Here is a 57,671-nt window from a genome sequence, read left to right as displayed (position 1 = left end):
CCAGCCCAACCGGTAGGGAATAAACCACTATGAGCCGTCAAATCAGCTTTAATATCTTCCGCTACGATCCGCAAGATGGCCAAGACAAGCCAAAGATGGAACGTTATCAGTTGACTGAAACACCGGGCATGACAGTGTTTATCGCCTTGAATCAACTGCGAGAACAACAAGATCCCTCACTGCAGTTTGACTTTGTCTGCCGCGCGGGCATCTGTGGCAGTTGCGCCATGGTGATTAATGGCTTCCCCACATTGGCCTGTCGCACGTTAACGGCGAATTATCCCAATGGCGAAATCACCCTAATGCCACTGCCCGGCTTCGAACTGATTGGCGATTTGTCGGTGAACACAGGCAAATTTATGCGCGAATTAGCCGAACGCTTAAAACTGTGGCTGCATCCTAAACCCGATGATCAGGACATTCATCACCTCGAAAATCCAATGGCACCCGAAGAAGCCGCGCGGATCTATGAGCTAGAACGCTGCGTCGAATGTGGCGTTTGCGTGTCAGCCTGCGCCACCAAACAAATGCGTGACACCTTTGTTGGTGCGGTTGGCATGATGAAAATTGCCCGCTTCGAAATGGATAGCAGAGACAGCCGCAGCGCGGATGATTTCTACCATGTGATTGGCAATCAAGACGGCGTCTTCGGCTGTATGACGCTACTCGGCTGCCAAGATAACTGCCCTAAAGATTTGCCGCACATGCAGCAAATTGCATACCTGCGCCGCAAAATGGCCGCAAGCATACTCTAGTTTTCCTTAACCTAAAGTCCCGCTGCGTTAGCGGGGTTTTAGGGCAACACCTTTCCCAAACCAGCGGGCAAATCATATTTGCCCGCTGCAGATATGCGACGCCTTGCCTCTGAGCGAGACGCCTCCTTGAGCACTATCACAAGTGCAGATCCTTACTACTAGCAGTACTGTTCCATCGGCAACAAAATCCATTAACGGCACGCTAGTAGTTGTTATGTAAGGAAACATAAATGAAGCAGTTCAAACTAACATCAGCCGTGCTTGTGCTGAGCTTTGCCACACCTATCTTTGCTGTTCAAGCCAATGATACCGCTGCAACCAATGACGAGTTACGCACTGAATTACAACAAATTCAGCAAAGACTCGCCATGCTCGAAGCCCAAGAAAAAGAGGCATCGGTTTTATCGGATACTCAGTTTAATTTTTATGGTTCTTTACGCCCGACTTTCGGCCTGACCCACACTAACTCGGACGATGTGTGGGATGTGGGCGATGCGAACTCGCGAATTGGCTTTGCCGCAGAACACCAACTTGGCAATGGCTTAGTCGGGTTTGCGAAAGGGGAATTTAAGGTCGATATCAAAGATGACGGCGACTTTGGCGATGCACGCAAAGCTTATGTCGGATTAAAGGGATCTTTTGGTAGTGTTGCCATAGGTAAACAAGCCGTCACTCAGGAGATCATTTCCGATCCCGTCGACATCTTTAACCGCTCAGGAACCCCACTCGCCTATGACAGTGCGAGCCCCTTCAGACTCAATAACTTAGTGACCTATCGTAAAGAATTTGGCGACCTGTTATTTTCGGCCGATGCGCAATTCGACGGCAATAAAGGCAGTGGCGGCAGCGACTTCGTTAACGCGGGTATCCGTTATAAAACCGACCTAATCTATATAGCCGCGGCGTTTTATAACAAAGAGTTAGAAGACAACAAGGATGAAAATACATTCGGTGTCACCCTAGCAAAAAGTTTCAATGCCTTGTACCTCGCGGCTGCTTATCAAAACATTGAAAAAGACGACATTGATGGAACCACATTGGATGGCTCAACATTAGATGTGGTCGCCAGCTACCCCATCACTGACAGCTATAAAATCAAGCTGGGCGTGTCCAGATACGACGATGGTGGCAATGACATCACCTCTGCTAAATACAACGCCTATAACACTACGCTGGAGTGGCATAAAACACCGCAATTCAGCACCTTCATCGAATATCAAAAAACAGATTTTGAATACCGCGAAACCAATGACCAGATCATGCTGGGCATGCGTTATAACTTCGATTACACGTTCTAAGTTTTATCTCAAGCGTATAGTCATGTAAGTGAAGGGTTTAACGGTCTCACGGCATAAAGACTAAAAACATAAAGACCAGAAACAACAAAGCCACGACTCGCGTGGCTTTGTTCATTTAAGACGATACCGTCTTTACACTTCGATAAATCCCAAATTAGAACGGAATATCGTCATCCCAGCCATCATCCAAATCTGGAGTGAAGTTTTGCTGTGGTTGTGGTGCTGGACGTTGTGCCGGTGCGGCTGGCGCTTGATAAGCTGGCGCTGGAGCAGCTTGTGGCTTAGGCGCATAACCACCTTGCTGTGGTTGAGCTTGTTGCTGTCCATATTGCTGCTGAGCAGGTGCTGGCGCAGCATACTGTTGCTGAGCTGGCGCTTGGTAAGCAGGTGCAGCTTGTGGCGCTGGCGCATATTGATTTTGCGCTGGAGCCGCTTGTTGCGGTGCAGATTGGTAACCTGCGTTTTGTGGCATGCCGCCGCCCATTGGCGCGCCTTGTGCTTGGCCACCTTGACCACGGCTACCTAGCATTTGCATGCTACCGCTTTGGTCGATAACCACTTCAGTGCTGTAACGGTCTTGACCGCTTTGGTCTTTCCACTTACGGGTTTGCAGTTTACCTTCAAGGTAAACCTGTGAACCTTTACGCAGGTATTCACCTGTAATTTCAGCTAATTTGCCGAACAGAACCACACGGTGCCATTCAGTACGCTCTTGCTGTTGACCTTGTTGGTCTTTCCACGATTCGCTGGTCGCAACTGTGATGTTAGCGACTGCATTACCGTTTGGCATATAACGCACTTCTGGATCTTGTCCCAAATTGCCAACCAAAATTACCTTGTTAACACCACGACTGGCCATTGAAATCTCCTGCGATTCTTTAAATAATCTATTAATTCAGTATGTTGTTTATCTGTGTCGCCAGAGAGGAAAATCAGCTTCCCCAAATACCACACGGCAGACCCAGATATTATTGAGCAGAGCCTAACACAGCTCGTGCTTCTCTTAAATCGAAATGCTCATCAACCTTTAAGTAAGCCACTTTCTCGTCCAACACGACGATCGCTTCGACGACGCCCATGAGCTGTGATAACTGAGCCGCCATATCCCGCGCTTGTGCCTTGTCTTTGACTTCGGCTTCTAAGGTGTAACTCTTTAACAGCACGGGATTTTCCATGCCCAATGTCAGGAATAACCAAATAGACATTAAGATCACAGCAACGATAAACACCCCGACCGCGCCCACTAATTGGAAGGCGCCACCGCCCAGCATACCACCACAAAAGGCCCCTAAAAACTGGCTAGTGGAATACACGCCCATGGCCGAGCCTTTTTCACCGACGGGGCAAAATTTGGCAATCAAACTGGGCAGTGAGGCTTCTAAATAGTTAAAGCCAGTGAAAAACAGCACCACGGCAAAGCTCAACACCCATAAGTTGTTAGAGAATAAAGCCATCGCCAGCAGCGCCACTATCATGATCACTAAGGCAATTTGGAACATAGCTTTAGTATTCTTACGTTTAACCCCTATGATGATTAACGGCACCATCAGGAAAAACGCGCCCACAAAAGCAGGGAAATACAGCATCCAGTGTTTTTCTTTCACGAGCCCCGCATCCACCAGATCCAGCGGCAAGGCCACAAATACTGCGGTTAACACTAAATGCAGAATAAAAATCCCCGCATCGAGTCTAAACAACTGGGGATCGGTCAACATACGCTTGAGTCTGGCAGGCGTGGCTAACGTGTCACCCTTAGGCGCGTGGGAAATCGGATTCGGTACTAAAAATTGCACGATCAACATGCCCGTCACAGCGAGAATCGCCGTGAGGAAGAACAGGCCTGATAAGCCCACATGTTGCGCCACAATCGGGCCGACCAGTAAGGACAGCGCAAAAGAGCCGCCGATACACATGCCGATAATCGCCATGACCTTAGTACGCTGTTCGTCGCGGGTTAAATCCGCGGCCAGCGCCAACACGGCAGCGGCAATCGCGCCCATGCCCTGCACTGCGCGCCCAAACACCACGCCGTAAATCGAATCAGCGTTAGCGGCAATCAAGCTACCAATGGCAAACAGCACCAGACCGATAAGAATAATCGGCTTGCGACCATATTTGTCAGATAAAATCCCCATGGGGATTTGCAGCACAGCTTGAGTCAGACCGTAGGCGCCGATAGCAATACCGACCCAAAGCGGCGAGAAGCCTTCGAGGTGCTGACCATAAAGTGCAAAGACGGGCATGATCATAAACAAGCCCATCATGCGTAAACCAAATACACTGGCTAAAGAAAACGCGACTTTTTTCTCAGTACCCGAAAGTCCGTTGTTACCCATGATTTTGCCCTGGATTGAAGTCTTTTAAGGGGCGCATGTTACCACACCCAAAAGGATTTGCTCAAAAGGAAATAGTGGCCTAAACCACTGCCTGTACAGTTAACTTTTATCCCGATTATCACGGACCTATATTGACCGTGCTCGGGTTAACATGTTTATTTTTCTGCCCTATTTAACGCTCAGGCACAGGGAAACGAGTCTAACATAGTGTTCACATTTGTCCTGTGAGTCAGTACGCAACAACCGCATTAATCTTAGTTAATCCACTCGGTACATAACTGCCACTGTCAGCAAGGTGATTAAAAGCCAGTGCCAGCCCTAGGATTGGTGCCGATCACAGAATCAACTAAACTCAGCCGCGGAACTGTGCGATACTTATGCTCATTTTTTTAAGCATATGGCATTAGAGCGATAGATGGATAAGATTGAAATACGCGGCGCACGCACCCACAATCTCAAGAATATCAACCTGACTATCCCAAGGGATAAACTGATTGTCATCACGGGCTTATCGGGATCTGGCAAATCCTCCCTTGCTTTCGATACTTTATATGCCGAGGGCCAGCGACGTTACGTCGAGTCCCTGTCAGCCTATGCTCGCCAATTTTTGAGTTTGATGGAAAAGCCCGATGTGGACCATATCGAAGGCTTAAGCCCAGCGATATCCATAGAGCAAAAATCCACTTCCCATAACCCGCGTTCAACCGTGGGCACAATTACCGAAATTTACGATTACCTGCGCTTGATGTTTGCCCGCGTGGGTGAGCCGCGTTGTCCGACACACAATCAACCCTTGGCGGCGCAAACCGTCAGCCAAATGGTCGATAAAGTGTTAGAAATGCCCCAAGACAGCCGCTTAATGCTGCTCGCGCCTGTGGTCAACGCCCGTAAGGGTGAACACGTTAAATTGCTCGAAGGTCTATCGGCGCAGGGTTATATCCGTGCGCGTATAGACGGTGAAGTGTGTGATTTAACCGATCCGCCAACCTTAGACTTACACGTTAAGCACACGATTGAAGTGGTCGTCGACCGTTTTAAAGTGCGTGACGATATCAAGCAACGCTTAGCGGAATCCTTTGAAACCGCACTGGAACTCTCCGGCGGCATCGCGACCGTTGCCACCATGGATGACGACACAGGTACTGGTAAAGCAAAAGGCGAAGAGCTGATCTTCTCGGCCAACTTCGCCTGCCCGCACTGCGGATATTCGATGGCGGAATTAGAGCCAAGGATCTTCTCCTTTAACAATCCAGCCGGCGCGTGCCAAACCTGTGATGGTTTAGGAGTACAACAATTTTTCGATCCTGAGCGCGTGATCAGCAACACTGAGCTTTCACTGGCTGGCGGCGCGATTCGCGGCTGGGATAGACGCAACTTCTACTATTTCCAAATGCTCAGCTCACTCGCCGAACACTATAAGTTCGACGTCGAAGTGCCCTATGAGCAGCTCAGCGAAAAAGTCCGCAAAATCGTCCTGTACGGTTCAGGCAAAGATAGCATTGCCTTTAAGTACATCAACGATCGCGGCGATGTGGTGGTGCGTAATCACCCCTTCGAAGGCATTCTCAACAACATGGACAGGCGCTATCGCGAAACCGAAAGCAACTCGGTACGTGACGAATTAGCCAAGTTTATCAATACCCAAGCCTGCCAAAGCTGTGGTGGTTCGCGTCTACGCGAAGAAGCCCGTAACGTGTTTTTAGGCGATATCAATCTGCCGCAACTCACCACTTGGTCGATTGGCGAAGCCTTAGATTACTTCGAGAAAGTCGAGTTTAGCGGCCAAAAAGCGCAGATCGCCGAGAAGATTTTAAAAGAAATCCGCGATCGCTTAGGTTTCCTCGTGAACGTGGGCCTCAATTATTTGAGCCTATCACGCTCGGCGGAAACCCTCTCGGGCGGTGAAGCCCAACGGATTCGACTCGCCAGCCAAATTGGTGCCGGACTTGTCGGCGTGATGTATGTGCTCGACGAACCTTCAATCGGCCTGCATCAAAGGGATAACGAACGTCTACTGCAAACCCTGATCCACCTGCGGGATTTGGGCAACACAGTAATTGTGGTTGAGCACGATGAAGATGCGATCCGCATGGCGGATCACGTGATCGACATCGGCCCTGGCGCTGGCGTACACGGCGGCGAAGTGATTTGCGACGGCCCGATTGAGAAAATCATCGCCTGTGAAGAGTCAGTTACCGGACAATATATTTCCGGTAAGCGCTGCATTCATATCGATACGCCGCGTATTCCCTTCGACAAAACTCAAGTGATTGAGTTATTTGGCGCGCGCGGCAACAACCTGCGCAATGTGGATTTAACCATACCGATTGGCCTCTTCACTTGTGTGACGGGCGTATCGGGTTCAGGTAAATCAACCTTAATCAACGATACCTTCTTCAAGATCGCCCATAGAATGCTCAACGGCGCGACTGTGGATGAGCCATCACCCTATGATCGTATCGAAGGGATGGAGCTGTGCGACAAAGTAGTCGATATCGACCAAAGCCCGATTGGCCGTACGCCACGCTCTAACCCTGCCACTTATACTGGCATCTTCACCCCAATTCGCGAAATTTTTGCCGGAACCCAAGAGTCACGTACTCGCGGTTATCAAGTCGGCCGCTTCTCCTTTAACGTAAAAGGTGGCCGCTGTGAGGCTTGCCAAGGCGACGGCTTGATCAAGGTCGAAATGCACTTCCTACCCGATGTGTATGTGCCCTGCGATTCCTGTAAAGGTAAGCGCTATAACCGCGAAACCTTAGAAGTACGCTATAAAGGCAAGAATATTCACGAAGTACTGCAGATGACAGTGGAAGATGCGCGCACTTTCTTCGATGCCGTACCTGCCATTGCCCGTAAGCTGCAAACTTTGATGGATGTGGGTTTGTCCTATGTGCGCCTCGGCCAAAGTGCGACCACACTTTCGGGCGGTGAAGCCCAAAGGGTGAAACTTGCCAAAGAACTGTCTAAACGTGACACGGGCCAAACCTTGTATATCTTGGATGAACCAACCACTGGCTTACACTTTGCCGATATCCAATTGCTGCTCGATGTATTACATCGTCTTAAATCCCACGGCAACACCATTGTGGTGATTGAGCATAATCTGGACGTGATCAAAACGGCGGACTGGATTATCGATTTAGGTCCAGAAGGCGGCGGTGGTGGCGGTATGATTTTAGCCACAGGCACGCCGGAAGAAGTCGCCGAGCATCCAACCTCCCACACGGCACGCTTCTTAAAGCCACTGCTAAAACGGGATATTGAAATGGCAAAGGCCAATAAAGCCAAGGCATAAGTTTCGAGCCCTTGGTCTGAGTACAGTATGAAGCGCAGTCGCATAGGCACTGCGCTTCTTTTTTAGTTCAGCATGTTAAGTGCATAGTGCTAATTCTAGTGCTCGTTTTAAGATCCAAAGCTGACGATTCTGTATTCCAATAAGCCTAAGCTTCTATATAAGCTGCGATATAAGACAAGCTGGCGAATAAAGCCTAAGCTTTCAACATCTAGCCACTCTCTGTAATAGCACAATCAACATCAGCCACTGACATAAGAACAGTCGACTCAAGTTAGAGTAGGCTCTGGTTCAATCAGCCGCTGACTAAACTCGACTTAGGTTGAATTCGGATCGGCTTTAAGCAAAGATGAGAGTTATCTTCAGGCGAAGGCATCAAATAAGGACAAGGAATATCCATGCGTGATAGTACTCAGCTCCCTGTTACCCGCCGTATGTTACCAAGCTTGTATCAGTCACTCTGCCTAATCCTAAGCAGCCGAAATCTCAGCGGCATAAATCTAAGCGGTATAAACCTAAGCAGTATAAACCTAGGCCCATCGACCTTATTCCTCCACAGTCGTATCTGTCAGCGGCTCGCCAAGTTCCAAATCCCACGTCCTATAAAACATCAATCCCAACAATTCGGTATATGCGCACTGGCCTGCTTTGTGGCAGCGACTCTCAGCGGCTGTGCTAACTCACTAGAAACCTGCGCGCGCACTGAGCTTAAACTCACTTGGGCCGAGCCCGCAGAGTTACAAGCGACAGTCACAAGATTAAGCTCGGATGAATTTGAAGGCCGTAAAACCCAAACTCAAGGCGCGGCCAAAAGTCGTGACTATATAAAGCAGCAATTTGAGAGTCTCAATTTACAGCCTTGGGGAGCGGACTTTATCGTGCCCTTTGAATACCAAACCTTCTTCACCCAAGAAACCGGCGCCAATGTGGTCGCCACCGCCATGGCGACAGCGCCGACGAATCGATGGCGCATTATCGTCGCCCACTATGATCACTTAGGCATGAGCGGCAGCAAGATTTACCACGGTGCCGATGATAACGCCTCCGGCGTCGCCGCTATGCTCGCCATTGCCAAACATTGGCAGCAGCAATTTGCCCTACAACCCAATACCTTGCCTAAGGTGAATCTGATGTTTGTGGCAACCGATGCCGAAGAACCGGGACTCTATGGCAGCATCGCCTTGGTTGAACAACTCAAAACCCGCCTGCCAGAGGCGACATTTGAATTAATGATTAACCTCGACATGGTGAGTCACCCAGGCAGACCCTATGGGATTTACCTTGAAGGCAGCCGAAACTTCACTCAGTTCAATCAATTTAAACCCCTACTCAATCAACAAAACCGACTGTGCATTAAGCTCACGCACCCAAAACCCGTTGGCCGTAGCATACAAAGTACCGACTGGCTGCGGGCATCGGATCATTATCCCTTCCACAAAGCCAATATCCCTTGGCTGTATTTTGGCGTGCCGACCCATCCCCAATATCACACCCCTGAGGATACCGTCGCGACAATCGACATCACTTTTCTCGCAGCCGTGACTGAGTCAGCATTTGAGTTACTTCAATTAAATGCCGAATATTTAAAGAATTAATGGGAAGTGGCGCGTTTCTTGCTCAGTTTTAGCGAAAAAAATGCAGAAAACAGGTTAAATAGCGTGACTCTGATTGGTAAAGTGCCGTCCATGCTGCTATAATCCGTCGTTCGCGGGAAATCGACACGGGGTTGATTTTCTGTCTGTGAAACTTTAGCGCCATTTCGCGCGCGCATCCACAAGGCTACAACCCAATGTCATCCGATGAAAGAACTTTCCGTGAACTCGGCCTATCCGAGAATTTGTTGCGTGCTCTTGACGAGCTAGGTTATGAAAAACCGACGCCAATCCAATCAGCCAGTATTGATCCACTTATGGCTGGCAAAGATATTTTAGGTCAAGCGCAAACAGGTACAGGTAAAACTGGCGCCTTCGCTTTACCACTATTAAACAAAGTTACCAGCCAAACTACACCGCAAATTTTAGTCTTAGCACCAACACGTGAATTAGCCGTGCAGGTTGCTGAAGCGTTCAGTAGCTATGCCAAATTTATGAAGAATTTCCACGTTCTTCCTATCTATGGCGGCCAAAGCATGCAACAACAGTTGAATGCCCTGAAACGTGGCCCACAAGTTATCGTTGGTACGCCTGGTCGTGTTATGGACCATATGCGTCGCGGCACCTTGAAACTCGACTCATTACAAGCTTTAGTGCTTGATGAAGCCGATGAAATGTTAAAAATGGGCTTCATCGATGATATCGAATGGATCCTTGAGCACACGCCAAGCGAGCGCCAACTGGCGTTATTCTCTGCCACTATGCCAGAGCAAATTAAGCGTGTAGCTAACCAGCATTTACGTAATCCTGTACATGTTCGTATCGAATCAAGCCAAACTACGGTTGAGTCAATCGAACAGCGTTTCGTACAAGTATCACAACACAATAAACTTGAAGCTTTAGTACGTGTATTAGAAGTTGAAAACACTGAAGGTGTGATCATATTCGTGCGTACTCGTAACTCATGTGTTGAGTTAGCTGAGAAGTTAGAAGCCCGCGGTTATGCTTCATCACCACTACACGGTGATATGAACCAGCAAGCCCGTGAGCGTGCAGTTGACCAACTGAAACGTGGCAAGTTAGACATTCTGATCGCGACTGACGTTGCGGCCCGTGGTCTTGACGTTGAGCGTATCGGTCACGTTGTGAACTACGATATTCCGTATGATGCCGAAGCTTATGTACACCGTATTGGCCGTACAGGCCGTGCTGGCCGTACTGGTATGGCGATCCTGTTTGTAACTAGCCGTGAAATGCGCATGCTGCGCACTATCGAGCGTTCAACTAACAGCCGCATTTCACCAATGAAGATCCCAAGCCCAGAGACTGTTGCAGAACGTCGTCTGTCTCGCTTAGGTGAGCAATTGGCTGAAACAATCAACGGCGATTTAGATTTCATGAAAGAAGCTGTTGCTCAATTATGCCAACAGTTAGAAGTCGATACCGATCTGCTAGCCGCTGCATTATTACAGCAAGTTCAGCAAGAACGTCCTTTGCAATTGCCAGCAATTCAAGAACGTGTTCGTGATGAACGCAGTGAGCGTACTGAACGTAGCGACCGCGGAAGTGATCGTAATGACCGTGGTGGTGACCGTGGTGAACGCAGAAGTCGCGAACCGCGTCCAATGCCAGCAAGCTTAGGCTCAGCTGAAGCGTTGAAAGACAATCCAGATTTGAAAATGTGCCGTTACGTGATCGACGTAGGTCGTGAGAATGGTGTAGGTGTGGGTAACATCGTTGGCGCTATCGCGAACGAAGCTAACATCGACAGCCGTTACATTGGCGCAATCCAACTTTATGATGCAGTGACCACTGTTGACCTGCCAGACGGCATGCCAAAAGACGTGTTACAGCACCTACGTAAAGTACGTGTTTGTGGCAAGCCATTGAACATCCGCGAAGCTGGCGATCAAGTATTTGTTGATTCAGGCCGTAGTGCTCGTTCAGACCGCCCTGCTGGTGACCGTAAACCACGTGGTGATCGTCCAACGGGTGACCGCCCAGCTGGTGACCGTAAGCCACGCGCTGCGTCTACTGGTGACAAGCCATTTGCTGACCGCAAACCACGTGCAGACAAGCCTGCCGGTGAGCGTAAGCCACGTAAACCACGTGAAGACTAATCTAGCTTAAGCTAGAGACTAAAAAAGGAGCCTAGGCTCCTTTTTTGTTGGCTTAAAATCAGTAATCTGTCTCTAACAAAGAGAGCCTACGACCATTCACAACACGAATACAGGCCTCAGATAACGAGTTTGCTAACTGCTAAAACTAGCATCCATCTGTTTCGAATAAAAACGAGTGTCCAGTTGAGGTATGGTGATATTCGGCATAGCACTGGCCGGCAGTTAAATCTCCCGTTCCATAACCCAACCGCGAATAGTCATTATCTTCAAATGCTTGTATATCGCCGTAATCAGCCTGCCTTTTAGTATTATCTTTAGTCTGTTGTTTAGGCACGCCTAAATCCATAAAAGTCTCTAAGAAATACAAATTAGGTGACGTAGATTCACTCTTAGTTTCAGGAAAACCTGCATAGAACTGATAATCACCGTATTGGGTCGCGATAGTAACATCGTCGCCAGTGGTGTTGACGATTTGTGCTTTCATATGCAGCATCTTGGTCATATCTTGCATCTGCCCCAAATACCCTTTTACGGCATTCACTTTGGCATCTCTTTGCAAGTTCATAAATTTAGGCGCGGCGATAACAGCCAAAATGCCTAAAATAATGATCACGACGACCAATTCAATTAAGGTAAACCCTTGAACACGTTTCTTTAAAGAAATCTGCATTTTTATTCCTTTTCCTCCAGAAGCAGCCATGCAAGCAGTGGAAGAATACGCTCTGTGTAGACTGATGTTAATAAATAAACGACAAATAGGCAGCGCAAAGACGCAATATCGACAAAAACAGACTCCTTAACGAGCAGCCATGGCTCAAGATTGACTCTAATGCTTATTCGCTTAACAATGTCATCCAAACGCTAAGCGTTCCCTTTGAGAGTTTCCCCATGAAAAAAGCCCTTACCGCTGGACTATTATCCGCCTTCGTCGCCCCTGGCAGCGGCCATTTTTATCTGCAACATAAACGCAGCGCTCTAGTGTTTTTTGTGCTGGCAATACTGAGTCTCGGCCTGTTACTGCAACAAGTCATGCAAGTGGCGCAGCTGATCTCGCTGGATATTCAAACTGGCGTTTTGCCGCTGGATATGGGCGTAATTGCGGCCGAAGTGACCAAACAAACCACGGCAACCATTCGGGATGGTGCAGACAAGCTGATGTACGGATTTATCCTCTGCTGGCTGATTGCCTTATTGGATAGTGTACGCTTGGGACTGAAGCAAGATAAGCAAGATACAGTCCTAAACAATGCCTAGTCACCCACTGTCCACGCTTCGATAAAGCTATGGTAGCAAGCCACTAGCATGTCGGCGTCGTGGGCATAATCAGGAATAATTTCAGGGCAATATAATGCGCAGCGGCTACCCGCATTACGCGCGGTTTGCAGATCAAACAAATAATCGCCCACATATAAGATATCTGCGGGGGCAAGCTGCCACTGCTGGCAAATAAGATGAATACCTTCGGGATGCGGCTTAGGCTGCGCGTCGTAGCGGGTTAATACTAGTTCGATATCTATGCCGAGCTTATCGATAGTGATTTGCGCCGCTTCCGGCATATTGCGGGTCAAAATAGCCAAGGGCAGCGATTTAGCCCGTAGGCATTCGATAAGCTCACGCGCGCCATCAATCCAACTGGCATTGAGTGAGCTTTGTCTCTCGTACTCATGGACGATTTCCAGCGCCTGAGCCTGTGCTTGACCCGCACTCAGGCTATCCACATGGGCCAAGATATCCGTACCAGAATGAATCCCCAACTCACGCCGCAGACCAGCAAAATCCGGATTGGAGTGCGCTAAGGTACCGTCGAGATCGAAGATGACCCCACGGATATCCTTAAGTTTTAAATCGCTGAGTCTAGTGATCACTGGCCTTTCCCATGGGTAAAAATGTATGTTTCATATGCTAATTAAATACCATTGGGCTAATCAAATACCATGGATATTAGGCAGCCTGCAAACGCTTCGCCTGACGATTGCGATACAGAGGCAGTAATTGTACCACCATCACAGACACAATAATGACGCCAATCCCCAGCAGAGATAATCCATCTAATTCATCGGCATGGAAGACTTCTGGCCACCAGCCAATGCTCACCACCAATGCAGTGGCACTAAAGCTAAATACTGGCGTTAGGGCCAACATGGCGCTCACCTGCGCCGTCGGCCAGTACTTCATCGACTGCCCAAAACAGCCATAGGCGATCAAGGTATTGGCGGCGCAAAACAGCGCTATCTGCCACTCAAAGCTGTCCATACTGGCAAACTGACTAAAGTCGCTAAAGGGAGCCATTACGAAAATACCTAGGCCATAGATCACTAAAAGCACGTTCGCGGGCGATAAACGATTGAGTAATGATTTTTGCAACAAGGCATAGCTAGTCCACGACAACGCCGAGAACTGGATAATCATTACCCCAATCCAAACCTGATGATTATTGGCGCCAGATAAATCCAAATACGGATGGAAAAACATCAACATGCCTAAGGCCAGTGTCGCAAAACAACTGAGCTGCACCGCATTCAGCCGTTCCTTAAAAAACAGCACGCCACCGAAGGCGAGGAAAAAGGGCGAAGTCTGGAAATTCAGCTGGGCAGCACCCGGCGCGAGATAATCGAGAGAGTAAACAAAAGACACATAATTGAGCATCAAAAACACGCCCGCAAGCACTAACCTTAACCAGACTTTGGCATCGAGCGCCGCAAATTGCTTAAGGCTACCCGCGCTCCATTGGATCAATATGCTGACCACAAGCGCGACCAAAAAACGAAACCATGTCAAAGTGACAGGATCGATAAAAGCCCCCGAAAGCTTCAAGGCTATGGGTAACATACCCCAAAATACAATCGCAACTGAAATGAAGATCAGCCCGAGTTGAGCATGATTATTTGCCTGAGGGGCGTTATGGCTAAGGTTCACGGAGATGTCCAGTAGAGACCGCAAAATGGAGCGTCATTCTGGCACTGAGTCAGCACAATATCTAGCAGCACATAATGGAAACATTCGCGTTAGCATGGATACTTTAGCTGACACTTATGTGGGGCAAGTATCAGCATCTTACGATGATTAGAATATTGGCCGCACTCTTGATTCACTTGCAGCAGATTTACTACGAAAGTCAACATTGGCATTTCCTGCGATGGCAATAACCGAGTATATTTGGCCGATTAAATGGCTTCTCTGCCACACTGTTTCTACGTCTCGTCTTTCTAGGCTCACTCTTTAAATAGGAAAGTTAATGTCATCTACCGCCCCGCTCGAACCAGTTCAAATGCAGATTCATGCCGCAGCAAAGGAACTCGCCGAGCGCCGCGCTGCAGGCACCTGCGGCGATTTACTGCTCCCAGAGCTGAGGCCAACGAGCTTCGAACAGGCCTTCGCCATTCAGCAAACCGTGGCTGCCATCTATAAGGCTAACAAAAATCCTATCGCGGCGTGGAAATGCCTATTACCCTCGGCGGAAAAAACCGTCGTAGCGCCTATTTATCAAGCTGATGTGTATCAACAATCGGCCACTTGCCCACTCTATCCATCGACTAAAGATCTGGCCCGCGTCGAACCTGAACTCGCCTTCGAGATTGCTCGCGATTTACCGCCAAGAACCACGCCTTACACAGAGGCTGAAATCGACGCGGCCTTAGGCCACACTCGCTTAGCCTTGGAATTGATCAAAAGCCGCTACCATACGCCCAGTGAAGCGACGCATTTCGATGCCCTCGCCGATGGTTTAGTCAATCAAGGATTATGGTTAGGGCCAGTGCTAAACCCGCTAGCAGGTTTAGAGACCAGCCATTTCGAACTCTGCGTTAACATTCAGCATGGCGAAACACTGCAAAAATCCGCCATTCATCCCAACGGTTTCCCTAAGGCGGGACTCTACTGGTTAGTGAACTTTTTATCCGCCCAAGGCATTGGCTTAACTCAAGGGCAATATGTGATCACAGGCTCCTACGCTGGCGTCCTCGATCTGCCATTGGCGCAGGTTTGTGACTTTGAATACGGCGCGCTCGGGCAGTTTGCCGTGACTTTCACTGCGAAGTGATGGTGGCGAGTAAAGCACTTGCGGCTAATAAAGCGACAAAGCACTGATAAATAAGCGAACTCGGTTTCAACTAGGCTCGCTTATTTTTAATCTCAACTCTCAACTCTCAACTCTCAACTCTCAACTCTCAATTCTCAGTTATCAGCACTCCCCCAGCATTATTAACAAAAGCCAAACCGACTTGTCCCATAATGCACATCTATGTATCATCTAAATTCATCAATAATAAGGATATATAGAATGTCGCACGGAAAAATGCTGCCAATAGCCTGTCTTCTTGCCCTCACTTTAGGCACATCTCTTAGCGTGCACGCCTCAGAAAATAGCTTTACCAAAGCCTATAGTGACTATCAAGCCGCCGTAGAAAAAGGCGATGCAGCTAAGATTGAAGCGAGCGCAAAAATCGCTTACCAACTCGGCGAAGCTCAATATGCCAAAGACAGTGTCGACTTAGCTAACCTCGCCTTGAATTGGGCCGCGGCGATAGAAAAGCAAGTTGCACCCTACCCATTTACAGAAAAGAATCTACCAAAAACGGCTAAGGCGAATGAGTTGTATCAGCTCGCTCTGGCTAACTATAAAGTTCATTATGGCAAAAAAGCGCTTGAGCTTATCGATCCCTTACTGGGTGCTGCGCAAACCGCCGTCGAAGCCAAAGATGCGAAAGAGGATTTTCTTACTGCTATCGCAATTGCGGAAAAATCCGATAAAAAGAAGCTGATCGCCGATGTAAAAATAGCAGCCTTTAACCGCTTATCTAATACAGAGCTATACACGAAAAGCGTAAGACGCTATGCCTTCGATGCCTATGATATTTATAAAGAGATTTTGCCAGAGAACGCCATAGACAGAGTCAAAGCAACCTTTACTGTTGGCGCTGTTGAATTTGTGGAAAAACATGATAGTAAAGCCGAACCTTTACTGCTGGAAGTGGTTAAACAATTCGACGCACTCAATTTTAGTCATCCCTATGCCTTGAGTGCCCATGCGTATTTAGTCGAACTGTATGAGCGCCAAGGAAAGCGTGACGAGTCCACCGCCCACTGTATTGCTATCGGCAAAATGCGTCCTTGGGCCGACGCACAGGAACAACAACCTATTTTCCGTACCGTCCCAGACTATCCAATGTCCTATGCGCAGCGAGGTAAAAGTGGCTGGGTTCAGCTTAAATTTACTGTCGATGAGCATGGCTTCGTCAAAAATCCTGAAATTTTAGCTTCTAAGGGTGGTGCTCTCTTCGAGAAAGAAACACTAAAAATGATAGATAAATGGCGTTACGCACCTAAGTTTGAAAATGGTAAAGCCGTTGAGGCACAAACCACTGTGCAACTGGATTACACAATCAGTCGATAACTCATTACTTCAGCCCGCTATTTCACCTCATAACCTAGCCCGTCGCTCACACTCGATGGGCTTTTTTCATCCTGTGTTGCAATCAGCCCCTGACTTAAACTCTGCTTGAGTTGGCTAAGACAGGTTTGGCAAATACACGCATCGGCAGACAGTAAAATGGGGCTGATTGCCCCTTGCAGCGAACCTGATGCTTGCGCTTGCAACACCGCCAAAGGCGGAAACACCTGCTGCGCACACCAACAATCCTCAATGCCCTTACCTAAAATCACAGCACATTGATTCGCGCCTTTGCACAGGGGGCAAATTTGCGCAGCTTCTAACTTAGGTTGTTCCGATGGCAGAGACACGGTAATCCTTATTGCAAGATAAGTTGTTATAGCGCGTAGATCATAATAGATTTTTGCAACTCAGGCTTAGTTGATTTGACCAAAGTGAGACTTTAAAACTTTCCAAACTACGTTTGAGTGCTTTAGTTTAAAAGTCGTGGGGCTTCACCCATCAGGCTAATATTGGTGCTGTTTAGCACAATGCTATATTGATTGCGGCCTCACGGCCGAGATAAATCAAAGTCGTGGGTCTTCAACCCACACCCGACCAAGAGGGGATCAACAGCAATTCCCTCTTGCCTCTTTGTTAACAAGAGTCCTTGCCGAACAACGTCCATGTCTAACTGCCAGTTCGCCATCCGTGGCTCTCGTTCGTAACGCTGCTATGCAGCACTCACCCTAGCGAAGTTACATGCATTAGAGACAGGCCTCGGTCTTATGGATAAATTGCTATCGCTTCCGAAGGATGCGTCCCTGCACCTGCGAAAGCTAGCCGGACATCCATCTCCGGACTCACGCAATTTATTCCAACGCCCCGCGGCAACTTCGCAGGGGATGGTGAACTTCTGTAGTTTTGGTGTTGCCTGTGAATCCCAGAGATTTGTGTCTTTTCCATTTTTTTTAAAATTGGGTGTCCTGTTTTGTTGTTACTGTTTTTTTAAATCTAATGAACTAGTTTTGTATACACATTTAGCTTTGATAATTAAGACTATTAGCCATATTATCTAGACTCAGCAAGAGTTTTAAAATGGAAAACTGTTGGTTTTCCTCCACTAAGTAACAAGAACTATTGTTCTTATAGAGGGAATTGAACGTAGAATTAATCACAAAGGAGTGTATATGGAATCATTTTTAAGAATTATGAGAATTGCTGGTGTCAATTTTCCAGTGGCAGCCTCTTTTATTCAAATAAGTAATGAGTTTGATGCTATTAAAATTCAAAAAAGACTTGATGCTTTAGAAGACCCTATCAGCTATCTACACCAAGACCTGCCTGCGTTATCTCATGTTATTTACCTTGCTTTAGTTGAAAATGATTCATCAATGTTAATTTTAAGGGCTGATGTTTACAAAAAATACTCTAGAGCCTTCGCTATACTCGACTCTAAAGGCTTAATTGAGAAATTTAATGAACTAGGTTCTTTATATCCTGTTGAGATAAAAGTATCAGATCCTTGTTTCATTTTATATTTATGTACCCGTTTTGAAGAAACTAAAAAAATGGATTTACTATTAGCGCTAGTTGAAAATTGCGAAGTAGGTAAATGGCTAAACGGCTATGAAATTCAAAAGGAAGTACAGCTACCGATTGTATTTATCCGAGCTGTTTTTGATGTTTACCAAGCAAAAGGCTTTGGGATATGCTCAAGAGAATCAAATTCTTGTGCTTATCTCGCAGGTATTTAACAACTTCCCCCCTTAACTAGGGAATCTAGCTTCACGAGTCGGAATATCTAAAACTTAAGGAAAATATAATGTTCAATGTTAAGTTAAAACTAATATTAGCAGCCATCTTTATCACACTAACCGGTTGTACTGGCTTAAACGATGCTATGACACCGTCTATGAAAACCCATAAAGACTTATTTGATGGTTCCCTCATAGTTTCACAGGCTCCAGTAAGTTCGTCTTCAAGCTTAAAAGAGGGCTGGCACACCATGGGGTTCGAGTGGAATCAAAAATTTCCAGATGTAGTTTTCCTAGAGGTCGGAACAAACGGAATCACTAATGTTCAGGGAGTGGCTTTTAATGTGGATGGGGAAATAATTGAAAATATCACTGAAGCGAGTGTACTAACAAAATACGGTAGCTGGTCTACTCGTCGACTTGTTATGCCAATAAACGAATTTGTCAAAGTAGCGCAAGGGCATGACGTGAAAATGAAGTTAATCCAAATTGACACATATTCGGTATCCACTTTTGGCACAAGTCATTCAGGCGCAGTTGTTAATTCTAAATTCGCTCCATTCCTGAGTAAGCTGAAAGAGTTAAATGCAATCCAGTAAAGCTAATACATCAAAAGCTAATTTTAAGCTTTTGATGCTTCCTACACTCTAATCATCTATTAGTGATGAATGTTGTATTAAGGTCATAACAGATAGGTGTAACACAATTCACTCGTACAACCAGCGTAAATCAGCTTCTTAGAAAACGTAGAGAGGGTTCGACTCCCTCAATACGTTTTGCACATTCGAGATAGTGAATAAGCCACTTATAGCGAAAATCTCCGTATGCTTTTAAAGCGACAGTTAACACTAATGCTCAAAAGGCGAGTCATGGTGATTTGCGAGACGACCGTCCGCCCCATGGACGGGGCGGTCGAGCATCCAAGGATGGACTGGCTGCGAGTCGACGAGCGAATGCCATGACTCACCTATACATTGATACCTGCAAACGCGAAGATCCTAACAACTGAAATCACAGATGACTCAGTAAAATTGATCAACGCATGTTTGACCCATTAAAAAGCCAGTAAAGATAACCTCTACTGGCTTTTTGGTTCATGAAAATAGGTCTAGATTTATAACTAACTCAAACTCATCTCTAAACTGGCCTAACGCTTTGGGCTATGACTTCTTAGGAAAAATCGGATAGGACTCAGTGCCTAACACTTTGCCATCGACCTCGACACCATAGTAATCGCTGTCATTGTGGTATTTCTCCTGCGCCTGCTTCACATCGCCCTTGCTACGCGGGTCCTGTGGACGCTCGTGGGAGTTGATATAAGCTGCAACGTCCCAAGCCTGTTGGTTAGTCAACTGCATACTCTTACCAAAAGGCATGTTTTCATGGATGAAGAATGCGGCAGTATTGACCCTGTGCATTCCTGCCCCCCAGTTGTAACTCTTAGGCCCCCACAGCGGTGGCAGCGCATAAACGCCAGCAATCGCTTGACCTTGGCCATCAACACTGTGGCAAGTTTGGCAATGGGCGACATAGACCTCTTTACCCCGTTCAGGTGAATAGGCTTGTTCGGGTTTTGGGATCTCAGGATAACCACGACCCGGCAAGTTGGCACGCTGCTCAACTGTCATCGCCTTGGCTAATATCTCAGGTAGCGGGAAATCTTCCCGTTTGGCACCTTTGACTAACTCTGCATCGCTAAGCTCAGGGACTGGGCCGCTAATATTTGCTTCGTCCATCAAGCCACCCATGCCTAACCAATAGGCATAGGCAGAAAGCGCCACTAGCTCAGGGCTCGCCGATGCAGGGGCTTTACCATTCATCGAATAGTTAAAGCAGCCCTGAATGCGCTCTTCAAAGCTACTGACCTTATTGTCTTTTTTGCGATACGCCGGATAAGCAAAATACGCGCCCCAAAGGGGTGAAGCATTGGCTTTTCGGCCCGCATCCATATGGCAGTTGGTGCAGTTAAGCTCGTTACCCACATACTTATCACGCAGTTGTTGGGTATTCACAAATAGCTGATAACCCAAACGCACTTTGTCACCAAAAGCGCCTTCAGGAATGGCACTCAAAGGTCTAGGGACGAGATAGGTTTGATCCGGTATCTTAGGGAAAGAAGGCAGCGGGGCTTGTTTATCTGGGCGCTCTTGCACCGGATCCGATTCGGCTTGCGCCGGCACGGTTAACGACCCCATCGCGGCCAGTAATAACATTGCGGAATATTTCATGGCCAGCTCCTTATTTCAAATTAGCAAAGTAGTTCGCTAAGGCATCAACCTCAGCGGCGGTAAGCTTGTAAGCTACGTTCGCCATCATGCCATCGACATCACCTTTGCGCGTTCCCGACTGCCATGCTAGTAATTGAGTTTTAATATAACTCGCTTGCTGACCGGCTAAACGGGGAAATAAGCCGCCACCTAACCCCGAAGGACCATGGCAGGTCACGCAGGCTGGTAAACCACGTGACCAATCACCTTGGTAGGCTAAGCGGGCGGTATCGTCATTGAAAACCACCTGTTCGCCGCGGATAACGGGCTTGACCTCATTGGCAGGCTTTGCAGAAAAGTAGTTTGCCACTTGCTCAATCCCATCTCCTTGTAACGTCATTGCCATCGGCATCATGGTTGCGTTTTGGCGCACACCCGCTTGGAAATGCTGTAATTGGGTCGAGATATATTGTTTAGATAATCCCGCTAATCGAGGGCCGAGCGGTTCAACGCCCTGACCTTCTACCCCATGACAAGACACACATAACTGTGCCGGTTGGGGGATAATTTCCATCAATTGTTTGCCAGAAGGCGCAACGGAGGCGGCCGCATAGCCGCTGCATAGCGTTAAGCCTATGACGAATGTTTTAATCTTCATGTTCTATCCTTGAAGAGAGTTAAGCTCTAAAGCATAGGTGGTTATTGTTATTTATGTTGCTGCTCACACACTGAGCCCACTTTTGAGTAAGCCGCCCATTTTTAAAACAGTCAATAAATGAGCCTTAGCGTTCATTAAAGCTCATTTATTGTTCAATCCAAATGGGATAAATTTACCTTACTCTTTGCAAGGGTATGCTGCAAGTCTTCAAGCCCGAGTAGCCAGAATCAATAACCAAATCGCGTCGATTCAAAACGATTCAATAACTTATGTATCAAATAACACAGGAGTAGCGTGCCGACGATGGCGGTGAGAATGCTGCTCACTCGATATAAGGCGCTGAAGATTAAATCGTTGCCTGGGGTCAGATACTGCCCAAACAGAATGCCTAAAGTTGTCATGGCGCCAAAACCCACGCCAGAGCCACTTGCCTCTCGTACATGGGCTTGGCTAAAGATCATCAGTCCAATCCACAGTAAGGGGACGATTAATATCAATAGTCCTGACCAGTCATAGAGTACCAACTGCACAACGACCCCAAACGACACGCCCAGCAAAGTGCCTATGGCGCGCTTACGGGCATAGTCGAGTGCGCCATTCCAATGCATAGGAAACAGGAGCAACAAGGTGGTCGCCTGAGCCGACATCGAATCCCGCAGATCAAATATTTGGAATACCAGAAATGATGCCGTCGCTATGGTCGCGCCGAGTAACGCTTCGTGGCGCATTCGATGTGGCGCCTTAGGTCCAGGCTTGTAAGCCGCCCTGGGTTCCACATCGGGCCAGAGTGCCGTCATAGCGTAGGCAATAACGACCGACAATGCCGTCGCCCAAAAGTTACTGAAAACTAAGTCATTCAGATTGGTATTGGGATAGCTTGCAAAGTGCAGCATGATGCTGAGGCTGAGCACTCCATTGGCGCCAAAGAGGAATAAACTGCCGCGGGACATGGCCGCAAAACGGTATAGAAATAACAGAAAGACGATGGGCGTCATCAGGCCGGGATGGCTACCGAAGAAACCACCGATCAGTCCAACCTCTAACCCCGCCATGGCAGATGAGGCCAATAACTGGCGCATAGCGTGGCCATTCATCACAGGCACAAGTCCGAGTAATAGCATGGGGGTCACAGTGAAAAAGACTCCATTGCTCCAACCAAACATTTTACACAGGGTAAAACCTATGGTCGCGCCAGTCGCAATCCGTAAACACTGGCGTAAATCGTTGGCCGTCAATGGGCTATGGCGTAGTAACATGCTCGTCGCCTTGTTCTATCGATACGTAAAATGGGGATGTTTAGCTGGCTTATGCTGCATTCACACTTATGTTGCTTTGAAGCGTTCACTCAAGCGACTCACGGCAAACACACACCAACCGCGAGTCACTCGCCCGTCAACAGCAATTAGTGCGAGTAGATAGGCGAGTCAATACGCTAGTAAATAGGCTGATAAATAAGCTAGTAAATAGGCTAATAAATATAGTGCAGCAGGCTAATGACTTTAATCTGCACCTTAGCCAGCAGACTAAATAGGCTATTATCGGGCAGCAGTTGTACGGTTGCGCGCGCACCGGCTGGCAAGCTGTTCATCGCCATCCCATCTAACTCCAAATGCAGCCTCAATCTTTGGGCATCACGCACCCAACGATCAGATTCCTGCGGCGCCGCTAAACGGCCATTGGCATCGAATTGCCCCGCACTCACGCCCGCATCGACACTGCTCACCGTCGCCCGATATAAACGGCCGGGTTCGCCATCGAACGCAATCAAAGCGGTCGATGAAGCATTGACGCCACGCAAACTCTTTTCACGAAAATCAGCAATAATATCAATCTTATCCGATACCACGGCTAACAGAGGTTGCCCTACGGTCGCAAAACTCCCGACTTCTAGCTGCAGGTTAGTCACTATCCCGTCCTGATCGGCATGGATTTGGGTGTAAGACAAATTGAGCTCAGCTTGGGCAAGATGATTTTGTGCCTGACGCACCTTAAGATTCTCTTCGCCATAACTGCCACGGCTCACCTTAAGTTTTTCTAAACGCGCATTGGCGGCGAGCAAATTGGCTTCCGCGGCGGCGGCATCACTATCGGCCTGATCCCTTTGCTGCTGCGATACACCATGGGTGGCATACAGGGCATCGAGGCGTTTAGCTTCGCTGCGTTTCTGTTGTGAGGTGGTTTTGTTGGCATTGACGTCGGCCTTCGCGGCCAGCAGCGAGGCATCTAACTCGGCATTGTCTTGGCGGGCTTGCTCTAAGGCTAATTTAGCTTGAGATACCGCTAACTCATAGGGCGCGGGATCGACTTGAAACAACAAATCGCCCTTGGCAACCGCTTGGTTGTTCGTCACGGCTATGGTCTGAATTTTGCCGCTGATCTGCGGCGTAACCTTAGTCACCACACGCGTCGCCATAGCTTGCGGCGTTAATGGCATCATAGTATCGGCAAGCATAAAATAGCCAAAAACCATCACAAAGCCGAACATGGCAAATTTTACTAAACGGGCAAACTGTTGATCCGGTGTCATCTTCTTTCTCACAAAATGGTTGCTGTTGCCTTGGCCAATTTGGCGCTGGCGTTGTCACTAATCAGGCTAATAATGCGTTCAAATTCGCTGAGCTCGCTGGCACTGATCCCAGCTAATAACTCACGGCGCACCTGAATTATCCGCGCTTCCATTTGCTTTAATACATCCAATCCCGCAGGCGTTAGCGTCACAATCCTTGCGCGCTTATCTTTGTCGCAGCAATGACGCTCGACTAAACCTTGCTCCTCTAATTGCCCTAAGGTGCGCATTAACGAAGCCAATTCAATTTCTAAGGCATCGGCTAACACTTTCTGGCTCACGCTGTCGCCTAAACGCAGTAATTTCCACAATGCCGTCCAGCGGGGATGGGTTAATCCCAAAGGCGCCAGTTCGACATCAGCCACGGTACGCCACAATCGATGCAGACGGCCTAAATGCTCCGCCAGTGATAACTCTTTCAATCGCTCTAATTCTTTTTGCATCTTGCTTACCCACTTAGTTAGCGTGCTAAGCATTATACTTAGTTAGCAGGCTAAGTAAATGTGCTCATATAAAAAATTTTCTGTGTCCTATGGCGCAAAAATGTCGCATAGGGAAACAAATAATCCAAAAGGCTGGCGTCATCTCAAATATAGTCAGCCGTATCTCTATAATATTAAAAAGATAAATCAGACTGATGAAGTGAACTGGGAGGTTGGCTTTGGTGAATTTAAAAATTAGTACGAGGATTGTGGTTGGGATATGTCTATTACTGTTGGCCATGATGAGCTTTATCATGCTGCTAGTCCTGTCGGAATTCAGCAGTCAGGTGAAAGAATCTGAGCAAAGAGAACTGCATAAACTGTACGAAACTGCGGTAGCCAACATAGCCTCATCCGGTAAACTCGCACAGGCCATGGCAACGATAGTTTCACTGACGCCAGAGATCCAAAGTAACTTCGCCGAACGGGATCGCCCTGCACTCAAAGACCGTACTCTGCCCCTGTTTGCCAAGCTTAAGCAAGATTTCGACGTACAACAATTTCAGTTTCATACGCCGCCGGCAACCTCTTTTTTACGATTACATCGCCCCGAAAAATTCGGTGATGATCTCACTGCAATTCGTAAAACTATTGTGGAAACCAACACCACAAAACAGCCCTTAAACGGTTTGGAATATGGTGTCGAAGGTTTAGGGATTCGCGGTTTAGTGCCCATGGGTTATCAAGGCCAACACACAGGCTCAGTGGAATTTGGTATGTCCTTTGGACAACCTTTCTTCGACAGTTTTAAAGATGCTTATCAAGCTGAAATCGCATTATTGTTGCCCAATGGCGCGGATTTTAAAGCATTTGGCGCCACGTTCACGCCCGATATTCAGGCCATAAGTGAACTCAATAGCGTGATGCAAGGCAACGAAGTTATTCGCACTATTAGCTTAGAGGGCAAAACCTTCGCTTTGTATCGCCACGCCATAAAAGATTACTCGGGGCAAGTCTTTGGGGTACTGGATATTGCGATGGACAGAAGCCATTCAGAGCAAGTCATGGCGGATATTCGCCTCAAGTTGATTCTCATCGGTTTCGCTGCAATGTTAATCGGCACTGCCATTGCTTGGTTTATTGCTAAGGGCATTACCCGCCCAATAGCAGAAACAACCCAAGCCATGAATGACATCGCCGAAGGCGAAGGCGATTTAACCCGTCGAATTACCATAACGAGTAAGGATGAAATCGCCGAGTTAGCGCAGGCATTTAACCGTTTTGTGGAGAAAATCCACCACACTGTGACTCAAGTGTCTGATGCCACGAGTTTACTCGCAACCTCAGCGGAAGAGATGTCGGGCATTACCCACGAAACTCAATCGATGGCCAATCGTCAGAATCTTGAAACCGAACAGGTCGCCACCGCAATGAATGAAATGGCCGCCACTGTTCAAGAGGTTGCCCACAATGCGACCGATGCCGCGGATGCTGCCAATCACGCCAATGAGTCAACCGAACAAGGCAAACTCGTAGTGCAAAAAGTCGTCGCGACGATTGCTGTATTAGCGGAAGAAATCGCCGCAGCCGCCAATGCCATTAATGAACTCGAACGTAATACTGCCGAAATTGATTCTGTATTAGTTGTGATCCGCAATATTACCGAACAGACCAACTTGCTGGCGCTTAATGCTGCAATTGAGGCCGCCAGAGCCGGAGAGCAAGGACGAGGATTCGCCGTCGTAGCCGATGAAGTTCGCACCCTTGCGACTCGCACTCAAGCTTCAACCACAGAAATTCAAAAAATGATTGAAGCGCTACAGCTTAAAGCCAAATCTACCGTTTCGGCGATGGAAACCAGTTCACGCACTACTCAAAGCTGTGTTGCCCAAGTTAATCAAGCGGGTGAAGAACTCGTGGCCATCACCCAAGCGGTTTCGACCATTAGCCAGATGAACATCCAGATCGCCAGCGCGGCAAATGAGCAATGTGCTGTTTCCGCAGAAATTAACAAGAACATCAATAACATCAACGATATTGCCACGACGACAACCAATAGTGCAGTGCACACTGCGCGGGCGGGTGACGAACTTGCCCAGCTTGCGGCTCGCCTGCAACTGCTACTGGCACAGTTTAGGATCTAATACATACACCACTGACACAAAGCAAAACGCCGCATTCTCTGCGGCGTTTTTATTAGTTTATGTTGTTGATGTTTTACTTAGGACGCACACCTAACGTATGGCAAATAGCGTAGGTCAGTTCGGCGCGATTTAAGGTGTAGAAGTGGAAATCCTTCACGCCTTCACGGGACAGGACTTTTACCATGTCGATTGCCACGTTTGCGCCCACCAATTGGCGTGTACCGGCATCGTTTTCTAAACCATCGAATTGCTTGTGTAGCCAGCCCGGTAACGACACATTGGTCATGCCCGCGAAACGTTTTAACTGGGTAAAGTTAGTCACAGGTAAAATGCCTGGCACGATTTCAACGTCGATACCGGCGGCGACGCAGCGGTCACGAAAACGCAGGTAAGATTCCACATCGAAGAAAAACTGGGTAATGGCACGGCTAGCGCCCGCATCAATCTTACGCTTGAGGTTGATCAAATCAGCCTGTGCATTGCTCGCATCGGGATGCACTTCTGGATAGGCCGCAACGGAAATATCAAAGTCGGCCACAGAGCGCAGTAAACGCACTAAATCCACCGCAAAACGAGTTGGCTTAGGGCTGCCCGCAGGTAAATCGCCCCGCAGTGCTACTATGTCACGAATGCCCGATTTCCAGTAATGCTTAGCCAGTTCTAATAGCTCTTCATCGCTAGCATCCACTAAGGTTAAGTGCGGCGCGGCAACGAGGTCAGTTTCCTGTTGAATACGCTCAATCACGCCGTGGGTGCGGTCGCGCACACCTGAGTTAGCGCCATAGGTCACAGACACAAACTTAGGATTAAGCGGCTCTAAACGACGAATAGAGTTCCACAGGATCTGTTCCATTTCGGGGGTCGATGGCGGGAAAAACTCAAAAGAAACATTAATATCGCCATTAAGCTCAGACAAGCTCTGGTTCAGCGATTGTGAATGTTGTGCGTGATGAAAAGCCATGTGTATTTCCTCAACCGCCCTTGGCGCTACTCTTTGCTATTATGAATTAGTTCAAATGGACGTTTGGACGTCTATATGTCCATATACTAGAGAAACTGAGATGTAAGTCAAGCCAAAAAATGTCCATAAACCGCATTTAATCTCGGTTAATTCGATAGATTTATTTTAGCCAATAAAAAAGGACTCAAATGAGTCCTTTAAGCTGCTGAATTTCAGTCTACTCTTGCAAGAGATCGCGACAGATCTGCGTCAGATCCGACTGCACGGCCGCAGCTGTCACTTCGCGTCCGGCGCCCGGTCCACGGATGATCAACGGATTGCCTTGATAGAAGACGCTGCGGATCACAAACACGTTATCCCCTGGAGTCAAATTAGCGTAGGGATGATGGGCATCAATCCATTGCAAACCGACTTCGGCTTTAAGCTCTGGGCCGCTGTTATCTAAGGATGCCACGTATCTGAGCACCTTATTTTGTTCCGCCGCTGCGCCGTATTGTTGCAGCAGATCGGCATCTAACTCGGCAATGCGGGCAAGAAATTGATCTAAGGGAATATCCGCCAAGTCGGCTGGCACTAATGAGCGTAATTCAATATCTTCAAGCTCGATTTCAAGGCCAATTTCACGGGCCAAAATAAGCAGCTTACGCTGCATATCACGACCGGACAGATCGTCGCGGGGATCGGGTTCAGTAATACCTAAGCCTCTGGCTTCAATCACTAATTCAGAGAAAGGCTTGCTGGTATCGTATTTCTCAAATAACCAACACAGAGTGCCAGAGAAAATCCCGCCCACGGCTTCAACACTATCACCGCTGTTACGCAGATCATTTAGCGCATGTTGGATGGGTAAGCCCGCGCCGCAACTGGCGTTATAGCGCCAAAATAAACGACGATTACCCAGTTGCTGCTTTAACTCACGGTAGAAAGGCAGTGGACCCGAGCCCGCAAGTTTATTCGCGCTCACCACATGGATACCGCGCTCGAATAGCTCTGGATATTGCAGCGTCAAACTGGCACTGGCACTGATATCTAAGGCCACCAGCTCATCGCAGTTAACCCGTTCTAATTGCTCGAACAAGTGCTCGTACTGCCAAGGTGTTGCCTCGGTATTAAACTCAGTCTGCCACGCGGCAAGATTAATCCCAGTGGATTTAATCAAAGCTTTACTCGAACTGACTAAGCCGACTAACTCAACACTGGCTTCGAGTTCATGGTCCAATGATGGTGAAACCGACTTAAACAAATCGACCCAAGCCTCACCTATGTTGCCCACACCGAGTAGTAAGACGCCAATGCGTTTACGCGGCCCAGCGCAGCGGCGGTGTACCTTTTGGGTTAACAGATTCACCTGCGACTGAGGCACCAGCGTCACTAAGCTTAAGTCGCCACTAAACAAAGGTTTAGCATCACGGCTTAGTAAACGGGCGAAGCTACGGCGATAATGTTCAGCATCGGCACTCACTAACGCCACTAAGCCGAGATCTGTGTTGATCTGCTGATCGCTGATCCCTAATGCTTGTGCATGAGTATCGAGCAATCTTTGCACTTGTTTTTGATTTTCAGCGGTATAGGCAAGCTCAACCCTTTGATGGGCAGACGTCCAATGGGCCAATGGCGTTAAACCCGCGGCGATCAACGAATCTAATAAGCTCGTTAATTCACCAGTGAGCTTAAAGCCGAACAAGACGACAGCATTGAGGTTCGTCACCACAGGCGCGCTCGCAGACGAACTGTGGGGCGCAATCAAGGTAAAGTCGGTGTGGGACGCATAACTTGAGCGCACCGCTAAACTCACTTCGGTATTGAACAAAGGCTGCAGAGTGCGCGAATGCAATACTGGCGAGCCTAAACGCGCTAAGCGGTCAGCTTCGGCAAGTGACATGCTTTTCAGTAATTTAGCATCGTTGATTTTATTAGGATCGGCGTTGAACACCCCTTCTACATCGGTCCAAATGGTCACGCGCTCAATATCGGCGAGACTAGCAATCAGGCTGGCGCTAAAATCGGAACCATTACGACCAAGTAATAAAGTATCGCCGCGCTCGTTAGCGCAGATAAAGCCAGTGATCACCAGTCGTTCATTTGGATGGGCGGCCAACAGCGCTTGTACTTTTGCGCGGGATTCCTGCACCCGAATTTGTGGCACGGCGGCTTCATCGGCCACTAAAATTGAACAGGCATCCACGTGGCTTGCCGCCACACCAGATTCGCGCAGCAGCGCCGCCATTAAACGTGCCGACCAACGCTCGCCAAAGCTCACCACATGGTTAACTTGATATTCGTTACGTTCGTCGAGGGACAATAAACTGATGAGTTGCGCCTGATCTGTCGCCAAACGCTCACGCAGATCGCGGGCTTGTTCGTTCGACAATAACTGCTCTACCAACCCCTGTTGATAGCTGGTCAGCACTTGTAATTCTTCTTGCCACAACTGACCCGCGTCGCGCAGCGCTAATAATTTATACAGGAAATTCGTGCTCTTACCCGCCGCAGAGACCACCACAAGGTCATCACTATGACCGTGGGTTAACAGGATATGGGCGACTCGACGATAACAATCGGCATCCGCTAAACTGGAGCCACCAAATTTATGTAAGTGACAACGTGCCATCTATTATTCCTCTACTGACAAGCCGCAACGGCGGCTAATCCTGCTTGAATATCTGCAACTAAATCGGCGGCATCTTCAATACCCACCGATAAACGCAATAGGGTGTCTTTAATGCCTGCCTCAAAACGCGCCTGCGGCTCCATGGCTCTGTGGGTCATAGTTGCGGGCACGGCCACTAAACTTTCGACGCCACCTAAACTTTCCGCCACGCTAAATAAGCTGAGTGCACCTAAAAAGGCCACCACTTCGGCCTCGCCGCCCTTGAGTTCAAAACTCAGCATAGCGCCAAAGCCTTTTTGTTGCTTGGCAGCAATGGCATGACCTGGGTGATCCGCAAGACCAGGGTAATAAACTTTGCTCACCACAGGGCTTTGCGTCAATACCTCAACAATGCGCTGGGCATTGGTTTGATGTTCACGAATTCGCACCGCTAAGGTACGTAGGCCGCGCAGGGTTAAGTAACTATCAAATGCCGATCCCGTTAAGCCTAACGTGTTCGACCACCAATGTAAGCTTTCGCCAATTTGTGCATCTTTGGCAACCACTGCGCCGCCAACCACATCGCTGTGACCATTGATGTATTTAGTGGTGGAGTGGATAACGATATCCGCGCCTAACAATAGGGGTTGTTGCAATATCGGCGATAAAAAAGTGTTATCGACCACGACTAGCGCGCCGACCTCATGGATCGCCTTGGCAATGGCTTCGATATCCACCACACGCAATAGCGGGTTCGATGGGGTTTCGAGCCACACCATCTTAGGATTCTGCCCGATAGCGGCGGCTAACGCTTGGCTGTCGGTTTGATCGACCACAATCAACTTAAACTGACCTTTCTTTGCCAAGTTGGTAAATAAACGGTAAGAACCGCCGTAACAATCGTGGGGCACCACCAATAGATCATCGGGGCCGAGCAAAGTGGTCACTAGAGTGATGGCCGCCATGCCAGTGCAGGTCACTATGCCAGTGGCGCCCTTTTCTAATTGCGCTAATGCTTCGCCTAAAATGCAGCGCGTTGGGTTGCCTGAACGACTGTAATCGAATTCGCGGGGATTTTTATGACCATCGAAGGCGTAATTAGTCGACAAATAAATCGGTGGCACAACTGCACCATATTGAGTATCGCTTTCGATACCCTGACGCACTGCCAGTGTGGCTAATTGACGCTCTGCCATGGGTGGACTCCTAAATTCGGTAGACTGATAGAGATGTCTGGACGTCTAAATGTACCTAAGCCCAACGCCATCGTCAATAGGCGTGAAGACGTTTAGACGTCTGAACATAAAGAAATCTGTTTGCAATCACAAAGAAATAGTAGCAATAATTTGACTGTTCTTTGTAAGGGTTTAAAATCTGCCCCGAATTTAGCGTTATAACAGGTGAGTCAATGACTGAATGGAATGGGGAATACATCAGCCCCTATGCTGAACATGGCAAGAAGAATGAACAAGTAAAAAAAATTACTGTGTCTATTCCGCTCAAAGTGCTTAAGGTCCTTACGGACGAACGAACTCGTCGTCAGGTCAATAATTTGCGTCACGCCACCAACAGCGAGCTGTTGTGTGAGGCATTTTTGCACGCCTACACTGGCCAGCCATTGCCTAACGATGAAGATCTGTCAAAAGATAGCCCAGACAGCATTCCCGCCGAAGCCAAGTTGCTGATGGACGAGATGGGGATCGAGTGGGAAGACATGGAATAGCGACTTGTCGCTGGCAAAGTTACATCACAGTGCTCATCAATAGGGATCGTTAACGATCCCTTTTTGTTTATATGGAATCCTATGTTTTCTATGATAGATCCACAGACTCTTGCCTTGGCCTCGCTGATTGTATTTCTTGGCGCCTTAACCCAGAGCCTGATTGGGTTTGGCCTAGCGGTTGTCGCCAGCCCTTTGCTGTATATCGTCGATCCGCAGCTCGTACCGGGTCCCGTTATTGCCATGGGATTTACCATCTCGCTACTGACCTTATTCCGGGAACGTGGTCATTTAGAATTCAATGGCTTGCAATATGCACTCCTAGGTCGCGTGCCCGGTGGTTTTATCGGCGCGAGTCTGTTGCTGTTTGCGCCTCAGCCCATACTCGGGTTATCCATTGCCGCCATTGTGGCTGTCGCGGTTATCCTCAGCCTGTATAAATTCAGCCTGCCAGTGAATAAGAAAACCCTCTTTGGGGCGGGCGTCGTCTCGGGGATTTTCGGTAATATTGCCGCTATTGGTGGCCCGCCGATGGCGATTCTATTGTCAGGCAAAGACGCTTCGCAGTTTCGCGCCGCCCTGTCGGCCTTCTTCATTTTTAGCTCCACCATAGCTATGGTCATTCTGGCGATCACTGGCTTATTAGAATTGAAGCACCTGTGGCTGTCGTTAATGCTGCTGCCTTCAGTGCTTTTAGGATATGTAGTCGCGGGGCGATTGGTGGGCAGTGTCGATAAAGACAAGACTAAAATGGCGACATTAGTCCTGTGCAGTATCAGCGCCTTAGTGCTAACGGTGAAGTCGGTTATCGAGTTATTACCCCAATAAGCGTCCTGCTTGTATTGGCAAACCTTCTCAAGATTCAAGCAATAAAAAAGCACTGACATTGTCAGTGCTTTTCTTTATCTATCAAGATCTAAAGCCAGCTTACACTCAGCTTAAATAGCTTTGCCCTGCGTACACAATAAAGTGTCTTAGAGCGAGTACGCCCGTTAAGCTCGCGCAGGCCACCATGATCATCGCGCCCTTAGTATGGCGAGTCGCGGCTGGTAGCAACATGAACAGCAATGGAATACCAAAACCTATACCGACGACGCCTATCCAGAACACGCTTGCCCATAGCCCAGAGGTTAACGACGCTAAGGCCGCAGCCGCCGCGCCGCCCTTGAAGTACAAGGCGCAGAACAACATGAACAGGAACAGAATTTCAATCGCCATCACAGGCAACTCTAAACCGTGCATCTTGACTAAAGTTTTATCGTGGCTGTCAGTCTTAAACAGCAAGAGTGCCAGTACCGCGTTTGCCGCAGCGCCCGCCGATAAACCCGACACTAAAAACAGCGCAGGCAGTACCGCAGTGTTGAGCATAGGGTAAGCATTCATCGCCGAAATTAAGAAGCCAGTGTAAGCCCCTACGCCAATGGCGAGGACAAACAACAATACTTCAATCAGCTTTCGAAATGGCATAAGTAACTTAGCGATAGGCGCTAGGAAACCCAAACCCCATTTTGGTAAGTCATCCCGCAGCACAATAATGGCGTACGCAAAGGCTAAGGGAGAATACGCCAGCAGCGCCAGCACCCCAATGGCCATCACAGACTGGAAGTTATAGTGAATTAAGATCAGCCAGAAGTGGAAGGGTTTGGTTAAATCAAACACTAGGCAAGCTAGACCTAAGCTAATTGCCACAGGCCCAATAATGGCAGCCGCCTTAAGAATACTGCTTTCGGCTCCGGCGCTGAGCTCCTTATTCGCCCAGCGTAAACCAATGCCAATCAATAAACTGCCCGCGGATAACCCCGCCATAAACAGGTAAACGGCGATGACCCAGTGCCAAGTGACAGGATCATATTGCGCCATGTCGCCCCAAGTATTGTTCATAATCAAATCCCTCCTCTTTTGGTAGGAACGCGATATACCCTAGGTTTAGTGCCCAAATGGGTTTTATCTTGGTATGTGATTTTAGTGTTGAGCATGATGGCCACGTCACTCTGCGGATCATTAGCATCGCCAAACACTAAGGCATCGGTTGGACACACAGTCACACACGCTGGCTCTTCGCCCCGCGCTAAACGCGTGTCTTTACAGAAGTTACACTTATCCGCCGCCTTGGTTTCTGGGTTCATAAAGCGCACTTTATAAGGGCACGCTGCCACACAGTACATACAGCCGACACACTTCTCGGTATGGATAGAGATAATGCCGTCTTCACCCACATAGGCTGCGCCCGTTGGGCACACCTTAACGCAGGGCGCATCTTCACATTGCTGGCAAGATACCCTGTGGTATTTGAAGTGCAGATTTGGCATCTCACCAAAGGGGCCTTCCACTCGCACTTGCAGACGAGTAACGCCTTCGGGGACGCCATTTTCACTGCGACACGCCACGTTACAAGCTTGGCAGCCGATGCACTTATTCTCGTCGTGCACCATTACATATCGTTTATTCATTTAAGCCTCCGATTAGCGCTTTGCCAGCGTGACGCCCGTGGTGTGCACAGTCATGCCACACACAGGAGCAGTCACGTGCGGCAGTAAGTTACCGCAGTGGATACCTTTGCCTGTTGCTCTGACCAACTCTTTGTTTTTAGAACCAAAGCCCATGTAAGCAAATACAGTATCTTGGCGAATGCCCGGCGTGACTAAGGCATGGCCTTCTTCTGTGCCAACACTGCTGGTGAGGCGGATTGGGTCGCCATTGCTGATCCCTAACTTGCCCGCTGTGACGGGGTGAACCCACACAGCGTTATCCGACATCAGGTTAGCGAGCATAGGCACATTGTGGGTGGCGCCATTGGTGTGCACCGCCACTTTGCCTTGGATAAAGTACAGCTCGTCTGCTTTTTTAAGATGCACTTCGCGGAACTTGATCACCCCACGGCCCGGAGCCATGGCTTCCACTTTCGCGGAGGTGAGTTCAATCTTGCCACTCGGGGTTTTAAAGGTGAGTGCACTGGCGTAAGTGCCGTCTTCATCGGCAGGTCGCGCATTGGGGTATGCCTTAATAAACTCGGCAACCATCTTAGGCTCGCACAACATAATTGGCTTACCGAAGCTCACAAAACCTTCGTCTTTGATCCGGCGCAGCAGGTCAGTGTCGCGGTTCACCTGCAGCATTTGCAGGGTTTCCATGTTTTCCCAAGGATAGAACTCGCCAAGGCCCATAGCCACACCCACATCCTTAAAGATCTGCCAAGAAGGCTTAGTATCACCTAAGGTTTCAACGACTCGTTGGCGCACATAATAGGCGGGATTTTTACCTGACTTATCAGCAATTTCTTCATCACGTTCAAGATAAGTTGACTCAGGTAAAATCACGTCAGCATAGGCGGCGGTTTCGCTGATATACACATCACACACGGCGATAAAGTCGAGCTTTTTCATGGCTTCAACAACGCGCGCCCTGTCTGTCATGGTTTGCATTGGATTAGTGCGTGACATCACCCAGCCGTGTAACTGGTAAGGCACAGCGCTTAAAGTGGCATCGAGAATGGTTTGGTAGACGCCGCCCGATGTCCACATCATGGCGTACTGTTCTTCCACTTGATCGATTCGTTTCGCTGCTGGTTTTGGCATGTCTTTCACGCCGGGTTTGGCCAATACGGGCGCAACAGCTTCACCGGCAAGCTTGTTGTAATCACTGGGTTTCTGGCCGATATAAATCCCGCCCTTACGCTCAATATTACCAATCAAGACGTTGGCGGCGTACAGGGCGCGGCGCATCTCAAACTCTTCGGTGGTAAAGGTGGCTCTGTGACCAAAATCGACCACGGCATGGGGCGCTTTAGCGGCATATTCGTGGGCGATGCGGCGAATGTCTTTGGCAGGCACATCGGAGATGGTTTCTGCCCATTCAGGGGTATAGGCTTTCACTTCGGCGGCAAAGGCTTCGAAGCCTTCCACATAGCGCGCGACAAATGCCTTGTCGTAAAGATTATCTTCAATCAATACATGGCATAACGCCAAGGCGACGGCAACGTCGGTTCCGGGGCGAATGGCGTACCATTCATCGGCTTTATCGGCCACGACAGAGAATCTTGGCTCGAACACTACTAGCTTGGCACCTTTGTCCATTTGCGCCGCCATCATGCCGCGGGTTTCGGACATATTGATGCCTTCGTACAGGTTATGGCCGAAGTTAATGATGTATTTAGAATTACTTAAATCACGTTTAACCTTAGTGCCAAAAATAGCCTTAGCGGCAATTTCATAACCGCCGGGGCACGTCGACGCGTGGGTAAAAGTATTTGGACTACCAAAGGCGGTCGCAAGGTGAAACAAATGCTTTTCTTGTGAGCCCGATTTTGACGAGAATGCCACTGCCTCTGGGCCATGTTCTTTTTTGATTTTATTGAGGTTTTCAGCGATTAATTTATAAGCCTCATCCCAACTGATCTCAGCCCATTTGCCTTCGCCACGTTCGCCAACCCGCTTTAACGGTTTAACGATACGCTGTGGATCGTACAATAAACTATGGCCTGCGCCGCCTCGGGCACACACTTTACCGCCAAAGGACTTAGCGGCCTTGTTGCCACTAATGAAGACGTTTTTGCCCTCAATCACCCGCGCCGAAATCGGGCAACGGGTTGAACACATTTCGCAAATACTGGCAATTTCCTTGCCCATGCCCTTTAGCTGCTTATTCTCTAATGCCGCTAAGCTGCCCGGCAGCAGACTGGCTAACGCACACGTGGCGCTACTCGCTCCCGCTCCCTTTAAAAAGGTTCGCCTATTAAGCTCAATCATGGTTACCTCCATCACGCTCATCCCACCCGTCAGTCGCCATTTGTGGCGCCATCGAGCAGAGGTTTGCTCACTGATTTGATTACTTTTTTAGTTATAAAGCATTAAAACAGCGCCGCCATATCTTCTGAATACCAGCATCCGCTGAATACACTGCTCATCCACAAAGATTGTTATCCCGAAAGAGGTAGGCGGATATTGTGGTAAACCACATGGGGAAGCTCGGTGTGATCTATCGCAACTAAAACCTAAGACTGACGTTGAAATACGTGAATAAGATCAACAGGCTTATTGGGAACGGGCTTTACATCGACGGAGAAGACAGAAAAAAGCCGCCAGTTTGGACACTGGCGGCTTAGAAGAAAACTGACATTACAGTCAATTGCGATAACCCTAGCAGGATAAGAACATCGCACTAGCGGGCGCAAACTGATTACAATCGCATTAATCCATTAGCTCTATATCGAGGCAGTTGAGCAGGCGAATCGCTTCGTCGCGGCTAAACTTAGCCCCTTTGATTTTATTGTTAAAAATGTCGATATCGTAATTGGATGCCTCGCTAAAATCCACCTCCAATAATTGAGTTCGACCAAACAGACTATGACTAAAATCCGTGTAGGTGAAATTGGCTTGATTAAAGCTGCCCTCGCGAAAATCCACATCGTGGGCCTTACACTCTTCGATGATGATTTCATCGAGGGACAAGCCTAAAAATGAGCAGTCGTTTAGAATGCACTGCTTAAAGGAAAAGGGCGCGGCAAAGGATAAACGCGACCACGCGGCGCGGGTCCAATCGATACCGACTAACTTACATTCTTCAAACTCGACCCCGCTGAACTGGCACTGGGGCACTTTCACTAAGCTCAAGTTGCAGCGTACAAAGCGACAATCGATAAACTTACATTTACGAAAAACGCTCTCGCTAAAATGACAGTCTTGAAAGCAGCAATCCTCGAACTCGATGCCCTGTAGCTCTTGGGCTAATTCCGACAAGCCATTAAACTGTTTTGATAAAAAACTATTGCCCTGCAAAGCCGCGCTTTGCGCCAGTTGCGATGGCGCAAGCACTGATTGTTTAAGCATTGGCACTTCTTTCTGTGACGACATAACACCTCTAATCCTGCCCAATCCCCAACAATATGATAATGCAGGGCAATTGTGCTAGGTACGACCTAATGTTGACTCTCTGATACGGGATGCCTGCTAGAGACTCGCGACGAGTTCCTCAAGCTGATCGGTCGCCTTAGACCAACCCGAATGAAACCCCATATCCTCATGATTCTGCCTATCTTCGCTATTCCAATGCTGCACCCGCGCTGTGTACTTGGTCTTACCGTCCACAGGTTCAAACGTGATGGTTGCCGTCATAAAGGCTTTATCGGACGGCACCCAAGCCTCGGTAAAGGCATCGGTAAATACGATACGCTCATTCTCAACCACCTCGAGATACACGCCGCGATTCGGGAAATCTTGCCCCTCAGGGCTGCGCATCACAATCACGTTAGTACCACCAGCACGCACATCTAAGGTCGCGCTAGCCACAGTCCACGGCCTTGGCGTAAACCAAATTTTGAGAAGCTCAGGCTCGGTCCACGCGCGGAACAGTTTTTCCGGCGGCGCGTCGATAATCCGCTCTAATATCAATTCTCTGTCGCTATCTGGATGTGGATGACTTGTGCTCATATTCCCTCCATTGGATATTTGGCTTGATGGTCTTGTGGGCTGCAACTGCGTCATAAGCTCGCACATCAGCAAGCTAAAATACAGCCTTTCAATATCCGATTTTTGTATCAAACATGGCACCCATCGTTTCGCTTCAGTCCGCCATTGCGAGGCAAATCCTTACGGCCGCTAGACTCGCTGCGAAGAACAATGCAAATAGCCGTGGCAAATTTTGTCAATAAAGGTAAAATGTCGCCACTTTTTCGCGGCAGTCTAGCACAAGGTTATCTCGGATTAATGGTTAGCATTTTCGAGCAAAATGGCACGGGCCCTGCCCGCTTTAGCAGACCACTTTCACTGTGGTGCCAACCTTGCCCTGCGTTTGTTCCATCCCTTGCATTATCTCCAGCTGACACAATTCAAACACCGCCCGAAAATACCCCTTTAGCTGTTCAAGATTTAACATCAAATCCCGCAAACTGGCTGAACGCTTTACGCCCTAAGCCACGCGCGAATAATAAAGCGGTTGCAATAAATCTGGCTGTTGCTAACGCCCTAGCCCATCTGCAAACCGACACTTATAAAAACCTTATCCCTACACTCTCTATCCTAAGGAATACTCGTCATGAGTCTTGCTGATTCCGTACTTGCCATCAATAACGATTTGCCTATCCGCACCGACAGCCCAGTCCACAGCGGCAAGGTTCGCAGCGTTTACTGGCTAACCGACGCCGACAGCCGCCGTTTAATTACCACTAAAGGTTATAACGTCCCCGAAGATACCCCACTCGCCATCATGGTGATCAGCGACCGTATCTCGGCCTTCGACTGTATCTTCCACGGTGAAGGCGGCCTCAAAGGCATTCCAGGTAAAGGCGCGGCATTAAACGCGATATCTAACCACTGGTTTAAACTGTTCGCCGAAAACGGCCTAGCCGACAGCCATATTTTGGATATCCCGCACCCGTTCGTATGGATAGTCCAAAAAGCTCGCCCTATTAAAGTCGAAGCCATTTGTCGCCAGTACATCACAGGCTCAATGTGGCGCGCTTACTCAAAAGGCGAGCGAGTATTCTGTGGTATCACACTGCCAGAAGGCTTAGAGAAAGATCAAAAACTACCTGAGCTGTTAATCACTCCATCGACTAAGGGTATTTTAACCGGCATCCCAGGCGTGCCAGCCCAAGATGACGTGAACATCAGCCGCAGCGATATCGAAGCCAACTACCAAGCCTTTGGCTTTGAAAAGTTAGAAGATATCGACCTGTACGAGAAGCTGTTAAAAGATGGCTTTAAAGTGATTTCAGCCGCGCTGGCAAAACTTGACCAAGTGTTTGTCGACACTAAATTTGAGTTCGGTTATGTCACCGACAAAGACGGCAACTCAAAACTGATTTATATGGATGAAGTCGGCACCCCAGACTCATCACGTATTTGGGACGGCGCCGCCTACCGCGATGGCAAGATTTTAGAAAACTCCAAAGAGGGTTTCCGCCAGTTCTTGCTGAATCATTTCCCCGATCCAGATGTGCTGCTCAACAAAGACAGAATGCCAGAGCGTGAAGCCCTCGCCCGCGACAATGACCTGCCACTTGAGGCCATGATGCATGTGTCACGCACTTACACCGGCGTTGCCGAGAAAGTGACTGGCGCCCCAATCCCACTGCCAGCGAATCCAAAGGCAGATATCATCAAGATCCTACGGGAAGAGTATGATCTGATTGTGTAATCAAATCATAGTGGAATGAGGAGTTTTCCCTTTCCCAAAGAGTAGAAAGGCGCTTAGGCGCCTTTTTTTTTGCTTCGAAAACTGTGTTTGCATTGGGTCGTTACTTTCTTAAAAATAAGTCTTAGGAGACAAGACTAATAATTTTCCAAACTTCGTTTGGATCAAAGTCGTGGGGCTTCACCCCACACCCGACCAAGGAGGACTGCTCGTCCTATCCTCCTTGGATGCTCCAAGACGCCCCTAGCGAAGTTACATGCATTAGAGACTAGCCTTGGTCTTATGGATAAATTGCTATCGCTTCCGATGGTACATCCTGTACCCCGAAAGCTAGCCGGTCATCCCTGACCGGACTCACGCAATTTATTCCAACGCCCCGCGGCAACTTCGCAGGGGAAGGTGAACTCCCGTAGCTTTGGTATTAACTGCGATTTATTCAAAAAAGATATGCATGTCCCATCGTTGCTAAAATACAGCTAACGAATATTCAGAGTAATTATTTATTTGTATCCCAAAACTTAAAATTCAAACCAGCTTCAATTTTCTTAACTTCTTCGAAAAATTTGGAAGTTGTAGCTGAAGATATCAGTCCTTTGGCTTCATACTTACAAATTTCTTTCATAACGTCCTTTCTTTCTTCATATCTGCTTCGATTCAGATTCAACCCATTTATCACTGAACGTGACAGATAATTTAAAATATCTTCGTATTCAATACAAAAATCAATATATGGCTTAACTGAATCGGTGACATCTATCCATTTGTCATCCTTATCTGCTAGTTTATCAAAATCACATGGTTTGATAATTCGTACGTTGGGAATTTTAGTATTGGCAACACCGCTATCAATGAACACTTTTCGAGCTAATTCACTACAATAAGAATATCTTTTGGCAGGTTTTCTTTTCGGTAATATTTTGTACGGTTGTCGTAAATAAAATACACATGATTTCATAATTTTTTCCTCACAATCTTCAGTGAGTTCTTTGAATCTAATCACCCGCCAGTCGTCTTCAACATCATCCATAACTTCAGATATGTCTCTTAAAGAAACACCATCTTTTGGCATAGCATCAATACATAAATGATCAGCATGAACGACGACAACATGGCTTGATCGAGCTTTTAAATAGAAAGTCTTTTGGCTTATAACTAGAGCCTTCGCTGCACTTGATTTCCCAGTAACAAGAATAATATCCCCTGTGGTCAACTTATAATCAAATTTAGCCAATGAATGTGTAAACTCATTTTCTTCATTTCGGAGAATACTTCGGAATATTGATAAGTGTTTTTCTTTTATTCCACTATATAGACCCAAAACATTAAGCTTATCATCTGGAATTTCTTTAAATGATTCAAAAACTTTATTTTGCCCTTCTTCCGTGCTAAGTGCATGGATTGCATTAGCTGTCGAAGCTAATCTTATTTTTTCAATCAGTTTGTTCATTATTCCATCCTTGTTTGAGTCATAGTAGATATCTAATCATTTAATTTGTTTGTTGAACAGTATTAAAAGAAAATCGAGTAAGTTTAATAAGCCTCTCATTGTTAAATTTTTCTAACATGTGTCACGTTGAAGATGAGACAGGCATAAATCTTTAGAGATTAATAGCCAACACAAGGGCTACAGAAGTTCACCTTCCCCTGCGAAATTGCTGAAGAGCGTTGAAGACTCTTTATTAAAAGGATAGCGCGTGACACAGACAGGACGTCTGCGTAGCTTTCGGGGGGAAGGGGCGAATGAAAATCGGTGATTTTCGCGCTTATGAGCGAGAGGCAGGGACTGCCGAACTGGGGGCTTTACATGGATGTAAAGCGGAGCCATCGGAAGCGTTAGCTATTTTCGAATAAGCACGAAGCCACTAACTAATGCATATAACTTCGCTAGGGACGCCGGGGGATTTCCAAAAGGGGAACAGGCGCTTTTCCCCTGTTGGTCGGGTGTGGGGTGAAGCCCCACGACTTTGATTCACCTCGGCCGTAAGGCCGCAATGACAGACAAAGAAGGACATCCATAACTCTCATGAGATTACGGCCAACACCGCGGTGACAGAAGTTCACCTCCCCTCGGAGTTGCCGCAGGGCATTTGCGTTCGTTGTGTGAGCGAGGCATGGTCGTTCTCGTGTATCCATGCACTTCACGACATTCTGGCATCCTGCCTATCAGATGCCGAGATAGCGTCAGTCGAATCAGGGAGTAAGCCCTACAACTTTGACTTTGATTTAAAAATAAAAACTCGGAGGGGCTTATTAGTAATATAAAAAAGGTGTGACACTTAGCGTGTCACACCTAGATAATCAATTTTTAAATTATAAATATCAAAAACGAATAATTAGAATCGATATTCAACACCTAAACTGGCTTGTTTGAAGTCTGTGTCTGTATCTGCACCGTTGCTAACATTCTCAACGGTAATTCCTGCATCATACCAAGTGTACTCGGCATTAATTAAGAATCGATCTGTGACTTTAAATGCGACACCGGCACCGGCGAACACACCTTCATCATCTTTATTTCCAGAAAAACCTAACACATCATAATCTGTGGAATACCATAGTTGCCCACCTTTAGCGTACAACTCAACGCGATCTACAATGGGATATGAGACTTTTAGCGCAGCGGTATAACCATCTGTTTCTGCATTAGATAAACTATTGCCATAATCACCGAAGTTGACGTATCCGCCTTCGATAGCTAAATATTGGTTGAAGCGATAACCAACAAGCCCTTGAATAACATCGCTATTGTCATCGAAGTCATCTTTACCATCGACTTTTAAATAACCATAGTTAGCACCAACATAAATGCCATTTTCTGCGACATCATTATTTTTCATGTTCTCCGCATGAGAGTAAACACTAACAGAGGCTAAAGAAATAATGGCGGCCAAAGTAAGAATGGTATTTTTCATAATGTACTCCTAGTTAATTATTTAAATACGCTAAGTACATTACAAAAGTAATGCCAGACTTACCGAACTCAAGCTAAATAGATTTAAGAAAGTTAATAAAAAACATTACTATCAATGCTATACCTTAACCAAGATAATTTAAAATGAAGAAAAACCGTCTAAAATAACAGCTAAAATCACTTATATATTAATAGCTGTAAGTTGCACTCACTCTGGCGGATGTATTTATTGCCTATTGCATTGTAACTATTTCATAGATAAGGAATATATTCACAAACCCGCTACATCCCATCAACCTACAACATCTCACAAATTAGTCATCATTCATGTCGCACTGGTTAATTTTAAATAATATTGCAGATAGTTAACTCCCGAATTCAACTATAAAAGTGTCCGCCTTTTATTCGCTGATAATGTATAGCGGTTTAAACGCTAAAATGATATTGGGGAAAAATAATAATATTATCCTTCCCTATTTACCCAAGAAAATGATTTTTCCAAAAATGCCGTTGCATCATTCTCGATAATAAGACCATGGGCCATGATGATGGCTTTTGGCTCCCAAGCTAATATTTTATCAATATGACTGCGCGCTTGTGTCTTAGCAAACATAAAACTTAAGCGCCAATCTAAGGGCATTTTACCGTTTGGAGCGAGTATTCCCGCTCCGCGAGCCAATAATCGCTGTAAGGCATTAAAAGATTCGGGTGAAAAGTTTTCGATAAGATCCGTCACAATCAAAGTACGCGATGCTTTATGAAGGAACACACATTCCTGCATGAAATGAGAGCCCGTAAATAATATTTGGTCAATATCAGTCGCCCACATGGCATGAAATTGAGCGGTGAACAGCCCGTCAAAATGGAGATCTGGCCGCTTTGTTTGAACTTCTGCAGTGCCAAAACTTTGGGCCTGCGGATAACGTTGCTGCCAGTCCTTTAAAAATAGGTGGTGCAAGTGGTTAGGCGCAATAAGATAACGAACTTCGCCTAACGCTTCGACCAGTGCTTGAAGTTCAGGGGTGAGTTTGATTGGGCTATGTACCCACAAAGCACCATTATTTAAGCGGATCACTGTCATCCGAGTGGTATAGGGCAAGGAAAAAAATGGTACGGCTTCACCATCAAAAATCCACAGGTTTTCTGCTAGTTGCTTCATATCAACTCTCCATGCTGCTAGTCATTCCATCAACAATAGCTTTGGCTTTACCTTACATTGAAGCACGAAATCAGCCGCCAGCCATCATCACAAAAGTATGAAAAGAGAATTGAAAAGACAGAGCACCCAAGACTCATTTTTTTTTAGGAGCTAACAAACCACGCTTAAACTCACGGAATCGCCCTTGCCCTTCGACGTTGCGAAGAGTCATTGCGACGCTTTATAAAAAAGATCGGGTATGGCAGGGGAATTAAGGGAGTAAACGCTTTGCTATTTTGGTCAAGTGAAAGATAGGACAGGCACAAATCTTTAGGGATTAACAGCAAACACCGAGATCACAGAAGTTCACCATCCCCTGTGAAGTTGCTGAAGGGCGTTGAAGACTCTTTATTAAAAGGATAGCGCGTGACGCAGACAGGACGTCTGCGTAGCTTTCGGGGAAGGGGCGAATGAAAATCGGTGATTTTCGCGCTTATGAGCGAGAGGCAGGGACTGCCGAACTGGGGGCTTTACATGGATGTAAAGCGGAGCCATCGGAAGCGTTAGCTATTTTTGAATAAGCACGAAGCCACTAATCAATGCATGTCACTTCGCTAGGGACGCCGGGGGATTTCCAAAAGGGGAACAGGCGTTTTTCCCCTTTTTGTCGGGTGTGGGGTGAAGCCCCACGACCTTGATTTTGACTTTGGTTTTGATTTTATAAAGAAACTATCAACAGTCTAAATATGCTAAAGAAGGCTGATGGAAGTAAAGAAAGTTGTCACACCTTCAACCCAAGGTCAAATCTTCACGCAGACAAACAGCGCGTTGCCGGATGCTAAATCCCACGGGACGATTCTTTCATAATCATGTTCGAAAACATGTACTTCAAAATAGGGGGCTAACAGTTCCTGCAGTTCTGTGAAGCTAGTCGCGACCATGGCATGTTGATCTTGCCATTGCTCAATGCTGTGTAGTTCTTGTAAGCCAACTTCCTGTAAACCTGCGGCGTGTAACCCCGCTTCCAGCGAGCCTAAACCTTTCATATCAGAGACTGATAAAGGCGAAGCCGACACCTCAGTAAACGGCAGACTGCTTTTGGCAATACTCAGCTTTAATGACTGTTTCTCGCCTTGACCACTGTAATGCCAACCGGATTCAAAGGCGAAATGACTACCATCAAACTCGGCAAAATGCTTAACCGAGGCCGTGTTATCGATTCTGTGTTTATCTACCGTGTTAAAACAAAACAGTCCGCCGTCATTGAGCGCACTGTGCACACTGGCGATACAACTTTTAAGTCGTTCGATACAAGCACTGTAGTGGATGGAATATAAAAAACAGGTAATCAAGTCGACGCGCTCTTCTAAATAAAAAGCTGTCATATCTTGCAGGTTAAACTGGGCTTCGGGACAACGGCGCATGGCCATGTCGAGCATGGGCTGATTGATATCGAGGCCACTGCATTGATAACCAAGATCGATAAAATGCCGCACATGCGGACCCGTACCACAAGCTAAATCAAGGTGTTGTTTACCGTTATTGCCAAGGAACTGATGCAGACGATGAATGCTCGCACTCTGTTGCTGGTAGTTAATATCGGAACACATTAAATCGTAATAGCCGGATAAATCGGTATAGAGCGCGTTGGAAGACATAGTAGCGAATAGGTAACAAGGGCAATTTTAGGTGGCGCATGATATATCAGTTAGCCGATATCAGAAACAAACAATTGCCCCACAGCTAAGTACGACTAAAGCTAAAGCGGCCAATTGTGCACTCAAGGATTCAAATAAGTATGTTGGGTAGGAGAGGCGCTAAGCGCGATAATCACCAGCAGAAGAATATGTTAGCCAAAGAAATTAAATCGCAGTGAACTCACAACACACATCGAGCTCACACTCGCGATTAACTACTTGCAGGCGCATCTCGCGGATTGCTCACAAGGCGGCGCAGCGGCCACTTCACACATACCCGCAGTTTTGCCTTCGCCAACACACCAAGCATTACAGTCAAAGGTATCAGGATGACCTAAGTCGTCACTGTGACCGTGTATCACATCTTTGCCGGGATTGGATTCGACTAACAAGCCATCGGGCAAACACGCCTCACCAAACATTCTGCCATTAGGCACACCTTGTTCATCGGTGCCGACATGGCAACCTGCAACACCGGGTGCAACACCATCACTGTCCTTCCACCAGCTCTGTTTATTCTCTTGCCAATCTGAGGGTTTAAATTCTATGGTGCCCATGGCACCCGCCATTCCCTTGGCGCCATCCGAGGGTTCACCGATTTCACCGTGGGCAAATACTGGGCTAGCTAGCAGTAAGGAACAAGATACTAATAGGGTTAAAGCTGTAAATTGTTTCATAACACCTCCTTTGTTTGAGTCAGTAAGCTTAGTCAGATGTGTCGATATCACCACCTTTTCGCGGCGCTAACTCCGCAAGGGTAAGAGCAACGATTCAAATATCCGCCCCAATTTAAACTAAGCCATCATCGCGTTTGTCGTTTTTACTGACAGGCACAGACACACTCGCCGCACTTAACGTGCAGGCAAGTGTCTGTTAATTAAATATTTTAGATTCGATGGTAAACGCACAAAGCAGAAGAATAACCAAGTAGTTTAAGATGTTGAACGAGCGCGGCTATGGTGCATGAAAGTTCAGCTCTTCGTAGGTAGTTAAATGTTCGAGCTTAGGTTTAGCAAAGTAATAGCCCTGAAAATACTCAATCCCGATTCCAGCGAGATAATTCAGTTCGGCTTCGCTCTCAACGCCTTCGGCCAAGACTCTTGTATTAAGTTCTAGACAAATACGCAGTATTTCATCCACTGCCTGCTGTTTTTCTTTATCGACATCGATATCACGGATCAAAGTCATATCGAGTTTTAGCACTTGTGGACGCAGGGCATCCAACCAACTTAAATCAGCAAAACCACTGCCAAAATCATCGATTGCGGTGATAAAACCACGTTTAGCATAACTCTCGAAGATGCGGACTAATTTCGCCCGATCGACAATTTGCTCGCCCTCAGTCACTTCGAACATGATTTTGTGGATATCAAACCCATACATGTCGGCGGCTTCAATCGTCGCGCGGATACAGGTCTCAGGGTTATACACGGCATTGGGCAGAAAGTTGATACTGAGCATCTTATCGAGTCCCAGCTTGGAAGCGGTTTCTATCGCTTTAACCCGGCAAGCCTGATCAAAATAGTATTTGTTGCTATCGTTAATTCGCGCAAACACCCACGCGGCCCCTTCACCTTCGGGACCTCTAACAAGGGCTTCATAACCGCTAATCTCACGGCTAGGCCAATGAATGATAGGTTGAAATGCCATGCGAATTTCAAATCCTAATGACTTACCACTTAAGCAATCCATGCATGTTTGCTGCTTTATTCGAGCGGGGAAATCCATAAACGGCCTCCTTAACATCACCTTACTAGTGTGAGGATAAATGTTTAAATTTGCCAGTTTTTACTGTTCATCATGTTAATAAAATCTGGAATATAAAAAACAAAGGGCCGATGACAAAAGAAATGAAACGTTGGTGCGAGGCAGAAAAATAAAAATGGATGAATCCATATTGGAGCTTCATCCATAGTCACATACTGATGATTGATTTACTTCAGTTTATAAATCACTTCGACCCTATCTTCTATGCTCACTTGGCCGTACTGATAGCTCTCGGCGGCGCCCATGGCATCGGCTTTGGCGCTCATGCGTAACATAACAGGTTGCACGGGGCGTTGATCGTAATAACGGATCTGCCAGATCTTACCTAGGTTCTCACCAAAGCCTTTAGCCAAAGACTCGGCTTTTTGTTTGGCATCCACAATCGCGGCTTGGCGTGCCTTGGCGACATATTCCGCTTCTTTGCTCGACTTAAGGGCGATGTTATTCACTCGATTCATGCCCTCTTCCAAGGCTGAATCTAAAATAGCATTTAAGCGGCTTAAGTCTGTTACCGTCACGGTAATTTGGCGACTGGCGGTGTAACCCGTCAGCTCTGGCGCCTTATCCTGCACATACACGTATTGCGGTTGAAGATTTAAATTCGCGCTCTGGATCTGGTCTTTAGTCACTCCCGCTGCGGTGAGACGGGCGATAAACTTAGCCACGGCGGCATCGGAATTATCCTTGGCGGCTTTAGCGGTTTTTTCGGTCACGGCCACTTCCACATTCACATCCGCCATATCGGGCTCGACTTGGATTTGGCTCACACCCATGGTTTCAATGTGGGGGAAATCGACCTCAGCGGCGAGCACTGCTGGCGCCATAAACGCACTCGAAAAAAGACCACCCGCTACCAATACCGCTAAAAGAGAATTTTTCATAACTTACTCCAAAATAATGTGCTTATACCTAAACCACTTCAAATAGAACGCATATTCAAACGAGACGGATAACACGACTGTGTCGCTTATTTAGCGCTTAGGCTATCAGTAAAAAGTGCCAATACCTGTGCCAATATGTAACAGCATCAACAAACTGTCTCTTGCTCCCTGTAAACGCGGCGGATTTTAAAAAGGGTTAATTTTTCTGAAAAATATTTAGCTCTTTTTATCCCTATGAGTTCGACTGCGGATATCTCTATATCCACACCCAAAATAGGCCTTAGAGTTAACTGGCATATTCAGTGCCCCAGTTGTACACTTTTCAGCCAAAGCTACTGTACCTTTTAACCACTTCAGGTATAATCCGCCAACTTTTTTAAGGCTGCTCTAACCTCAGCGAGAAACCATGACAGTTGAAACTTTTAAACCCAAGCAAACGACCACGCTTGATATCCCAGTAAAAACATTAGAAGCAGCAAGCACTAATGCTGTTACCACTGGGAATCGCATCGGTTTCGTGTCTTTGGGCTGCCCAAAAAACCTCGTGGATTCAGAGCGTATTCTGACTCAGTTACGCATCGACGGCTACGAAGTGACTAACAGCTACGCCAATGCCGACCTGGTTATCGTCAACACCTGCGGCTTTATCGATGCTGCGGTTGAAGAATCTCTGGACGCTGTGCGTGAAGCCTTAGAAGAAAACGGCAAAGTGATCGTCACTGGCTGCCTTGGCGCCAAAGAAAACCAAATCCGCGAAGTGCACCCTGATGTATTAGAAATCACTGGTCCACACAGCTACGAAGCCGTGTTGAAGCACGTTCACAAATATGTGCCTAAGCCAGAGCACAACCCTTTCACATCATTAATCCCACAAACTGGGGTTAAATTAACGCCTAAGCATTACGCTTATTTAAAGATTTCAGAAGGTTGCGACAACCGTTGTACTTTCTGCATCATTCCTTCGCTACGTGGCGATCTCGACAGCCGCCCAGCGGGCAGTATCTTAGATGAAGCTAAGCGTCTAGTTGAGTCAGGCGTACAAGAAATTCTAGTCGTGAGCCAAGACACCTCGGCCTACGGCAAAGACAAAGGCGGTCGTACCGATTTTTGGAACGGTATGCCAGTCAAGCAAGACATTACTAGCCTAGCGCGCCAACTGGGTAAAATGGGCGCTTGGGTACGTCTGCATTATATCTATCCATACCCATGGGTTGATGAGTTGATCCCGCTAATGGCCGAAGGTTTGATCCTGCCGTATTTGGATATTCCAATGCAGCATGCAAGCCCACGTATCCTGAAGATGATGAAGCGTCCAGGCCGTGTTGACCGTCAGTTAGAAGCGATTCAACGCTGGCGTGAAATCTGCCCCGATCTTGTGATCCGCTCAACCTTCATCGTCGGCTTCCCAGGTGAAACCGAAGAGGATTTCCAAATCCTGCTAGATTTCTTAAAAGAAGCACGTCTTGATCGCGTCGGTTGCTTTAAGTATTCAGAAGTCGATGGCGCTGTCGCCAACACCATCGCCGAGCTCATCAGCGAAGACGTTAAAGAAGACAGATACCACAGATTTATGGAAGTCCAAGCCGAGATCAGCGCCGAGCGTTTAGCCCGTTTCGTTGGCCGTACCTTAGACATTCTTATTGACGATGTTGACGAAGAAGGCGCCATTGGCCGCAGCTTCGCCGATGCACCTGAAATCGACGGTATGGTGTTTATCAATGGTGAAACTGAGTTGGAACCTGGTATGTTGGTTCGTGCTCGCATCACCCATTCAGACGAACACGATCTGTGGGCTGAAGTAGTAGACGCTGACACCCAAGACTAAGCTGTTCTGATACAGGACAGGCTATGACTCAAAAAGCGAACCTCTGGTTCGCTTTTTGTTTTTTATCATTTCGTAAGCATTAACACTGCGAATGCTTCACCCTCCTTACTCAACTGCTTCGCCTCACTCTCTCAACACTGTTTCTTCGCATTGTCTTGGCTCACGATCTTGATTCATTGCCAGCCTCAATTTCGCTGATTTATCAGCAGCTAGGCTGAGACGTTATGAATTAAGCATTAGGCGTCTGGCCCTAACATCTTGTTGGCATCGACCCACAGCTCGAACTCTTCTGCCGTAACTAACTCAAGTTCTAATGCCGCTTGGCGCAGTGTCTTGTGCTCGCTATGGGCTTTTTTGGCTATTTTAGCGGCCTTTTCATAACCGATATGTTGATTCAGCGCCGTCACTAGCATGAGTGAGTTTTCCACATGCTTAGCAATTTGCGGCTCGTTCGCCACTATGCCAACCACGCAGTGATCGTTAAACGACTGACAAGCATCCCCCAATAAGCGCCCCGATTGCAGCACATTGGCGATGATCATCGGCTTAAACACATTGAGCTCAAACTGACCATTGCTGCCGCCAATGCCGACGGCAACATCATTGCCCATGATTTGCGCGCACACCATCGTCATGGCCTCGACCTGAGTCGGGTTGACTTTGCCCGGCATGATGGACGAACCCGGTTCATTTTCAGGCAGTAATAACTCAGCGATGCCGCAGCGCGGGCCAGAACCTAACATCCTAATATCATTTGCGATCTTCATTAAACCTACCGCCGCGACTTTATAGGCCGCCGACAGGGCGACTAATTCATCGTGGGCAGCAAGGGCGGCAAACTTATTCGGCGCCGTCACTAAGGGCAAGCCTGTGAGCTTTGCGATATTGTCCGCCACCTTAACAGCGTAATCCTTATGCGTATTCAGCCCAGTACCCACGGCGGTCGCACCTAAGGCTAACTCGGCCACCCGCTTGAGACTGTGCTCAATGCCTTCGATGCCATGACTTAATTGCGCGGCGTAACCCGAAAACTCTTGGCCCAAGGTTAACGGTGTCGCATCCATAAAATGCGTGCGGCCGATTTTAACTAGGTGCGCAAATTCCTCGGCCTTGTGCTGCAAGCTCTGCTGTAGTGACGTCATGCAGGGCAAAACCAGCTCTACGGCTTGACGATAGGCAGCAATGTGCATGGCGGTAGGAAAAGTATCGTTGGAAGATTGCGAGCGATTAACATCGTCATTGGGGTGCAAACATTTAACCGCATCGATGAGTTGCCCACCCGAGAGCACATGGCCGCGATAGGCGATCACCTCATTGACGTTCATATTGGTTTGCGTGCCCGAGCCCGTTTGCCAAATCACTAAGGGAAATTGCGTATCGAGTTCGCCCGCAATCAGCTCATCGCACACTTTGGCAATCAGTTGGGCTTTAGCTTGAGTCAAAGTGCCAAGTTGTTGATTGGTGATGGCGGCGGCCTTTTTGAGATAACCAAATGCATGGATCACTTCAATCGGCATTGACGCTTCGACACCGATACGAAAGTGCTGCCGTGAACGCTCGGTTTGCGCGCCCCAATAACAGTCCGCGGGGACTTTTACCTCGCCCATAGTGTCGTGTTCGATTCGATATTGCTGTGCCATGTGTATCTCCTTCGCTAAAACCCTCTAAGCATTCACCATACTCGCTCAGGGTAAAAGTACCAATTCATTCCAAGCTAAGCTCTCAGAAGGAAAGCGACTATCGACAATAAGGATGATTTAAGCGTAAAGACGGATGTTGAGGCTGGCGAAGTAGCAGTAACGGGCAGGACTAACGAGGGATTAAAGCAAGCGGGCTAAAACAGGGGAAACAACAGATTAACAAAAGCTCAGACCTAAAAAGTCAAAAGGGGCATCGCCCTTGTGCTGATGCCCCTTTCGGTTTTGTGCATTACGGTCGTATGACCCTTTGCCCTTTTTCGCTTTCTCGGTACGGGTCCTAAATAAAGGACTCGTCACTAACGCTTTCAGTGCGTTGTCGGTAATGGTGCCTCGGCCACTTTCGTGCTCTAAGGTCATATTTTGCGGTTTTTGCTTAGTCATTTTATCCCTCACTGCTTAATGAAAGTTAAGCCCATGGCCTAACAGCGCAAACTATAACGCAATCAAATCAGATGTACAGAGTTTGTGCACTCCAACATAAAAAATGGCGTTGACTAGTAGGAAAGTATGATAGATTATTCAAACAAAAATAATATATTAAGCTTAATAATCAATAAGATTTAGTTAATGCATTTTAAGATTAGTTTACGGATTTTGCCATAACCTTTATTGGCACTCAGGTTACACTTTGTAATCGACAGATAAGGAGATCAATTTGAAATCCACATTAGTCGCTCAACCTTGGCTCGGCGCACTGCTTTTGCTGATGACGCTTCAAGCCCCGCTCGCCAATGCCTTTTCCAGTTCAGACGCCTGCGTGATTACCATGGGGTATCGCACCAGCGAACGCTTACCTTTTATCGGAGATGAGCCCAATAATACGGGATTTTATCACGACCTTTACCAAGCGGCGGCGGACAAGATTGGCTGCAAACTCAATATAGTGCGCGCACCTAAATTACGCATTTTGCGGGATCTCAAACTCGGCAATATCGACTTTTATCCTGGCCTTAACTTCAGCGAAGATCGGGCTAAATACGCGCATTTTATCCCTAATGGACTTTCAGAACGCGCCATAGGCATTAGCCGTGCGGGCGCCGCCGATATTCGCTCGATTGAGCAGTTAGTGAACAATAAGATGACCCTCTTAATCGCCCCCGGCAGTTACGACTTTGGCGGCCTGCCCGACAAAATACAAGTACGTAAACCGCCTGAACTCAATGTGTCTAAAGCCTTGGATTATTTGCTTTCAAACCAAGGGGATTTTTTCATCTACGATCAAACCACGCTGCATTATTACCTTAACGATCGCGACCCCACTCAGTTCAAACTCCACTATAACTGCTGCCAATCAGCGCAGGAAATGTACCTCGGCTTCTCGAAAAAAAGCCGTCACTACCGCGGTAGACACAACCCTAACTATCGCGCCGAAAACCCCATCAGCCCAGACAATAGCCCCACAGTGTTAGCGCCTGATTCTAAAGCTTTCCAGTTTGCCAAAGCACTCGCCGCCATGGATTCCCAAGGCGAAACTCAGCGACTGTATAGCAAGTATTTTGGTTAGCTCAAATCTTATAAAGTCACCCCACCTCTAACGGCCGATAAAGCAGGTTCCATTGATACGCTTATCGATGATGGATGATGGATGAGCACAATGTTTAAAGAGTCAAAGAAAATCATGGTCTAAGTGATTAACGTGCGAGGAATTTACCTTCTGCTCAAGCTCAATTCTGTTTTTAACCCGCTTTGTTGCCCTCTGCGACAATATGCCGCACCTGTCACTCTTAGATGCTCTTTATAATGCAGCGCAATTAATCCAAGTGAATGGAAGACAATAAGATGGCTGCAAATTCTGCGTATTTATCTCACCCGTTTAAAACTTCAGTAATTTCCTCATCCCTCGCAATCGCCATGGGCTTATCGCTAGCGCCACAGGCAATGGCCGATGACAGCGAATTAGCCAATATTGAACGCTTAGAAGTCCACGGCCAACAGACCGAAAACCGCAACACGCTAGGTTCGGCTGAAAACCTGCTGAAAGGACAAGGAGTAGATTTCTCCGAAGCGGGTGGCGTATCGGCTCTGCCTATTCTCAATGGCATGATGGGCGATCGCATTAAAGTGTTAGTTGATGGTGCGGACATTACCGCTTCCTGCGCCAATCAAATGAATCCACCGCTGTCCTATATTTCCGCCAATCAAGTCACCACAGCCGAAGTGATTGCGGGTGTATCGCCAGTCAGCGCGGGCGGCGACAATATCGCGGGGGTGATCAAAGTCAGCAGCCTTAATCCTAAATTTGGCGAAAGCGATAGCATCAAGTGGAATAGCGGCGATATCTCAACGGGATACCGCAGCGTGAGTGATACCTTATTACTCGGCACCAATGCCACAGTTGCCAGCAAAAATATCAGCCTAAGCTATCAAGGCGCCTATGAAGATGCCAACAGCTATAAAGATGGCAATGGCGATAAAGTCATAGATACCTTGTACCGCGCACAAAACCATGCATTGACCGCCGCATGGCGCGATGAGACTCAACAAGTCGCCATCAAACTGACCCATCAGAATATTCCATTTCAAGGTTTTGCTAACCAATACATGGATATGACAGATAACAAGAGTTACGGTGCCCTCGCCCGTTATCAACTTAAACTCGACGATGACGGTGAGTTCAGCGCCCAATTCAATTGGCACGGCGTGAAGCACGAGATGGGCTTTTTCACCCCAGAAAAAACCGGCAAGATGCCGATGAACACTGAAGGTGACGACTACAGCTATCAACTGCACTGGCGCTTGCCAATGGGCGATGACAGCACCTTACTGGTCGGCCAAGAATTCTATAGCTACCACCTCGACGATGTTTGGCCTGCAGTGCCAGGCACTATGATGGCGCCGAATGATTACATCAACATCAACGATGGCGAACGTCGCCGCGCTGCCGTTTATGGCGAATGGCAGCAAGATTTGAGCCCAAGCTGGTGGTTATCGGCGGGTGTTCGCTTTGAGTATGTCACCACTAATACAGGTGAAGTCCAAGCTTATAGTGACATGCCAATGATGGGCATGCCGAATATGGATGCCGCTGCGGCGCAGGCCTTTAACGAGATGGACAGAGAGCGTAATGATGATCTGATCGACGCCACTTTACTGGCGCGCTATCAATTATCGGCCAATCAACAACTTGAGTTTGGCCTTGCCCGCAAGAATCGAGCCCCCAATCTGTACGAGCGTTACAGCTGGGGCCGCGGCACTATGGCAACCACTATGATAGGTTGGTATGGTGATGGTAATGGTTATGTGGGTAATCCAGATCTAAAGCCAGAAACCGCCCACACCCTGAGCGCAGCCTACAAATATAACGGTGATAGCTGGCAAGTCTCGACCACAACTTGGTACACAGCGGTGACTGACTATATCGATGCCGAAGTGATTGGTAGCTTCAATCGCACTAGCTCAGCTGATGGCAAACGCAATATTCTTCAATTCACTAACTTAGATGCCAATCTCTATGGTGCACGCTTTAATGCGCTCTATCAGTTTGCTGAAACCAGCACAGGTAAATGGCAAGTGTTAGGCAAAGTAAATTTGACCCGTGGTGAGCGAGATGAAGGCAATGAGCCTTTATATCAAATCAAGCCGCTGCAAACCGAGCTGGCACTACAACATCAACTCGGTAACTTGGAAAATAGTCTTTCATGGCAATGGGTTGCGACCAAAGATCGCGTGGATGACCGCCGCCTTGAAAATGAAACCGATAGCTACTCCTTGCTTAACTTAAACAGCAGCATGAAATGGCAGGATCTGACTGTCACCTTCGCGGTGAATAACCTATTCGACAGCTACTATGAGCTGCCACTAGGCGGTGTGAGTGTGGCAGAATTTAAGGCCGATAATACCAATGGCTTTAACCAGATTGCCGGTGCAGGTCGCTCGTTCGAACTCAGCGCAAGCTATGCGTTTTAACGACGGCTTTTTAAAGACATTGTTTTTAACAGCATGGATTTTTTACAATACCGCTGATTAAGGCGAACAGCCCTAATCGGCGCGTTAAACAAAAAGGGCAAGCAGATTAAGTGATTAATCGCTTGCCCTTTTTTTATGCTCAAACCACATTCATGCTACTAGCGCTAAAGTACAGGCACTAAAACGCTGAGACGACTTAAGCGTACTATGCAGCACGGCTGAATGAGTGAGACTATGGATTAGTTACCCGCAATCTTCATTTCAGATAACAAGATACCGCCGGTACGAATCGATGAGCGCATATCAAAATCCTTACTCACGGCCTGCACGCCACGGAACATCTCTTTTAAGTTACCCGCGATAGTGATCTCTTCCACTGGATATTGGATCTCACCGTTTTCAACGTAGAAACCCGCCGCACCTCGGGAATAATCGCCCGTTACCATGTTCACGCCTTGGCCCATAACTTCGGTCACAATCAAACCTGTGCCCATGTCTTTTACCAATTCGTCGAAGGTTTGGCCTGTGTGGCCGAGCGTCCAGTTATAAATACCACCCGCGTGACCCGTGTTGGTTAAGCCTAACTTGCGCGCCGAGTAGCTGGTCAGCAAATAGGTTTCTAACATGCCGCGGTCGATAATCCGTCTATCTTGGGTCGACACGCCTTCGCTGTCGTAGTTCGCGCTCGCCAGTGCGCCCAGTAAATGCGGCTGTTCTTCAATATTGAACCAATCGGGGAAGATTTGGGTGTTAATCGAATCCAATAAGAAACTGGATTTACGGTATAAACTGCCACCGCTGATCGCACCGATAAAGTGGCCGATTAACCCTGTGGCGATATCTGGCGCTAATAAAATGGGTAAACGCGTGGTAGCAATCTTGCGCGCACCGAGGCGGCTTACTGTCTTCTCGGCTGTTTTTAAACCGACCGTTTCAGGTGCAAGCATCTCGCTGAATTTACGGGCGATAGTGTAATCGTAATCCCGTTGCATATTGCCTTCGCTATCTTCACCGATCACGCTGCAACTTAAGCTATAACGCGAGCTGCAATAACCGTTTAAGAAACCGTGGCTGTTGCCATACACTTTAACCGCAGTGTGAGCATTGGCACTGGCGCCGTCGGAATTATTGATGCGCGGATCGGCATCGAGTGCCGCAGTTTCGGCGCGGATCGCCAGTTGGGCTAACTCATCGGGGGAAATATCTTCTGGATAATACAGCTGAAGATCGCGGATCTGAGTTGCCATCAAGGCTTTATCGGCAAGACCACTGAATGGATCGGGAGAAGTATAACGGGCGATATCGTCGGCCGCTTTCACCGCTAAGGCGATGGCCTCTGGACTTAAATCCGACGTCGATGAACTGCCCTTGCAACCATCGCGGTAAACCGTAATCCCTAAGGCACCATCTTTATTAAATTCAACGGTTTCGACTTCTTTTAAACGGGTAGAAACCGACAAACCTTGTTGTTTACTGATTGCCACTTCGGCAGCATTCGTTCCTAATTTGTTGGCATATTCCAGCGCCACGGCCACCGCATCTTTCAGCGCGCCCAATTCACTATCGATTCTGTTCAAAGACACAAAGCTACTCTTTCGTTGTCGGCAATTGCCGTAGCATAACAAACACAAATCCCATTCACATTAATTATTCGCGGCCGACTTAGGCTTGAGAGCGTATCCTATACCCAAACAACCTGAAGATGCAGGATTCAGCGGGAGTTTAACGCACTTTAGGCAAGGCGGTTATTTGCAGACCTAGCGGGCTAAGTTAAAAATAACCAACACAGCATAAAGTGCGTTAAAACCCGCCGGGACGGAGCGCCTAGGGCACTCCACTTCCGTGTTGCATCAATTCAAAAGGTGGCCGACATTCTGTCATTGATGCGCCTTGAATTGAAGCACCCTAGGCGCTCTGAAACTCGTAT

48 protein-coding genes (1 of these 48 cut by a window edge) are annotated in these 57,671 nt (G+C 47.6%); 19 read left to right on the top strand and 29 right to left on the bottom strand.

From position 1 onward, the window contains the following. The 3 genes from BM607_RS08580 to BM607_RS08570 all read left to right on the top strand — a co-directional run. A protein-coding gene (locus tag BM607_RS08580; RefSeq protein ID WP_071938664.1) for a fumarate reductase flavoprotein subunit crosses the window boundary here: on the top strand, positions 1-33 show its end. Its footprint begins 1,977 nt before the window's first position; only the last 33 of its 2,010 coding nucleotides appear in the window; its start codon lies off the left edge, out of view; the stop codon is at positions 31-33. Then, positions 30-755: a fumarate reductase iron-sulfur subunit gene (locus tag BM607_RS08575; protein ID WP_071938665.1), complete on the top strand. Its 726-nt coding sequence runs from the start codon at positions 30-32 to the stop codon at positions 753-755. The genes BM607_RS08580 and BM607_RS08575 overlap by 4 nt, the downstream gene beginning before the upstream one ends. 230 nt (positions 756-985) lie before the next feature. Continuing rightward, positions 986-2,053, top strand: coding sequence for a porin (locus tag BM607_RS08570; protein ID WP_071938666.1), 1,068 nt, complete (start codon positions 986-988; stop codon positions 2,051-2,053). A 154-nt stretch (positions 2,054-2,207) separates the two neighbouring features. Here BM607_RS08570 and ssb read toward each other — a convergent pair whose 3' ends face one another. Then, entirely contained in the window at positions 2,208-2,912 is a 705-nt protein-coding gene (gene ssb, locus BM607_RS08565; protein WP_006083192.1) for a single-stranded DNA-binding protein, read from the bottom strand. A gap of 109 nt (positions 2,913-3,021) precedes the next feature. Beyond that, a complete protein-coding gene (locus tag BM607_RS08560) occupies positions 3,022-4,389 on the bottom strand; it encodes an MFS transporter (protein WP_006083193.1) in 1,368 nt (455 codons plus the stop codon). A gap of 415 nt (positions 4,390-4,804) precedes the next feature. On the opposite strand from BM607_RS08560, the gene uvrA reads away from it, so the two are divergent. The 3 genes from uvrA to BM607_RS08545 all read left to right on the top strand — a co-directional run bounded on the left by uvrA (position 4,805) and on the right by BM607_RS08545 (position 11,396). Further along, positions 4,805-7,687, top strand: coding sequence for an excinuclease ABC subunit UvrA (gene uvrA / locus BM607_RS08555; RefSeq protein ID WP_012586712.1), 2,883 nt, complete (start codon positions 4,805-4,807; stop codon positions 7,685-7,687). 395 nt (positions 7,688-8,082) lie between these two features. Then, positions 8,083-9,279: a M20/M25/M40 family metallo-hydrolase gene (locus BM607_RS08550; protein ID WP_071938667.1), complete on the top strand. Its 1,197-nt coding sequence runs from the start codon at positions 8,083-8,085 to the stop codon at positions 9,277-9,279. 194 nt (positions 9,280-9,473) lie between these two features. Next, complete coding sequence (locus tag BM607_RS08545; RefSeq protein WP_071938668.1) at positions 9,474-11,396, top strand: DEAD/DEAH box helicase; 1,923 nt, start codon at positions 9,474-9,476, stop codon at positions 11,394-11,396. 145 nt (positions 11,397-11,541) lie between these two features. Here the strand turns inward: BM607_RS08545 and BM607_RS08540 are convergent, their stop codons facing one another. Then, on the bottom strand, positions 11,542-12,066 hold the full coding sequence (locus BM607_RS08540; protein WP_071938669.1) for a prepilin-type N-terminal cleavage/methylation domain-containing protein: 525 nt from the start codon (positions 12,064-12,066) through the stop codon (positions 11,542-11,544). Between the two features lie 218 nt (positions 12,067-12,284). On the opposite strand from BM607_RS08540, the gene BM607_RS08530 reads away from it, so the two are divergent. Next, positions 12,285-12,650 (top strand): DUF6677 family protein, encoded by a 366-nt coding sequence (locus BM607_RS08530; protein WP_071938671.1) that lies wholly within the window; start codon positions 12,285-12,287, stop codon positions 12,648-12,650. On the opposite strand, the gene BM607_RS08525 is transcribed toward BM607_RS08530, so the two are convergent. Then, positions 12,647-13,261, bottom strand: coding sequence for an HAD family hydrolase (locus tag BM607_RS08525; RefSeq protein ID WP_071938672.1), 615 nt, complete (start codon positions 13,259-13,261; stop codon positions 12,647-12,649). The two genes, BM607_RS08530 and BM607_RS08525, sit on opposite strands and share 4 nt — an antisense overlap. Before the next feature lie 76 nt (positions 13,262-13,337). Continuing rightward, a complete protein-coding gene (locus BM607_RS08520) occupies positions 13,338-14,312 on the bottom strand; it encodes a DMT family transporter (RefSeq protein ID WP_006086990.1) in 975 nt (324 codons plus the stop codon). Positions 14,313-14,631: 319 nt separating this feature from the next. Here BM607_RS08520 and BM607_RS08510 point away from each other — a divergent pair, with 319 nt between their 5' ends. Continuing rightward, a complete protein-coding gene (locus BM607_RS08510) occupies positions 14,632-15,435 on the top strand; it encodes a hydratase (protein WP_071938673.1) in 804 nt (267 codons plus the stop codon). 240 nt (positions 15,436-15,675) lie between these two features. After that, on the top strand, positions 15,676-16,788 hold the full coding sequence (locus tag BM607_RS08505; RefSeq protein ID WP_071938674.1) for an energy transducer TonB: 1,113 nt from the start codon (positions 15,676-15,678) through the stop codon (positions 16,786-16,788). Between the two features lie 17 nt (positions 16,789-16,805). Here BM607_RS08505 and BM607_RS08500 read toward each other — a convergent pair whose 3' ends face one another. After that, complete coding sequence (locus BM607_RS08500) at positions 16,806-17,135, bottom strand: cysteine-rich CWC family protein (protein ID WP_071938675.1); 330 nt, start codon at positions 17,133-17,135, stop codon at positions 16,806-16,808. A gap of 819 nt (positions 17,136-17,954) precedes the next feature. Between BM607_RS08500 and BM607_RS08495 the strand changes: the two genes are divergently transcribed. Continuing rightward, positions 17,955-18,521: a hypothetical protein gene (locus BM607_RS08495; protein ID WP_071938676.1), complete on the top strand. Its 567-nt coding sequence runs from the start codon at positions 17,955-17,957 to the stop codon at positions 18,519-18,521. 68 nt (positions 18,522-18,589) lie between these two features. Continuing rightward, positions 18,590-19,120 (top strand): hypothetical protein, encoded by a 531-nt coding sequence (locus BM607_RS08490; RefSeq protein WP_071938677.1) that lies wholly within the window; start codon positions 18,590-18,592, stop codon positions 19,118-19,120. Between the two features lie 561 nt (positions 19,121-19,681). On the opposite strand, the gene BM607_RS08485 is transcribed toward BM607_RS08490, so the two are convergent. The 5 genes from BM607_RS08485 to slyA form a co-directional block, all read right to left on the bottom strand. Then, a complete protein-coding gene (locus tag BM607_RS08485; RefSeq protein ID WP_071938678.1) occupies positions 19,682-20,749 on the bottom strand; it encodes a c-type cytochrome in 1,068 nt (355 codons plus the stop codon). A gap of 10 nt (positions 20,750-20,759) precedes the next feature. Further along, the gene (locus BM607_RS08480; protein ID WP_071938679.1) at positions 20,760-21,386 is read right to left on the bottom strand and encodes a c-type cytochrome; all 627 of its coding nucleotides are present in this window, start codon (positions 21,384-21,386) and stop codon (positions 20,760-20,762) included. A 227-nt stretch (positions 21,387-21,613) separates the two neighbouring features. Continuing rightward, positions 21,614-22,642 (bottom strand): DUF2955 domain-containing protein, encoded by a 1,029-nt coding sequence (locus tag BM607_RS08475; RefSeq protein ID WP_071938680.1) that lies wholly within the window; start codon positions 22,640-22,642, stop codon positions 21,614-21,616. 212 nt (positions 22,643-22,854) lie between these two features. Further along, positions 22,855-23,913, bottom strand: a complete 1,059-nt coding sequence (locus BM607_RS08470) for an HlyD family secretion protein (RefSeq protein ID WP_071938681.1) — start codon at positions 23,911-23,913, stop codon at positions 22,855-22,857. Positions 23,914-23,921: 8 nt separating this feature from the next. Continuing rightward, positions 23,922-24,395 carry a transcriptional regulator SlyA gene (gene slyA, locus BM607_RS08465; RefSeq protein ID WP_006083211.1) on the bottom strand — a complete coding sequence of 158 codons (474 nt, stop codon included), beginning with the start codon at positions 24,393-24,395 and terminating at the stop codon, positions 23,922-23,924. 221 nt (positions 24,396-24,616) lie between these two features. Between slyA and BM607_RS08455 the strand changes: the two genes are divergently transcribed. After that, positions 24,617-26,518, top strand: coding sequence for a methyl-accepting chemotaxis protein (locus BM607_RS08455; protein ID WP_071938785.1), 1,902 nt, complete (start codon positions 24,617-24,619; stop codon positions 26,516-26,518). 73 nt (positions 26,519-26,591) lie between these two features. Here BM607_RS08455 and metF read toward each other — a convergent pair whose 3' ends face one another. The 3 genes from metF to metB all read right to left on the bottom strand — a co-directional run bounded on the left by metF (position 26,592) and on the right by metB (position 31,265). Continuing rightward, positions 26,592-27,479 carry a methylenetetrahydrofolate reductase gene (gene metF, locus BM607_RS08450; RefSeq protein WP_006083212.1) on the bottom strand — a complete coding sequence of 296 codons (888 nt, stop codon included), beginning with the start codon at positions 27,477-27,479 and terminating at the stop codon, positions 26,592-26,594. A gap of 217 nt (positions 27,480-27,696) precedes the next feature. After that, entirely contained in the window at positions 27,697-30,090 is a 2,394-nt protein-coding gene (locus BM607_RS08445) for a bifunctional aspartate kinase/homoserine dehydrogenase II (protein ID WP_071938682.1), read from the bottom strand. 11 nt (positions 30,091-30,101) lie between these two features. After that, positions 30,102-31,265: a cystathionine gamma-synthase gene (gene metB / locus BM607_RS08440; protein ID WP_071938683.1), complete on the bottom strand. Its 1,164-nt coding sequence runs from the start codon at positions 31,263-31,265 to the stop codon at positions 30,102-30,104. A 212-nt stretch (positions 31,266-31,477) separates the two neighbouring features. On the opposite strand from metB, the gene metJ reads away from it, so the two are divergent. Both metJ and BM607_RS08430 read left to right on the top strand, forming a co-directional pair. After that, entirely contained in the window at positions 31,478-31,792 is a 315-nt protein-coding gene (gene metJ / locus BM607_RS08435; RefSeq protein WP_006083215.1) for a met regulon transcriptional regulator MetJ, read from the top strand. Between the two features lie 81 nt (positions 31,793-31,873). Further along, the gene (locus BM607_RS08430) at positions 31,874-32,617 is read left to right on the top strand and encodes a sulfite exporter TauE/SafE family protein (RefSeq protein WP_071938684.1); all 744 of its coding nucleotides are present in this window, start codon (positions 31,874-31,876) and stop codon (positions 32,615-32,617) included. Between the two features lie 105 nt (positions 32,618-32,722). Here the strand turns inward: BM607_RS08430 and nrfD are convergent, their stop codons facing one another. From nrfD to BM607_RS08405, 5 genes are all read right to left on the bottom strand, one after another. After that, a complete protein-coding gene (gene nrfD, locus BM607_RS08425; RefSeq protein ID WP_011847900.1) occupies positions 32,723-33,670 on the bottom strand; it encodes an NrfD/PsrC family molybdoenzyme membrane anchor subunit in 948 nt (315 codons plus the stop codon). A gap of 2 nt (positions 33,671-33,672) precedes the next feature. Continuing rightward, positions 33,673-34,239, bottom strand: a complete 567-nt coding sequence (locus tag BM607_RS08420; RefSeq protein WP_071938685.1) for a 4Fe-4S dicluster domain-containing protein — start codon at positions 34,237-34,239, stop codon at positions 33,673-33,675. A 12-nt stretch (positions 34,240-34,251) separates the two neighbouring features. Further along, the gene (gene phsA / locus BM607_RS08415) at positions 34,252-36,534 is read right to left on the bottom strand and encodes a thiosulfate reductase PhsA (protein WP_071938686.1); all 2,283 of its coding nucleotides are present in this window, start codon (positions 36,532-36,534) and stop codon (positions 34,252-34,254) included. A gap of 441 nt (positions 36,535-36,975) precedes the next feature. Then, the gene (locus BM607_RS08410; protein WP_071938687.1) at positions 36,976-37,638 is read right to left on the bottom strand and encodes a pentapeptide repeat-containing protein; all 663 of its coding nucleotides are present in this window, start codon (positions 37,636-37,638) and stop codon (positions 36,976-36,978) included. A 96-nt stretch (positions 37,639-37,734) separates the two neighbouring features. After that, complete coding sequence (locus tag BM607_RS08405) at positions 37,735-38,214, bottom strand: SRPBCC family protein (protein ID WP_071938688.1); 480 nt, start codon at positions 38,212-38,214, stop codon at positions 37,735-37,737. A gap of 189 nt (positions 38,215-38,403) precedes the next feature. On the opposite strand from BM607_RS08405, the gene BM607_RS08400 reads away from it, so the two are divergent. Continuing rightward, positions 38,404-38,832, top strand: coding sequence for a hypothetical protein (locus tag BM607_RS08400; protein WP_071938689.1), 429 nt, complete (start codon positions 38,404-38,406; stop codon positions 38,830-38,832). After that, entirely contained in the window at positions 38,819-39,922 is a 1,104-nt protein-coding gene (locus tag BM607_RS08395; protein WP_071938690.1) for a phosphoribosylaminoimidazolesuccinocarboxamide synthase, read from the top strand. The genes BM607_RS08400 and BM607_RS08395 overlap by 14 nt, the downstream gene beginning before the upstream one ends. Positions 39,923-40,415: 493 nt before the next feature. Here the strand turns inward: BM607_RS08395 and BM607_RS08390 are convergent, their stop codons facing one another. The 7 genes from BM607_RS08390 to BM607_RS08360 form a co-directional block, all read right to left on the bottom strand. Then, a complete protein-coding gene (locus BM607_RS08390; RefSeq protein WP_071938691.1) occupies positions 40,416-41,366 on the bottom strand; it encodes a YiiX/YebB-like N1pC/P60 family cysteine hydrolase in 951 nt (316 codons plus the stop codon). A gap of 886 nt (positions 41,367-42,252) precedes the next feature. After that, positions 42,253-42,831, bottom strand: a complete 579-nt coding sequence (locus BM607_RS08385; RefSeq protein ID WP_012088141.1) for a porin family protein — start codon at positions 42,829-42,831, stop codon at positions 42,253-42,255. A 462-nt stretch (positions 42,832-43,293) separates the two neighbouring features. Then, entirely contained in the window at positions 43,294-43,989 is a 696-nt protein-coding gene (locus BM607_RS08380; RefSeq protein WP_071938692.1) for a DUF4336 domain-containing protein, read from the bottom strand. 779 nt (positions 43,990-44,768) lie between these two features. Beyond that, positions 44,769-45,626, bottom strand: a complete 858-nt coding sequence (locus BM607_RS08375; protein ID WP_071938693.1) for a class I SAM-dependent methyltransferase — start codon at positions 45,624-45,626, stop codon at positions 44,769-44,771. 254 nt (positions 45,627-45,880) lie between these two features. After that, on the bottom strand, positions 45,881-46,342 hold the full coding sequence (locus BM607_RS08370; RefSeq protein ID WP_006083231.1) for a hypothetical protein: 462 nt from the start codon (positions 46,340-46,342) through the stop codon (positions 45,881-45,883). A gap of 277 nt (positions 46,343-46,619) precedes the next feature. After that, positions 46,620-47,393, bottom strand: a complete 774-nt coding sequence (locus tag BM607_RS08365) for an EAL domain-containing protein (RefSeq protein WP_071938694.1) — start codon at positions 47,391-47,393, stop codon at positions 46,620-46,622. Between the two features lie 206 nt (positions 47,394-47,599). Then, a complete protein-coding gene (locus BM607_RS08360) occupies positions 47,600-48,313 on the bottom strand; it encodes an oxidative stress defense protein (RefSeq protein ID WP_006083233.1) in 714 nt (237 codons plus the stop codon). A 406-nt stretch (positions 48,314-48,719) separates the two neighbouring features. Between BM607_RS08360 and rimO the strand changes: the two genes are divergently transcribed. Next, the gene (rimO, locus tag BM607_RS08355) at positions 48,720-50,138 is read left to right on the top strand and encodes a 30S ribosomal protein S12 methylthiotransferase RimO (RefSeq protein WP_071938695.1); all 1,419 of its coding nucleotides are present in this window, start codon (positions 48,720-48,722) and stop codon (positions 50,136-50,138) included. A 236-nt stretch (positions 50,139-50,374) separates the two neighbouring features. Here rimO and fumC read toward each other — a convergent pair whose 3' ends face one another. After that, positions 50,375-51,778, bottom strand: coding sequence for a class II fumarate hydratase (gene fumC / locus BM607_RS08350; RefSeq protein ID WP_071938696.1), 1,404 nt, complete (start codon positions 51,776-51,778; stop codon positions 50,375-50,377). Between the two features lie 216 nt (positions 51,779-51,994). Further along, positions 51,995-52,219, bottom strand: a complete 225-nt coding sequence (locus tag BM607_RS08345; RefSeq protein ID WP_071938697.1) for a ribosome alternative rescue factor ArfA — start codon at positions 52,217-52,219, stop codon at positions 51,995-51,997. A 274-nt stretch (positions 52,220-52,493) separates the two neighbouring features. Here BM607_RS08345 and BM607_RS08340 point away from each other — a divergent pair, with 274 nt between their 5' ends. Both BM607_RS08340 and BM607_RS08335 read left to right on the top strand, forming a co-directional pair. After that, the gene (locus tag BM607_RS08340) at positions 52,494-53,342 is read left to right on the top strand and encodes a transporter substrate-binding domain-containing protein (protein WP_071938698.1); all 849 of its coding nucleotides are present in this window, start codon (positions 52,494-52,496) and stop codon (positions 53,340-53,342) included. Between the two features lie 275 nt (positions 53,343-53,617). Next, positions 53,618-55,744, top strand: coding sequence for a TonB-dependent receptor (locus BM607_RS08335; RefSeq protein ID WP_087486512.1), 2,127 nt, complete (start codon positions 53,618-53,620; stop codon positions 55,742-55,744). 239 nt (positions 55,745-55,983) lie between these two features. Here the strand turns inward: BM607_RS08335 and pmbA are convergent, their stop codons facing one another. Further along, on the bottom strand, positions 55,984-57,327 hold the full coding sequence (pmbA, locus tag BM607_RS08330; protein ID WP_071938700.1) for a metalloprotease PmbA: 1,344 nt from the start codon (positions 57,325-57,327) through the stop codon (positions 55,984-55,986). Between the last annotated feature and the right edge of the window lie 344 nt (positions 57,328-57,671).

This window comes from Shewanella sp. SACH (assembly GCF_001887095.2).
GTDB classification, from domain to species: Bacteria; Pseudomonadota; Gammaproteobacteria; order Enterobacterales; family Shewanellaceae; genus Shewanella; species Shewanella baltica.
This window is presented reverse-complemented; position numbering and strand designations above follow the sequence as displayed.

Coding starts and splice junctions, on each gene's coding strand:
- BM607_RS08575 (WP_071938665.1), top strand. CDS start 30: ATGAGCCGTCAAATCAGCTTTAATATCTTCCGCTACGATCCGCAAGAT.
- BM607_RS08570 (WP_071938666.1), top strand. CDS start 986: ATGAAGCAGTTCAAACTAACATCAGCCGTGCTTGTGCTGAGCTTTGCC.
- ssb (WP_006083192.1), bottom strand. CDS start 2,912: ATGGCCAGTCGTGGTGTTAACAAGGTAATTTTGGTTGGCAATTTGGGA.
- BM607_RS08560 (WP_006083193.1), bottom strand. CDS start 4,389: ATGGGTAACAACGGACTTTCGGGTACTGAGAAAAAAGTCGCGTTTTCT.
- uvrA (WP_012586712.1), top strand. CDS start 4,805: ATGGATAAGATTGAAATACGCGGCGCACGCACCCACAATCTCAAGAAT.
- BM607_RS08550 (WP_071938667.1), top strand. CDS start 8,083: ATGCGTGATAGTACTCAGCTCCCTGTTACCCGCCGTATGTTACCAAGC.
- BM607_RS08545 (WP_071938668.1), top strand. CDS start 9,474: ATGTCATCCGATGAAAGAACTTTCCGTGAACTCGGCCTATCCGAGAAT.
- BM607_RS08540 (WP_071938669.1), bottom strand. CDS start 12,066: ATGCAGATTTCTTTAAAGAAACGTGTTCAAGGGTTTACCTTAATTGAA.
- BM607_RS08530 (WP_071938671.1), top strand. CDS start 12,285: ATGAAAAAAGCCCTTACCGCTGGACTATTATCCGCCTTCGTCGCCCCT.
- BM607_RS08510 (WP_071938673.1), top strand. CDS start 14,632: ATGTCATCTACCGCCCCGCTCGAACCAGTTCAAATGCAGATTCATGCC.
- BM607_RS08505 (WP_071938674.1), top strand. CDS start 15,676: ATGTCGCACGGAAAAATGCTGCCAATAGCCTGTCTTCTTGCCCTCACT.
- BM607_RS08495 (WP_071938676.1), top strand. CDS start 17,955: ATGGAATCATTTTTAAGAATTATGAGAATTGCTGGTGTCAATTTTCCA.
- BM607_RS08490 (WP_071938677.1), top strand. CDS start 18,590: ATGTTCAATGTTAAGTTAAAACTAATATTAGCAGCCATCTTTATCACA.
- BM607_RS08485 (WP_071938678.1), bottom strand. CDS start 20,749: ATGAAATATTCCGCAATGTTATTACTGGCCGCGATGGGGTCGTTAACC.
- BM607_RS08480 (WP_071938679.1), bottom strand. CDS start 21,386: ATGAAGATTAAAACATTCGTCATAGGCTTAACGCTATGCAGCGGCTAT.
- BM607_RS08475 (WP_071938680.1), bottom strand. CDS start 22,642: ATGTTACTACGCCATAGCCCATTGACGGCCAACGATTTACGCCAGTGT.
- BM607_RS08470 (WP_071938681.1), bottom strand. CDS start 23,913: ATGACACCGGATCAACAGTTTGCCCGTTTAGTAAAATTTGCCATGTTC.
- slyA (WP_006083211.1), bottom strand. CDS start 24,395: ATGCAAAAAGAATTAGAGCGATTGAAAGAGTTATCACTGGCGGAGCAT.
- metF (WP_006083212.1), bottom strand. CDS start 27,479: ATGGCTTTTCATCACGCACAACATTCACAATCGCTGAACCAGAGCTTG.
- BM607_RS08445 (WP_071938682.1), bottom strand. CDS start 30,090: ATGGCACGTTGTCACTTACATAAATTTGGTGGCTCCAGTTTAGCGGAT.
- metB (WP_071938683.1), bottom strand. CDS start 31,265: ATGGCAGAGCGTCAATTAGCCACACTGGCAGTGCGTCAGGGTATCGAA.
- metJ (WP_006083215.1), top strand. CDS start 31,478: ATGACTGAATGGAATGGGGAATACATCAGCCCCTATGCTGAACATGGC.
- BM607_RS08430 (WP_071938684.1), top strand. CDS start 31,874: ATGTTTTCTATGATAGATCCACAGACTCTTGCCTTGGCCTCGCTGATT.
- nrfD (WP_011847900.1), bottom strand. CDS start 33,670: ATGAACAATACTTGGGGCGACATGGCGCAATATGATCCTGTCACTTGG.
- BM607_RS08420 (WP_071938685.1), bottom strand. CDS start 34,239: ATGAATAAACGATATGTAATGGTGCACGACGAGAATAAGTGCATCGGC.
- phsA (WP_071938686.1), bottom strand. CDS start 36,534: ATGATTGAGCTTAATAGGCGAACCTTTTTAAAGGGAGCGGGAGCGAGT.
- BM607_RS08410 (WP_071938687.1), bottom strand. CDS start 37,638: ATGTCGTCACAGAAAGAAGTGCCAATGCTTAAACAATCAGTGCTTGCG.
- BM607_RS08405 (WP_071938688.1), bottom strand. CDS start 38,214: ATGAGCACAAGTCATCCACATCCAGATAGCGACAGAGAATTGATATTA.
- BM607_RS08400 (WP_071938689.1), top strand. CDS start 38,404: ATGCAAATAGCCGTGGCAAATTTTGTCAATAAAGGTAAAATGTCGCCA.
- BM607_RS08395 (WP_071938690.1), top strand. CDS start 38,819: ATGAGTCTTGCTGATTCCGTACTTGCCATCAATAACGATTTGCCTATC.
- BM607_RS08390 (WP_071938691.1), bottom strand. CDS start 41,366: ATGAACAAACTGATTGAAAAAATAAGATTAGCTTCGACAGCTAATGCA.
- BM607_RS08385 (WP_012088141.1), bottom strand. CDS start 42,831: ATGAAAAATACCATTCTTACTTTGGCCGCCATTATTTCTTTAGCCTCT.
- BM607_RS08380 (WP_071938692.1), bottom strand. CDS start 43,989: ATGAAGCAACTAGCAGAAAACCTGTGGATTTTTGATGGTGAAGCCGTA.
- BM607_RS08375 (WP_071938693.1), bottom strand. CDS start 45,626: ATGTCTTCCAACGCGCTCTATACCGATTTATCCGGCTATTACGATTTA.
- BM607_RS08370 (WP_006083231.1), bottom strand. CDS start 46,342: ATGAAACAATTTACAGCTTTAACCCTATTAGTATCTTGTTCCTTACTG.
- BM607_RS08365 (WP_071938694.1), bottom strand. CDS start 47,393: ATGGATTTCCCCGCTCGAATAAAGCAGCAAACATGCATGGATTGCTTA.
- BM607_RS08360 (WP_006083233.1), bottom strand. CDS start 48,313: ATGAAAAATTCTCTTTTAGCGGTATTGGTAGCGGGTGGTCTTTTTTCG.
- rimO (WP_071938695.1), top strand. CDS start 48,720: ATGACAGTTGAAACTTTTAAACCCAAGCAAACGACCACGCTTGATATC.
- fumC (WP_071938696.1), bottom strand. CDS start 51,778: ATGGCACAGCAATATCGAATCGAACACGACACTATGGGCGAGGTAAAA.
- BM607_RS08345 (WP_071938697.1), bottom strand. CDS start 52,219: ATGACTAAGCAAAAACCGCAAAATATGACCTTAGAGCACGAAAGTGGC.
- BM607_RS08335 (WP_087486512.1), top strand. CDS start 53,618: ATGGCTGCAAATTCTGCGTATTTATCTCACCCGTTTAAAACTTCAGTA.